The organism is Terriglobia bacterium (genome assembly GCA_035712365.1).
Taxonomy (GTDB): domain Bacteria; phylum Acidobacteriota; class Terriglobia; order UBA7540; family UBA7540; genus SCRD01.
The window spans coordinates 1-57,344 of the sequence record DASTAW010000032.1 but is presented as its reverse complement, the minus strand read 5'-3'; the positions used below and the strand labels follow the sequence as shown (position 1 = coordinate 57,344).

The 57,344-nt window shown below is 58.5% G+C and carries 53 protein-coding genes and 1 pseudogene (1 of these 54 running past the window's edge); 20 read left to right on the top strand and 34 right to left on the bottom strand.

The window, feature by feature from the left end:
* The 3 genes and pseudogenes from VFQ24_09420 to VFQ24_09410 form a co-directional block, all read left to right on the top strand.
* Positions 1 to 11, top strand: the end of a protein-coding gene (locus VFQ24_09420) for an aldo/keto reductase (GenBank protein ID HET9178560.1). It extends 985 nt beyond the left edge of the window; only the last 11 of its 996 coding nucleotides appear in the window; the start codon falls outside the window, past its left edge; the stop codon is at positions 9 to 11.
* A 28-nt stretch (positions 12 to 39) separates the two neighbouring features.
* Positions 40 to 237, top strand: a pseudogene (locus VFQ24_09415) (SDR family NAD(P)-dependent oxidoreductase).
* A 177-nt stretch (positions 238 to 414) separates the two neighbouring features.
* On the top strand, positions 415 to 2,463 hold the full coding sequence (locus VFQ24_09410; protein HET9178559.1) for an alkaline phosphatase family protein: 2,049 nt from the start codon (positions 415 to 417) through the stop codon (positions 2,461 to 2,463).
* 198 nt (positions 2,464 to 2,661) lie between these two features.
* Here VFQ24_09410 and VFQ24_09405 read toward each other — a convergent pair whose 3' ends face one another.
* The 9 genes from VFQ24_09405 to sucC all read right to left on the bottom strand — a co-directional run bounded on the left by VFQ24_09405 (position 2,662) and on the right by sucC (position 12,970).
* Positions 2,662 to 4,179: a hypothetical protein gene (locus VFQ24_09405; protein HET9178558.1), complete on the bottom strand. Its 1,518-nt coding sequence runs from the start codon at positions 4,177 to 4,179 to the stop codon at positions 2,662 to 2,664.
* A gap of 112 nt (positions 4,180 to 4,291) precedes the next feature.
* The gene (locus VFQ24_09400; protein HET9178557.1) at positions 4,292 to 7,231 is read right to left on the bottom strand and encodes a protein kinase; all 2,940 of its coding nucleotides are present in this window, start codon (positions 7,229 to 7,231) and stop codon (positions 4,292 to 4,294) included.
* 118 nt (positions 7,232 to 7,349) lie between these two features.
* Entirely contained in the window at positions 7,350 to 7,979 is a 630-nt protein-coding gene (locus VFQ24_09395) for a carbonic anhydrase (protein ID HET9178556.1), read from the bottom strand.
* 100 nt (positions 7,980 to 8,079) lie between these two features.
* On the bottom strand, positions 8,080 to 8,790 hold the full coding sequence (locus tag VFQ24_09390; protein ID HET9178555.1) for an FAD-dependent oxidoreductase: 711 nt from the start codon (positions 8,788 to 8,790) through the stop codon (positions 8,080 to 8,082).
* Entirely contained in the window at positions 8,787 to 9,200 is a 414-nt protein-coding gene (locus VFQ24_09385) for a CbiX/SirB N-terminal domain-containing protein (GenBank protein ID HET9178554.1), read from the bottom strand. The genes VFQ24_09390 and VFQ24_09385 overlap by 4 nt, the downstream gene beginning before the upstream one ends.
* Positions 9,201 to 9,992: 792 nt before the next feature.
* Positions 9,993 to 10,406: a nucleoside-diphosphate kinase gene (ndk, locus tag VFQ24_09380; GenBank protein ID HET9178553.1), complete on the bottom strand. Its 414-nt coding sequence runs from the start codon at positions 10,404 to 10,406 to the stop codon at positions 9,993 to 9,995.
* A 27-nt stretch (positions 10,407 to 10,433) separates the two neighbouring features.
* Positions 10,434 to 11,318: a succinate--CoA ligase subunit alpha gene (gene sucD, locus VFQ24_09375; protein ID HET9178552.1), complete on the bottom strand. Its 885-nt coding sequence runs from the start codon at positions 11,316 to 11,318 to the stop codon at positions 10,434 to 10,436.
* A gap of 47 nt (positions 11,319 to 11,365) precedes the next feature.
* A complete protein-coding gene (locus VFQ24_09370) occupies positions 11,366 to 11,728 on the bottom strand; it encodes a four helix bundle protein (GenBank protein ID HET9178551.1) in 363 nt (120 codons plus the stop codon).
* A 78-nt stretch (positions 11,729 to 11,806) separates the two neighbouring features.
* Entirely contained in the window at positions 11,807 to 12,970 is a 1,164-nt protein-coding gene (gene sucC, locus VFQ24_09365) for an ADP-forming succinate--CoA ligase subunit beta (GenBank protein HET9178550.1), read from the bottom strand.
* A 256-nt stretch (positions 12,971 to 13,226) separates the two neighbouring features.
* Here sucC and trpD point away from each other — a divergent pair, with 256 nt between their 5' ends.
* Complete coding sequence (gene trpD / locus VFQ24_09360; GenBank protein ID HET9178549.1) at positions 13,227 to 14,339, top strand: anthranilate phosphoribosyltransferase; 1,113 nt, start codon at positions 13,227 to 13,229, stop codon at positions 14,337 to 14,339.
* Between the two features lie 21 nt (positions 14,340 to 14,360).
* Here the strand turns inward: trpD and VFQ24_09355 are convergent, their stop codons facing one another.
* From VFQ24_09355 to VFQ24_09340, 4 genes are all read right to left on the bottom strand, one after another.
* Complete coding sequence (locus VFQ24_09355) at positions 14,361 to 16,556, bottom strand: DPP IV N-terminal domain-containing protein (GenBank protein ID HET9178548.1); 2,196 nt, start codon at positions 16,554 to 16,556, stop codon at positions 14,361 to 14,363.
* Between the two features lie 61 nt (positions 16,557 to 16,617).
* Complete coding sequence (locus tag VFQ24_09350; GenBank protein HET9178547.1) at positions 16,618 to 17,331, bottom strand: gluconate 2-dehydrogenase subunit 3 family protein; 714 nt, start codon at positions 17,329 to 17,331, stop codon at positions 16,618 to 16,620.
* A complete protein-coding gene (locus VFQ24_09345) occupies positions 17,324 to 19,024 on the bottom strand; it encodes a GMC family oxidoreductase (protein ID HET9178546.1) in 1,701 nt (566 codons plus the stop codon). Before VFQ24_09345 ends, VFQ24_09350 begins: the two co-directional genes overlap by 8 nt.
* 232 nt (positions 19,025 to 19,256) lie before the next feature.
* Entirely contained in the window at positions 19,257 to 19,820 is a 564-nt protein-coding gene (locus tag VFQ24_09340; GenBank protein ID HET9178545.1) for an aminodeoxychorismate/anthranilate synthase component II, read from the bottom strand.
* A 61-nt stretch (positions 19,821 to 19,881) separates the two neighbouring features.
* Between VFQ24_09340 and VFQ24_09335 the strand changes: the two genes are divergently transcribed.
* Both VFQ24_09335 and VFQ24_09330 read left to right on the top strand, forming a co-directional pair.
* On the top strand, positions 19,882 to 20,787 hold the full coding sequence (locus tag VFQ24_09335) for a TIM barrel protein (protein HET9178544.1): 906 nt from the start codon (positions 19,882 to 19,884) through the stop codon (positions 20,785 to 20,787).
* A gap of 1 nt (position 20,788) precedes the next feature.
* Positions 20,789 to 21,394, top strand: a complete 606-nt coding sequence (locus VFQ24_09330; GenBank protein ID HET9178543.1) for a GNAT family protein — start codon at positions 20,789 to 20,791, stop codon at positions 21,392 to 21,394.
* Positions 21,395 to 21,454: 60 nt separating this feature from the next.
* Here the strand turns inward: VFQ24_09330 and VFQ24_09325 are convergent, their stop codons facing one another.
* The 6 genes from VFQ24_09325 to aroE form a co-directional block, all read right to left on the bottom strand.
* Positions 21,455 to 23,707: an acetylxylan esterase gene (locus tag VFQ24_09325; GenBank protein HET9178542.1), complete on the bottom strand. Its 2,253-nt coding sequence runs from the start codon at positions 23,705 to 23,707 to the stop codon at positions 21,455 to 21,457.
* A gap of 283 nt (positions 23,708 to 23,990) precedes the next feature.
* Positions 23,991 to 25,211 carry an AIPR family protein gene (locus VFQ24_09320; protein ID HET9178541.1) on the bottom strand — a complete coding sequence of 407 codons (1,221 nt, stop codon included), beginning with the start codon at positions 25,209 to 25,211 and terminating at the stop codon, positions 23,991 to 23,993.
* 149 nt (positions 25,212 to 25,360) lie between these two features.
* Entirely contained in the window at positions 25,361 to 26,878 is a 1,518-nt protein-coding gene (trpE, locus tag VFQ24_09315) for an anthranilate synthase component I (protein ID HET9178540.1), read from the bottom strand.
* Between the two features lie 65 nt (positions 26,879 to 26,943).
* Entirely contained in the window at positions 26,944 to 27,954 is a 1,011-nt protein-coding gene (locus VFQ24_09310; GenBank protein ID HET9178539.1) for a mechanosensitive ion channel family protein, read from the bottom strand.
* 183 nt (positions 27,955 to 28,137) lie between these two features.
* Entirely contained in the window at positions 28,138 to 28,485 is a 348-nt protein-coding gene (locus tag VFQ24_09305; protein ID HET9178538.1) for a hypothetical protein, read from the bottom strand.
* 355 nt (positions 28,486 to 28,840) lie between these two features.
* Positions 28,841 to 30,412, bottom strand: a complete 1,572-nt coding sequence (gene aroE / locus VFQ24_09300; GenBank protein HET9178537.1) for a shikimate dehydrogenase — start codon at positions 30,410 to 30,412, stop codon at positions 28,841 to 28,843.
* A gap of 333 nt (positions 30,413 to 30,745) precedes the next feature.
* Here aroE and VFQ24_09295 point away from each other — a divergent pair, with 333 nt between their 5' ends.
* Positions 30,746 to 31,204, top strand: a complete 459-nt coding sequence (locus VFQ24_09295) for an NUDIX hydrolase (GenBank protein HET9178536.1) — start codon at positions 30,746 to 30,748, stop codon at positions 31,202 to 31,204.
* A gap of 16 nt (positions 31,205 to 31,220) precedes the next feature.
* On the opposite strand, the gene VFQ24_09290 is transcribed toward VFQ24_09295, so the two are convergent.
* The 3 genes from VFQ24_09290 to VFQ24_09280 form a co-directional block, all read right to left on the bottom strand.
* On the bottom strand, positions 31,221 to 32,615 hold the full coding sequence (locus VFQ24_09290; GenBank protein HET9178535.1) for an MmgE/PrpD family protein: 1,395 nt from the start codon (positions 32,613 to 32,615) through the stop codon (positions 31,221 to 31,223).
* Positions 32,616 to 33,141: 526 nt separating this feature from the next.
* Positions 33,142 to 33,876 carry a dolichyl-phosphate beta-glucosyltransferase gene (locus VFQ24_09285; GenBank protein ID HET9178534.1) on the bottom strand — a complete coding sequence of 245 codons (735 nt, stop codon included), beginning with the start codon at positions 33,874 to 33,876 and terminating at the stop codon, positions 33,142 to 33,144.
* 116 nt (positions 33,877 to 33,992) lie between these two features.
* Positions 33,993 to 34,652, bottom strand: a complete 660-nt coding sequence (locus VFQ24_09280) for a protein-L-isoaspartate(D-aspartate) O-methyltransferase (protein HET9178533.1) — start codon at positions 34,650 to 34,652, stop codon at positions 33,993 to 33,995.
* A 131-nt stretch (positions 34,653 to 34,783) separates the two neighbouring features.
* Here VFQ24_09280 and VFQ24_09275 point away from each other — a divergent pair, with 131 nt between their 5' ends.
* Positions 34,784 to 35,797 (top strand): ThiF family adenylyltransferase, encoded by a 1,014-nt coding sequence (locus VFQ24_09275; GenBank protein HET9178532.1) that lies wholly within the window; start codon positions 34,784 to 34,786, stop codon positions 35,795 to 35,797.
* Between the two features lie 55 nt (positions 35,798 to 35,852).
* Here VFQ24_09275 and VFQ24_09270 read toward each other — a convergent pair whose 3' ends face one another.
* From VFQ24_09270 to VFQ24_09255, 4 genes are all read right to left on the bottom strand, one after another.
* A complete protein-coding gene (locus VFQ24_09270; GenBank protein ID HET9178531.1) occupies positions 35,853 to 36,509 on the bottom strand; it encodes a hypothetical protein in 657 nt (218 codons plus the stop codon).
* Positions 36,510 to 36,667: 158 nt separating this feature from the next.
* Complete coding sequence (locus VFQ24_09265; GenBank protein ID HET9178530.1) at positions 36,668 to 37,561, bottom strand: hypothetical protein; 894 nt, start codon at positions 37,559 to 37,561, stop codon at positions 36,668 to 36,670.
* Positions 37,562 to 37,847: 286 nt separating this feature from the next.
* Positions 37,848 to 39,260: a bifunctional UDP-N-acetylglucosamine diphosphorylase/glucosamine-1-phosphate N-acetyltransferase GlmU gene (gene glmU / locus VFQ24_09260; protein HET9178529.1), complete on the bottom strand. Its 1,413-nt coding sequence runs from the start codon at positions 39,258 to 39,260 to the stop codon at positions 37,848 to 37,850.
* 134 nt (positions 39,261 to 39,394) lie between these two features.
* The gene (locus VFQ24_09255) at positions 39,395 to 40,480 is read right to left on the bottom strand and encodes an AI-2E family transporter (protein ID HET9178528.1); all 1,086 of its coding nucleotides are present in this window, start codon (positions 40,478 to 40,480) and stop codon (positions 39,395 to 39,397) included.
* Positions 40,481 to 40,650: 170 nt separating this feature from the next.
* Between VFQ24_09255 and VFQ24_09250 the strand changes: the two genes are divergently transcribed.
* Complete coding sequence (locus tag VFQ24_09250) at positions 40,651 to 41,007, top strand: hypothetical protein (protein ID HET9178527.1); 357 nt, start codon at positions 40,651 to 40,653, stop codon at positions 41,005 to 41,007.
* Positions 41,008 to 41,009: 2 nt separating this feature from the next.
* Here the strand turns inward: VFQ24_09250 and VFQ24_09245 are convergent, their stop codons facing one another.
* Entirely contained in the window at positions 41,010 to 42,239 is a 1,230-nt protein-coding gene (locus tag VFQ24_09245; protein HET9178526.1) for a glycosyltransferase, read from the bottom strand.
* A 196-nt stretch (positions 42,240 to 42,435) separates the two neighbouring features.
* On the opposite strand from VFQ24_09245, the gene VFQ24_09240 reads away from it, so the two are divergent.
* The 4 genes from VFQ24_09240 to VFQ24_09225 all read left to right on the top strand — a co-directional run bounded on the left by VFQ24_09240 (position 42,436) and on the right by VFQ24_09225 (position 46,197).
* Positions 42,436 to 42,822 (top strand): PadR family transcriptional regulator, encoded by a 387-nt coding sequence (locus VFQ24_09240; protein ID HET9178525.1) that lies wholly within the window; start codon positions 42,436 to 42,438, stop codon positions 42,820 to 42,822.
* Positions 42,823 to 42,830: 8 nt separating this feature from the next.
* Complete coding sequence (locus VFQ24_09235; GenBank protein HET9178524.1) at positions 42,831 to 43,346, top strand: hypothetical protein; 516 nt, start codon at positions 42,831 to 42,833, stop codon at positions 43,344 to 43,346.
* 70 nt (positions 43,347 to 43,416) lie between these two features.
* The gene (locus VFQ24_09230; GenBank protein ID HET9178523.1) at positions 43,417 to 44,460 is read left to right on the top strand and encodes an alpha/beta hydrolase; all 1,044 of its coding nucleotides are present in this window, start codon (positions 43,417 to 43,419) and stop codon (positions 44,458 to 44,460) included.
* A 312-nt stretch (positions 44,461 to 44,772) separates the two neighbouring features.
* On the top strand, positions 44,773 to 46,197 hold the full coding sequence (locus VFQ24_09225) for a sugar transferase (protein HET9178522.1): 1,425 nt from the start codon (positions 44,773 to 44,775) through the stop codon (positions 46,195 to 46,197).
* A gap of 185 nt (positions 46,198 to 46,382) precedes the next feature.
* Here VFQ24_09225 and VFQ24_09220 read toward each other — a convergent pair whose 3' ends face one another.
* From VFQ24_09220 to VFQ24_09190, 7 genes are all read right to left on the bottom strand, one after another.
* Positions 46,383 to 46,586: a hypothetical protein gene (locus VFQ24_09220; protein HET9178521.1), complete on the bottom strand. Its 204-nt coding sequence runs from the start codon at positions 46,584 to 46,586 to the stop codon at positions 46,383 to 46,385.
* Between the two features lie 278 nt (positions 46,587 to 46,864).
* Positions 46,865 to 47,245, bottom strand: coding sequence for a PIN domain-containing protein (locus VFQ24_09215; GenBank protein HET9178520.1), 381 nt, complete (start codon positions 47,243 to 47,245; stop codon positions 46,865 to 46,867).
* Positions 47,242 to 47,445 (bottom strand): hypothetical protein, encoded by a 204-nt coding sequence (locus VFQ24_09210; protein HET9178519.1) that lies wholly within the window; start codon positions 47,443 to 47,445, stop codon positions 47,242 to 47,244. Before VFQ24_09210 ends, VFQ24_09215 begins: the two co-directional genes overlap by 4 nt.
* Positions 47,446 to 47,529: 84 nt before the next feature.
* Positions 47,530 to 48,723, bottom strand: coding sequence for a glycosyltransferase family 4 protein (locus VFQ24_09205; GenBank protein ID HET9178518.1), 1,194 nt, complete (start codon positions 48,721 to 48,723; stop codon positions 47,530 to 47,532).
* Between the two features lie 58 nt (positions 48,724 to 48,781).
* The gene (locus VFQ24_09200) at positions 48,782 to 49,213 is read right to left on the bottom strand and encodes a four helix bundle protein (GenBank protein HET9178517.1); all 432 of its coding nucleotides are present in this window, start codon (positions 49,211 to 49,213) and stop codon (positions 48,782 to 48,784) included.
* 21 nt (positions 49,214 to 49,234) lie between these two features.
* Positions 49,235 to 51,097, bottom strand: coding sequence for an asparagine synthase (glutamine-hydrolyzing) (gene asnB, locus VFQ24_09195; GenBank protein ID HET9178516.1), 1,863 nt, complete (start codon positions 51,095 to 51,097; stop codon positions 49,235 to 49,237).
* Positions 51,098 to 51,355: 258 nt separating this feature from the next.
* Positions 51,356 to 52,465, bottom strand: coding sequence for a Gfo/Idh/MocA family oxidoreductase (locus tag VFQ24_09190; protein ID HET9178515.1), 1,110 nt, complete (start codon positions 52,463 to 52,465; stop codon positions 51,356 to 51,358).
* Positions 52,466 to 52,829: 364 nt separating this feature from the next.
* On the opposite strand from VFQ24_09190, the gene VFQ24_09185 reads away from it, so the two are divergent.
* The 7 genes from VFQ24_09185 to VFQ24_09155 all read left to right on the top strand — a co-directional run.
* Complete coding sequence (locus VFQ24_09185; protein ID HET9178514.1) at positions 52,830 to 53,597, top strand: c-type cytochrome; 768 nt, start codon at positions 52,830 to 52,832, stop codon at positions 53,595 to 53,597.
* A 133-nt stretch (positions 53,598 to 53,730) separates the two neighbouring features.
* Complete coding sequence (locus VFQ24_09180; GenBank protein ID HET9178513.1) at positions 53,731 to 54,102, top strand: hypothetical protein; 372 nt, start codon at positions 53,731 to 53,733, stop codon at positions 54,100 to 54,102.
* 101 nt (positions 54,103 to 54,203) lie between these two features.
* Entirely contained in the window at positions 54,204 to 54,944 is a 741-nt protein-coding gene (locus VFQ24_09175) for an FAD-dependent oxidoreductase (protein HET9178512.1), read from the top strand.
* Between the two features lie 71 nt (positions 54,945 to 55,015).
* Complete coding sequence (locus tag VFQ24_09170; GenBank protein HET9178511.1) at positions 55,016 to 55,465, top strand: VOC family protein; 450 nt, start codon at positions 55,016 to 55,018, stop codon at positions 55,463 to 55,465.
* A 45-nt stretch (positions 55,466 to 55,510) separates the two neighbouring features.
* A complete protein-coding gene (locus VFQ24_09165) occupies positions 55,511 to 56,419 on the top strand; it encodes a pyridoxamine 5'-phosphate oxidase family protein (protein ID HET9178510.1) in 909 nt (302 codons plus the stop codon).
* A gap of 46 nt (positions 56,420 to 56,465) precedes the next feature.
* Entirely contained in the window at positions 56,466 to 57,041 is a 576-nt protein-coding gene (locus VFQ24_09160) for a DinB family protein (GenBank protein ID HET9178509.1), read from the top strand.
* Positions 57,042 to 57,241: 200 nt separating this feature from the next.
* Positions 57,242 to 57,344, top strand: a 103-nt coding sequence (locus tag VFQ24_09155; protein HET9178508.1) for a DUF488 family protein, incomplete at its 3' end; no start/stop codon positions are given.

The following is a 57,344-nucleotide window of genomic DNA, read 5'->3' as shown; positions in this document are numbered from 1 at the left end:
TAGGCCGGTGAGTGGCAATTGAAAAGTGAGGAGCTCGTTATGAACATTTCTTTTGAAAACAAAGTTGCACTCATTACAGGTGCTGCATCCGGATTGGGTCTCGCCACAGCGAAGGCGTTTGCTGAATCAGGTGCTTCCGTGGTGTTGGCGGACTGGAACGAGAAGGAAGTGGAAGCCGCCGCCAAGGAGATCGCCGATCAAGGTCACAAGACACTGGCCGTCCGCTGTGACGTATCGGGCTGGCGCGAAGGCTGATGTTTGGCCTCTGTGATTCTCATGGAGCATTGGTTTCAGGTTCCAGGCAATTATCGTTGTACAAACGCCAGACGCCACGGGATCAGCATGCTCCATCTGCGAGCGCTTAGGGCTAAATTTGTCTCGACGTTCGGGCCTGGGGAATATTAGAATCGTCGTTTGGGCTCGCGAAAACAACTGAGACCGTCCGCCGGAATTCCTTCCCTGGCGCTTGTGTTGGCCGCTCTCATCCTGGCCACTTCCGCGTGCAGCCACAAAGCTACCCTTCCTGTTAAGAACCAGGTTGTCGTTCTCGGCTTCGACGGAATGTCGCCCGATCTTGCCGCCAAGTGGATGCAGGAAGGCAAGCTGCCGAACTTCGCGCGTCTGGCCCAGACCGGCACTTTCGCAAAGCTGGGAACCACCAACCCTCCGGAATCGCCCGTGGCCTGGGCGGCATTCGCGACAGGATTGAATCCGGGCGGGACCGGCATCTACGATTTTCTTGCGCGCGACCCTCAGACTTATCTTCCCCGGATCGGCCTGGTAGCCCAGGAAAAACCCAAATTCCTTTTTGGCCTGATTCCCATCAAGGGCCCCAAGGTCACCAACCAACGGCACGGGACTCCTTTCTATGAGGAGGCCGCCGATGCCGGTTACAAGACCACGGTGCTTAGGATGCCGCTCGAATTCCCGCCCACACCGGTGCCCGGCGGCAAGCTGATGGCGGGGCTGGGCGTTCCTGACATCCGCGGGACCTGGGGCACATTCTTCTACTTTGCTTCCAACCTGCCTGCGGAAGAGGCCGGCAGCACCGAATTCGGCGGGATGCTGGTCCGCCTGGAAATGAACGGCCGCAGCGCCAAAAGCGAAATCTCAGGACCGGTCGATCCCACAACCGATGAGTACAAGCGGATTTCAATCCCGGTGGAATTTCAGTTGTCGCCGGATGGCAAATCGGTCGCCATTCAACTGGACGGCCAGTCGGAAACAGTCGCCAGCGGCCACTGGAGCAATTGGTTCAGCGAAAAGTTTCCCATCAATATGTTTATGTCGGTCCGCGCCATCAGCCGGTTTTACGTTCTCGAGTCATCGCCCAATCTGCGGATCTACATGTCGCCGCTAAACATCGATCCGAAGGACCCCGCTCTGGCAGTCACTTATCCCGCCGGCTGGAGCAAGCAACTGGCCCAGAAGTGGGGAGACTTCAAGACGCTCGGCTGGTGGCACGACACCTGGGCGCTGAACGAGGAGCGCATCGACGAAGGCGTATTTCTCCAGGACCTGTTCCACACCATGGATAAGCTGACCAGGATGCTGCTGGACCAGCTCCAGAACAATCCTCCCAGCCTGATGGTGACCGTCTACACCAGCACGGATAGCGTCCAGCACATGTTCTGGCGGCTGACCGATCCCTCGAGCCCCCGCTACGATCCCGCGCTTGCAAAAAAATACGGAGACGCCATCCTGCAGGTGTACCAGGCGGCGGACAAAGTGGTGGGCGAAGTTGAGAAAAACATGAAGCCCGGCGCCACGCTGATTGTCGTTTCCGACCACGGTTTCCACGCCTTCAACTACGGCTTTAACACGAACACGTGGCTGGTGAAGAACGGCTACATGGTCCTCAAGAATCCCGAGGCACAGGATAACCAGTACAGCCTGGAAAACCTCTACAGCCACTCCAACTTCTTCCCCAACGTTGACTGGAGCCGGACCAAAGCCTACGCGCTCGGCCTGGGCCAGATCTATCTGAACATTTACGGGCGTGAGCGTTATGGCATCATCGAGCCCGGCCAGCAGGCCCGCCAGGTGGAAGAAGAAATCCGCGCCAGGCTTCTGGCGTTCCGCGACCCGCGCACCAACAAGCCCGTGCTTGAAGACGTTTCACTGGGCCATGAAATTGACCATGGGGCCTACGTCAATCAAGCGCCCGAACTTCAGCTCAATTTTTTGCCCGGTTATCGGACTTCCTGGGAAACCTCGCTGGGAGCCATCCCGCCCGACATTGTGGTTCCCAACACGCGCAAGTGGAGCGGCGACCATTGCGCCTCCGACCCAAAAGACACCCAGGCGGTACTCTTTATCAACCGCAAACTCGATTCCTCCGATCCCAGCCTCATGGACGTTGCGCCTACCGTCCTCAAGCTGCTCGGCGCGCATTCTTCCGAAAAGTTCGACGGCAAACCCTGGACGCTTTCACCCGCTGCAACGGCACAAGCTCAACGCTAACGGGTTGCTGAAACGACCCCTACGCCACGTCATCCTGAGCGAAGCGAAGGACCTGCTTTGTTGATTCTCAGTACAATCCGTAGATGATGGGCGGAGTTTACCCTGAGCCTCCTTCGCTTTGTTCAGGACAGGCTCTTCACTTCGTTCGGGGCCGTCGGCAATGGAAGGCGAACGGGCTCAGCATGACGGGTGGCCCGCTTATTGCGGCAGCAGGTGATAGCTGACAAAGGCTAGATTCAGGCTGTCGGGCGACCAGGATGCGACGTTGATGGTTCCCTGCCCGCCGAACAGGCGCGCCAGCGGCGTTATCTTACCGTCGCTCATCGACATCAGGCGCAGCATCACATTTTTGTTTTCGGGATGGCCGGTGACCTCGGTCGGGTAAGAAAGAAACACCATCCACTTTCCGTCCGGGGAAAAATGCGGAAACCAGTCGTTCGTGTTGTCGTTCGTCACGCGCTGTTGGCCTGTGCCGTCAGGATGCATGCGCCAGATCTGCTCTAGGCCCGAGCGGCTGGAGTTGAAGTAAATATACTTGCCGTCGGGAGAATATTCCGGGCCGTCGTTGTGGCCCGCGTCTTTGGTAAGCTGCACTTCTTCCCCGCCCGCCGCGGGAATCGTGTAGACATCAAACTTTCCGTCGCGCTCGCCGCAGAAAGCAATCGTTTTGCCGTCGGGCGACCATCCATGAAAATAGGATGGCGACTTACTGGTGACGCGTCGCGGCGTGCCGCCGGCCAGCGGAACGACGTAAATCAGCGACTCGTGCTCCGCCTGCGAGCTGTCGCTGATGGCCAGCGAGGCGCCGTCGGGCGAAATGCCATGATCGTTGTTGCAGCGCGTGGCGAACCCGGTATCCAGCGGCTCGGGCTCGCCGCCTTCTACGGGAATTCTTTCGAGCTGGCCATCGCGATTAAAGAGCAGCAGCTTGCCGTCGGGAGTCCAGTTGGGCGCTTCAATGCGGCCTTCGGTTGTGTAGACCTCGCGCCGGTCGCCAGAGTCGATGGAGACCGTTTCGAGCGTGCTGTAAATCGCCGCTTTCGCCGACGGCGCAGGCTGGGAGACTTCAAGATGAACATTTGAAAAGACCGCCGTTTCGATCCGGTCCTTGTCGTGCGAACAGACGCCGAGGCCCACGTAAAACGGCGCCTTCAGTTGGATCAATGGCGAGCCCGCGGCGAATCTCAGGTCGTCACCCTCGCCCAGGAACATGTAGAAGTAATCGCCGCGCTTTTCGATCCGCAGGCGAGCGGGCGCGTTGATATTGGCCTGCACTTCGTGCGTGGTGTCGCCTTTCTCCTCCCGCCACTGCAACGATGTGAGCCCCACGCCGTGCCGAGCAATGTCTGCATAGACGGAATCGGGCTCCAGACTCTGGCGGACCATCAGCACGGCCTTGCGGTGCTCGCTGCCTCCGGTTCCCTCAAACGCCATGTCCGCCGTCAACGTTACGTCGCCCGACGCTTTTTTCCAGACAAATTGGAAATCATCTTCTGAAAGCCACATATTGTTGCCGCTGCCGGAGATCGTATAGCTTTGGGCTGAGGCGTCGTACTTCACCGACCCGGAATGCAGGACAGTCCCCACGTCCTGATGATCTTCAAACAGGCCGAATTGCGATGCCAGGTTGTCAGATTGCGATCGCCCCGTAACGGCAGGCGCCAGAAAGCAACAGCAGATCACAGCCAGGAATCCAATCGTCGTCTTGCTTTTCATGATTCAGGACCTCGGCGCAGGATAGCAGCAAGTATCGCAGAGTTTTGCAGCTTTGGAAACTGCGGGATTGAACGTAGATTTCTTCAGGGGGGCGAGGTCTAAGCAAGCGCGGCTACGGCGCGTGAAAATCCATGGAGACAATATCCTGCGTGCCGGTGTCTTTTACGAGCAGAGGCGAATCGTCCGGGTTGAGCCCCACCCATCCGCCAAAGAGGCCGGGGGCCTGGCGGAAGTCCTTGAGGCTTACGATTTCTTCGACCTTTCGCGTGCTGACACGCACCCGGTAAATTGCCGGCTCGCCTTTCGCCGATGTCCCCCAGAAGTAGACGAACTGGCCGTCGTGCGACCACTCTTCCCATGTCTGCTGCGGCAACGAGGTCAGTTGGGTCCACTTTTGGCTGGAAAAATCAAAGATCACCATATTCTTATTATCAGGCGGAGTCGCCACCACGTACCGGCCATCAGGAGACCAGCGAGCCGAATAAAGACCTTCCGATCCAGGCAGCCTGGTCTGCTTTCCGCTTTTCAGATCCAGCTCAAAGACGGCGCTGGCAATTGCTTCACCCGTCTGAGGCTCGGTATTGAAAATGATCGAATTCCCCTCCGGCGACCACGTCACGTCGTTTTCATTGGTATTGCCCTGCGTCACTTGCCTCGGCGTACCTCCGCCAGCGGAGACGAGGTAGATTTTCGTGGTCTGGTTCGGAGATCCTCCCACGAAGGCAATCTCCTTGCCATCGGGCGACCAGCGAGGCAAGATGGCGGCCATTGGCGGAAATGTGAGCTGGAGCCGCTGGCTTCCATCGGTCCTGCTCCGCCATAAGTTTCCTTCGGGATAACTGACGTAGGTCACCCACTGTTTGTCGCGTGAGAAGTTTACGCAGCTAGCTGAAATGCCTGAAAGAAACGGCACAAAATGGCGGGACTTCGCGTCGTAACGGTCCAACTCGCCGCGAGCAAGCCCCGCCACCGTGTACAATTTCTTGCCGTCTTTTCCGGGCAGTGGCTCGCCATACGTAATGGCTCCAGACGTGAGCTGCATAGGTTCGTGGTTGACTTTACGCAGGAAGCTGCCGGTCTCGCGGATGGCCCAGATCTGGCCATCAGAGACGAAAATAAAGTACTTTCCCTCAGGCGTCCATTTGCCGCAACACCCGGCTGCGCCAGGATGCCAGCCAGGAAGTAGTTGGTGAAGATTTCCGCCATCGGCCGAGATCTGCCAGATTGAGCTGAGCTGGGTCTTGGGATCGTCAGCAGAAAACCGGATCTCGCTTCCATCGGGCGACCATGCAAGCGCGAACGCTGCGCCTTCGAGGGAAACAAGTCTGCGGGAATCCGTTCCGTCTCCACTGGCAAGGTAAAGGTCTTTCCCCTTCGCGTACACCAGCTTATTCTGGTCCGTGGACCATGCTGCATCATGGCCGAGTGCGTCGGCCAAGCGCCGCGGCGAGCCGCCGATAGCCGGAAGCGCCCAGAACGGGCCTTCCTGGCCAATAGGGCCTGAGTATACGCCTTGCATGTCTTCCAGCAACAAGTCGGATCCGATTGACGACACACCTAAGAGCCACATAGTTGGCAAGGGCAGAGGGATGGGCGCAACATCTCCTCCGCTCACCAGCACTTGAGCGACCGCATTCAGGCTGTTGGGGATTTGCTCCAGAAAATAAAGCCGCGAGCCATCGGTGCCCCTCAATCCTTTCGGAAGCCCGTCATGGGTAAGCTGGACAAAGTCTGAAACGCTGGGCGGCGGCAGGGGTGGCATCAGCCAGTAGACCAGGATTGCCGCGAGGACGACAACCGCTGCCAGCCCGCCGAAGAGAGACTTCCTGTGACGTTTGACAAGGGCCGCGACAACCTGTGAATCGGAACTAATCTGCTGAGTGCCGGAGGCGGCGGACTGCATCGGCGGCTTTGTGCCGCCATCTTCGGCGTCTGCGGCAGTCGTGGCACGGGCACTTTGCCCGTGCTCTTTGGAAGCACGGGCGGGAGCGCCCGTGCCACGGCCCGAGCCCGTGTCGCGCTTCAGACGCTTGAGGTCGGTTCGTATGTCGGAGGCGTGCTGGTAACGGAGATCGCGATCTTTTTCCAGGCACTTGGCGATGATCTCCTCAAGCTTCTCCGGGAGGTCCGGGTCGAGCCGAGTGACCGGCGCTGGGTCTTCGGCAAGAATCTTGTGGAAAATCACCGCCGTCGTTTCGCCGCTGAACGCTTGCCTGCCTGTGGCCATCTCATAGAGCACCGCGCCGAAGCTGAACAGGTCCGTGCGGGCGTCGAGCGCTTCGCCTCGCGCCTGCTCCGGGCTCATGTAAGCCACCGTGCCCACCGTCGCGCCGGGGCTGGTAAGATGCTCGCGGTCAAGGGTGGCGGTGGGAGCATCTGCGGGTGATCCCGGTAGGGGCGCCCCTTGTGGGCGCCCTTGGGCGGGCGCAAGGCCCGCCCCTACAGTCAATTTTGCCAAACCGAAATCGAGAACCTTCGCCTGGACCGTCCCGCCTCGCGGGATGACAAAAATATTGGCCGGTTTGATGTCGCGATGGATGATGCCTTTCTGATGCGCGGCGTCGAGCGCGTCGGCGATTTCGATGGCCAGGTCGAGCATCTGGTCAATCTGTAGGGGCGCCCCTTGTGGGCGCCCCTGGGCGGGCGCAAGGCTCGCCCCTACGGCCAACCGGTTCTTCAGCGTCTGGCCTTCCAGCAGCTCCATGGCGATGAACGGCTGGCCTTCGTGCTCGCCCACTTCGTAAATCGTGCAGATGTTGGGGTGGTTCAAAGCCGCCGCGGCGCGCGCCTCACGCTGGAAGCGTTCGAGGGCAGTGCGGTTGGAGGGTAGCGGCGGCTTTACGCCGCCATGTGGCGATCCCGCCCTAGCGGGATCGCCGCTACCTGTCGGTGGCAAGGTGAACTCGCCGCTACGTTCCGACGCCTCTAAGGGCAAAAACTTCAGCGCGACGAATCGCCCGAGCGTGGTGTCCTCGGCCTTATACACCACACCCATGCCTCCGCCGCCGAGCTTTTTAAGAATGCGATAGTGGGAAACGGTATTGCCTTGCACCCGCCGGGCCCTCAACCCAGAGTGCCTTCATCTTAAAAAGCGCAGGGCGGGAAGTCAATGGCACCTGGCAGGAACGGCAATTGCGCCGCTGTCACCATAGGAACAGTGGCGGGCGAAGCTAATCCGGCAGGCGAATGACCTGCCCGCTACTCAGTTGGTAGATGGCCTTGATAACGGAAAGCTTCCCGTCCGACACTTTCTGCTGAAGCAGCGCACTGTTGCGCAGGATGTCAGATGCGCTCTGGTGGACGTTAGCCCGCTCGGCCAGCCTGAGTAACTTGTCTCCGCTGGCTTTGCCCTTGACGCTGTCGAAAGCGGGGCGAATTCTGTCCACGATGGATTGTAAATTAGAGGACGGCAACTTCTTCCCCGCTGCCGCCGCCACTCCTCCGCAGTGCTCGTGGCCAAGTACCAGAAGGACCCTGGACTGCAAATACTCCGCCGCATACTCAATGCTGCCCAGGGCCACACAATCGGCCACGTTGCCCGCCGTCCGAATAACAAAAAGGTCGCCCAGATTCTTGTCGAAGATCAGGCTGGGGCATACCCGGCTGTCCGAACACGCCAGAACGATAACCCGCGGGTTCTGGTGATTGGCAAGTTCCGCTCGACGACGGGCGAGTTCCCTCGGCGCCTCTTTTCCTTCCCTGAAGCGCCGGTTGCCCTCCATGAGGTCAGTCCAGATTTCATCCGCGACGGCCTGAGGCTGGACGGGGTCTGAAGCAGAATTTGGGTGGGTTGGAGTCATCCTCAATCGTCTCCGGTATACGGCCCCGCAGGATGGCGACTGAACAAACATCCGGAGACGAAGCCGCAGGCAGCCCCCTCCGCACTGCCACAGGCCGAAGCTAATCGTACCTTTCGTAGCTGAGGGCCTTGGGGTCATACCCCATGGCTCGGAATTCCTGTGCCACGTCGTCAATCATCTTGCGCAGCCCGCAAAGATAGGCATGAAGACCCTTCTGCTCCGCCAGATAGCGGACAACGTGCTGCTGCACGTAGCCGGTGTGGCCAGTCCAGCCGGGTTCGGGGCGGCTGAGGGTGGGCACAAAATGGAAACGGGAATGCTCCCTGGCCAGCTTCTCAAATTCCTCACGGTAAAGGATGTCGCGCTCCTGGCGCATGCCAAAGATGAGCCATACCTCAGAACCGTGCGGGCGACTGTAGAGATCCTGAAGCATGGCCCGGATGGGCGCAATGCCGGTTCCCGTGGCGATGAAAGCCAGCACCGGATCAAGCGGCTGGCGCAGAGAAAAAAATCCGAACGGGCCGGAAAAACCGATCCTGTCACCTGGCTTCAGGTTGAACAGCCATGAGGAAACGCGCCCTTCCGGAAGCATGTTCAAGCAAAGGTCAAATCCGTTGTCGGAACGCGGCGCAGAAGCAATGGAATAGGGCCGCCGGACCTTTCGGCCGTCCAGTTCGATGTCGAGTGAGATAAACTGACCCGGGCGAAAGTCAAATCGATGTCCGTTCGAGATCTGAAACTGGAAATGCTTCGTCCTCTCGTTCGTGTACCTGACATCGCGCAGAAACGCTTCGTGGCGGGAATGGCTCACGGGCTGACCCTGACTCCTTCAGTAATGTCTCGGATCCTGCTAAGAACCAGCGACGCCATTTCGGAATGATCTTCAAGCGACCGGCCAACGAGGATTTCAAGGCCGGGATGCTTCTCCTTCTCCGCTGCCACAAGCCGCGGCAGGTCACGCCGCAGGTGGATGCCCAAAGTCAGAAAGTAGGGAACCACGACGATGCGATTAAAGCCCCCTGCGATGGCCTCGGCAATTGCTGGACCCAGTTCCGGCTGACCCGGACCCAGAAACGACGCCCGCACATGTGCGTAGCCGGCTTGCCTCTCAATCCTGCGGGCCAGTTCGCGAACTCCTTCGTTGGCCTCCTCTACCGCACTCCCATGGGCAAACAGGATGATGGCGGCGCTGCGGTCAGTCAGTTGTTTGGCTGAATCCATACTGAAAAGTCCATTTTAACCTAAAACTTCCGAATTGCGTAGCAGAATTGGCGCTTAATGGTACAGGCTGGCGGTAAGCTTCTGGGAAAAAGCGACTGGCCGTCCACGGCGAGGAGAACCGTGCTCAGTAGGATCCCCACGCCGCTTAAGCCGTTAGTCCTGAACAGATTTTGAGCCCTTTTCCGTTTTGGACGGACGGTGAAGAAAGGTTCTCCAAAATGAACCTCCGGGCTTGCCCTGCGCTGCCCTACTTTGAAAATGCATTCGATTGATGGAAGCGAGGCGCTGCTCAATATACTCTTTGTAGAACCTGATTCTGGCGCCAAAAAGGAAAGAGGAGAGCACAAACCCAACTGCCAGACCACACGCGAAACCCACAACTAGATTTGACCAATCCCTCATTCTGGCCTCACGCATTGTTGCGAAGCAGCACATTCATGGCGCAGGATTACTCGGCCCATGACGACCTTCGCGAACCTTGAAACAGCTTATCTGATGGCAATCTGGTTGAGAGACAGTCAATACTATAATGGTAAAAGAAGCGGAGTTCAAGCGGTCATAACAACCGGCTCGTGATCGTGAATTTTCCAGATCCGCGGCCTGGGTCGAGCCAGCTCGCAACTCTGCCACGTGTTCGGCAGTAACTGGACCAGCGCCTTCACCTGCGCAGAGAACTTGATCCAGCCTCCACAGGAGTAGAAGCCGGTTCCGAGCCTCGCATTCCTCTCAGTAAGTCAACTGAGTGGGAGAAAAGTATGAGGCGACCCTGCCGCCCAATCCAGCAAAGACAATTCAGACAAGTTCGATGCCGGGGAAGAAATAGGAAATCTCGAAGGCTGCGGTTTCCGGTGCGTCCGAGCCATGAACGGCGTTGTGCTCAATGTTCCGGGCATAGAGTTTACGGATGGTGCCCTCGTCTGCATTGGCGGGATTGGTGGCGCCCATCAATTTCCGCAGGCGCACGATGGCATCCTCGCCCTCGAGCACCATCGCCAGCGCCGGGCCCGAACTCATAAAGTCAGTCAGGCTTTCAAAAAATCCTTTGCCGCGATGCACGGCGTAAAAGCCTTCGGCCTCTTTCTTCGTCAAGGAGATCAGGCGGGCTGCCTTGATGGTAAGCTTGTTGGATTCGAAAACCCTGATGATGTCGCCGATGTGCCCCGCCGCCACGGCGTCGGGCTTGATAATGGTAAGCGTGCGTTCCAATTTTTGATTTCTCCCGATGCCACTCTTCTAGGCGCTCGCTTTGCCCTGAAGGGCGTGCGCCATTGTTTCGCCGATCAGCGCGGGGCTTTCCGCTACGCGAATGCCCGCCGCTTTGAAGGCCGCAATTTTGTCCGCAGCCGTACCTTTACCGCCGGAGATGATGGCTCCAGCATGGCCCATGCGGCGACCGGGTGGCGCGGTGCGGCCGGCGATAAATCCCACAACCGGTTTCTTGACGTTTGCTTTGATGAAGTCGGCTGCCAGCTCCTCGCCGGTGCCTCCAATCTCTCCAATAATGACGATGCCGTGCGTCTCTTTGTCCTCATTCATTAGTTCAAGGGCGTCGACGAAAGATGTCCCGATAATGGGATCGCCGCCGATACCTATACAGGTGGACTGTCCTATGCCGAGCGCGGTGAGCTGTCCGACGGCCTCGTAAGTCAAAGTTCCGCTGCGCGAAATCACGCCCACGTTCCCCGGCCGGTGTATCGAGCCGGGCATGATGCCGATCTTGCACTTGCCGGGCGAAATGATTCCGGGGCAGTTGGGGCCGATCAATCGCGTGCCGGTCCCAGCCAGGAAGCGCGTGACGGTAACCATGTCCAGTGTCGGAATGCCTTCAGTGATGGCAACCACAAGAGGAATGCCCGCGTCCGCTGCTTCCATGATGGCGTCGGCGGCAAACGGGGGAGGAACGAAAATCACCGAAGCATTGGCCCCTGTGGCGTCCTTCGCTTCGCGCACGGTGTTGAATACCGGAATGCCATCGACACTGGAGCCACCCTTGCCAGGCGTCATTCCAGCAACAACCTTGGTGCCGTAGGCGACAGCCTGCTGCGTGTGGAACGTGCCCTCGCGGCCAGTGATGCCCTGGACGAGAAGGCGCGTGTTTTCATTAACGAGAACGGACATGGGATTTACTCATTTTCTGATTGACAGATTGAATGATTGAACTTCGCTCATCGTTTCTTGGCCGTGTTTCGAGATGCGGCAAAAATCGCCAGCAGCTCGTTTGCCTCTCTTTCAATGTCTCTCAGCCGCTCCTGCGGAAATGTTTCCGATTCAGCAAGCAGCTCAATCCAAAAGGCGGTTTCATCAATTTCTTCAACCACTACCCCAAGCTTAGCAATAAATTCCGCTTTTGATCTTGCTCTACACACCGCCCGATAGTTCGCGGCAACGGAAGTACCTGACCGCAGAAGTTGTCTTCCCAGGATGCGCGCCTCTTCGTTTCGGGGCAGCTCGCGAACAAGCCTAACGATGGCGATGGCAAATCGTTTGCTGCGAACCTTTAACTCATCAGCTTTGTAGACTCCCGCCATTCCCGAAACCAAGCCAGGCACTAGAGCTAATCAACAGGTCAATCTAACAATGAGTCAATGAATCAATCATTCAATGATTCAATTACTTCTCGCTTGCGCCACCACCTTTTCTGCCGCGTCCTTCATGCCATTGGCCACGGTGAAACGCAGGCCAGATTCCTTCAGGATCTTCTGGCCGAGATCGACGTTGGTGCCTTCAAGACGGACCACCACTGGGACCTTGATGCCCAGGCTCTTCGCTGCAGCCACCACGCCGCTGGCCACGATGTCACAGCGCATGATGCCGCCGAATATGTTGATGAGCACTGCGCGAACGTTCGGATCGCCCAGAATGATTTCGAAGCCGCGGCGGACCTGCTCCTCATTGGCGCCGCCGCCCACATCCAGAAAGTTGGCCGGCTGGCCGCCAGCATACTGGATGATGTCCATGGTGGCCATGGCGAGCCCCGCGCCGTTCACCATGCACCCGACGTTGCCGTCGAGGCGGATGTAATTCAGGTTGTAATTCGAGGCCTTCACTTCCAGGGGATCTTCTTCATCCAGGTCGCGCAACTCGCGGAAGTCCTTGTGCCGAAACAGCGCGTTATCATCGAAATTCATCTTGGCATCGAGCGCCAGCAGGCGACCGTCGCGCGTCACCACAAAAGGGTTGATCTCCGCCAGCGAGGCATCGCTCGACTGAAAGGCCCGATAGAGCGCCGCAAAAAAGCGCACGGCTTCGTTCACGAGCGCGGTATCGATCCCCAGCCCGAAGGCGATCTTGCGCGCCTGAAACGGCTGAAGGCCGGTGGCGGGATTGACGAGTTCCTTCAAAATCTTCTCAGGATGCTCCGCAGCCACCACTTCGATCTCGACACCGCCTTCGCTCGAGGCCATAAAAACCGGAGCGGCGGACATACGGTCAATTACGAGTCCCAGGTAAAACTCGCGGGCGATGTCGAGGCCTTCCTCGATCAACAGCCGGCGCACGATGCGGCCCTCGGGCCCGGTTTGCGCGGTCACCAGCTTCTTGCCCAGGATCTCGCCGGCGATGGTTTCGGCTTCCGCCGCCGAGCGCGCCAGCTTGACACCGCCGGCCTTGCCTCTGCCTCCCGCGTGGATCTGCGCTTTCACCACCACCGTCCCGCCCAGACGCGTAGCAATTTCGCGGGCCTCTTCCGGCGTATAAGCAACGTCACCCTTGGGGACCGAAACTCCAAACCGCGTGAGTATCTGCTTGGCTTGATATTCGTGAATCTTCATAGCTGATCGATGCGGTAACCTGAATGTCGGAAGAATGGCACAGCCGGCAACTGCCCGAATCCGCGCGCCTGACTCCAAACTTCCGCTATAAAGTGGTGTTCCATCGTACAATAGAGTGACGTGATGTCCGCAGAATCTGCCAGTATAGGCAATGTGAAACCGAAAATCAAACAGTTGATTCGCCTGGTGGCGATTCAATCTGAGCTTTTTAGTATGCCGGGCCGTAACCTGCCGCGTGCCATCGTTGTGCGACCCGATGCGAACAATGCAGGCTGGCGCGATTCAGCGCGTGGGGGCAAGGTCCTTTCTAAACACCATGCAAATTCACGAAGCCGCTGAAAAACTGATGCGGGGCGAAAGCCTCGAACGCCAGGAAGCTCACGCCGTAATGGATGAGCTGCTTTCCGGACGCGCGCCGGACGAGCACATCGCGGCGCTGCTGCTCGCTCTGCGCGACAAGGGCGAAACCACAGCAGAGCTGGTAGGTTTTGCGGAAGTGATGCGCTCCCAGGCCAGGCAGGTGCTGGCGGACGCCGGAGTGCGCGTGGAGGACTTCGTCGATTCTCAGGCGCTGCTCGACACCTGCGGCACGGGCGGCGACAGACGAGGGACTGCAAACGTGTCAACCGCAACCGCGCTGGTGGTGGCCGGATGCGGCGTGCCGGTCGCCAAGCACGGCAACCGCTCCATTTCAAGCCGCTGCGGCAGCGCTGACGTGCTGGAAGCGATTGGGGTGGCAATCGATCTGCCACTCAGACATATTCCAGCCTGCCTTGACGAAGCAGGCATGGTGTTCCTTTTCGCGCCGCACCTTCATCTGGCCATGAAACACGTGATGGGCGCGAGAAGGAGCATCAAAGGCAAAACCATTTTCAATCTGCTCGGACCGGTTACCAATCCGCTGGAAGCCCGGCACCAGCTTACAGGCGTTTACCACGAGGCGCGGACGGAGATGATGGCCGAAGCGCTGGGGATGGTCGGGACACGCCGCGCGATCGTCGTCGCGGGTTCAGACGGCCTGGACGAGATCACCATCGCGGGGCCTACCAAGCTTTCGGAGTACAATTCCGGACGGATCGAAACCCGCCGCGTTCTGCCGGAAGATTTCGGGCTGCCTCGCGCTGCGGCCGAAACACTCGCCGGCGGCGATCCCGAACAGAACGCGAAGCTCCTGATTCAAATACTTGACGGCGAGAAAAATCCGCTGCGGGATTGCATCCTGGCCAATTCCGCTGCGGCGCTGGTGGCCGCGGGCAAGGCGCCCGATTTCCGCGAAGGCGTTGCCGCCGCAGCCGAGTCGATTGATTCCGGAGAAGCCAAGCGAACGCTTCGTGCTTTGGTGGAATTTACTGGCAAACACCGGCGTTAGCACAGGCCACGGTGCTTATATTCAGTTCCCTGCCGGATGCAGGTTGTCGTCAAAAAACCTTAACAGCTTTTTGAGGAGATAGAGCCGCGCCGAGTAAGCGCTGAAGCCGTGCTTCTCGCCGGGCTGTAGATAAAGCTGGTACGGCTTGCCGTCGCGTGCCAGGGCTGCGATGAAGTTAATCGTGTTCTGCAGGTGGACGTTGTCATCGTCCACGCCGTGCATCAGCAAAAGATTGGCCGTCAAATTCCCTGCCGCTTCAAGTGGTGACGATTCCCGGTATCCGTCAGGGTTCACCTCTGGAGTCCGCATGTACCGCTCGGTATAAATGCTGTCGTAGAACTTCCAGTCGGTGACAGGGCCGCCTGCCGCTCCGCACTTGAACACATCGGGCGCGTGCGTCAGGGTGTAGAGCGTCATGTAGCCGCCGTATGACCAACCCCAGATTCCCATGCGCGTGGAATCGACATATGGAAGCGACTTCAGGTAATTGATGCCCACCAGTTGGTCTTTGAGTTCCTGCCGCCCCAGATGCTCGAAAATAGTGCTCTCCCAGGCGTGGCCGCGTCCCCACGACCCTCGATTGTCCAGGATCCAAAGCAGGTAACCGTGCTCGGCAAAAAGCTGATCTTCAAGCGAAGTGACTCCCCAGAAATTCGTCACCATCTGCACTTCGGGGCCGCCGTAAACCTTTACAATCACCGGATACTTTTTGTGAGGATCAAAGTCCGGGGGTATGACCATGCGGGCGTAAAGTTCGGTCCCGCCAGGGGCTGCGAGCGTGACAAATTCGGTTCCGCCAAGGTTGTAATCGCCCAGGTGATTTGCAGGATTGTCGAGCATGGCAACCTCTTCACCATCCGATTTGTAGAGGCGGGTCATGGGCGGTGTTTGGAAATCGGAAAACGTGTCTACGTAAAAACGGCCGTCTGGCGAAAGATGGAAAACGTGAGTGCCGGACAGTTTTGAAATTCTTTCGAGACCAGTGCCATCGAGACGTACACGATAAATCTGCCGCTGGCGCGCGTCTGCTTGCGTCGAGAGAAAATAGACCCAGTCGGAACTGTCCGCCACCTGGAACATCGGAACGTCTGAAAATAGGGGGTGGTCAATCATCCAATCGCCGTTAGTGACCTTCGCCTGCAGCTTGCCGTCCGCATCGTAGAGATAGAGATGCATCCAGCCGTCGCGCTCGGAAAGCCACAAAAAGCGCCCGTCACTGAGAAATTCAGGAGGATTCAGCGAATTGATCCAGTACTTGTCATGCTCCTCCAGCAGAGTGCGGTCGGCCCCGGAAGCTACGTCCCACAGGTGCACTGTCTCGTCCGTCTGGTCGCGGTTCAGTGTAAGGAAGCAAACGGATTTTGAATCGGGCGTCCAGGCGACCCGTGGCGCAAAATACTCGACGGGAGAAGATGAACTTCCTGCGGTCCAGGTCCTGATCAGGCCGCCCTCAGCCGGAACGATGTGTAGCGATGCTACAGGGTTGGGGTCTCCAGCCTGGGGAAATCGCTGGATCTCGAGCTCAACGTGCCGGCCAAGAAAGTTGATGAGGGGATATCGCGGAACGTGCAGGTCATCGAGCTTGAGATAGGCAATCTCTTTGCCGTCAGGCGACCATTCGTACGAGCGTCCTGTAGCGCGGTCCGCCAGTTCCTCCTTGTAAACCCAGTCGAGCGTGCCGTTGTAAACCCATTCCGATCCGTCTCTGGTAAGTTGCGCCGTCTTACCGGTCTTCAGCGAAATCGCGTAGATGTTGTTCTGCCTGACAAAAGCAACGGCGTCACCAGCAGGTGAAAAGGTTGGTTCTTCTTCTTCCTCCGAGTTGTTCGTCAGCCGCTTCGCCTCGCCGCTCTGGACATCAAACACCCAGAGGTCGTTGGCGCCCTGGAACAGAATCTTGCTGCCGTCCTGCGACCACTGATAAGTGCCGGGGTCCGCGCTGGCCGGAAGCCCCAGGCGACGGGCTTTGCCGCTGGCGACATCATAGAGCCACAACCCTTCGCCGGAGTCGTCCCGCACGTAACTGACCTCGTCGTGGCCGGGCCGCCACATGATGCGCCTGATCGATGATGCGACAACCTGGTCTCCCTGCGTCACCAGCTCGGGAGTGAGAGACTTTTTGGCCGCCCGCGCGGGAAGGACCCCGACACACAATATTGCAATAAAAACCACAATGCTTATGAACCACGCTGCAGATGCTTCGAATCGTCGAGGCACACGGACCTCCAAAGTCCTACGCTCACTTGCTCAATTGTCTTTGGCTGAAAAGCGGCAGCCGTCATGCCTGATGTTCCGGATGGGTGCAGCCCGGAAACTCCGTCAGAAAAGCAAGCCCCTGGTATTCCAGGAAATCTATCAGGCCCACCTTCGAAGTGAAGAATGCTTCCAGCGTCATGGCTTTCAAAATCCGATAGAAAGCGAATCCGGGGTGCGTGAGTTTCGGGTCGTGTTCAGGACCGCTCATCTCAGTTAACAACTCTTCTCTCTGCGACGCCGAAATATCTGAGAATGATTTCCCGTATTTTTTCGGGCTCAACTCGTCAAGCAATCGAAGGCCGTCGGTCCAATCTTTTTGTAATGACGGCTCGAATTCTGCCGCGGAATAGACAACAAAGTCGATGTAGTCGGCCACTCTGGCTTCCTTCGCGCCAGGCTGATCGTCCGTAGGAATGATCATCTCCGTCAAAATTCCAACGGTGCGGAACTCCTCCGGCTTGAAGAACTGTGGCACATAAGGTTCGCCGGAAGCCGCCGCGGATTGCGAAGCCCCCATTATTGCCACCAATCCTCCCGGCGCGGAGGCCGCAAGAGCTTCCCTTCCGCCGGGCAGCCAGTTCGTGAGGAACCTGGTCCCTGCCGCAGAGGCGCTGAGAAATCCGAAATATTTCAGGGCTTTCCGTCTTCCAATCACTTTACCATCCATTGCCTTCACCATTGGGCGCGGCGTCCCGTGGACGCCACGGACTTTGAATTGACTTCGTAGCTTACACATTCCCCCGGCGGAATTCTTCAGCCAGATGATCGCACGCCCGATAAGCGAGCGCCATCAGCGTGTGCGTAATCTGCTTTTCGGGATGAGTGACAAAGCAAGCCGCGTCCGCGACGATGATGTTTTTTACATCGTGACAACGGTTCCATTTATCGAGAACCGAGGTCCTGGGATCATTTCCCATTCGGGCGCCGCCCGCCTCGTGAGTTACGCTCCCCAGCGGATACGGCGCCGCTTTTTCATACGGAAAAATTTCCGCGCCCGAAGCTTTCATGATCTCTTCCATCTGTCCGTACATTTCATCCCGGACGGCAAATGCCTCCGGGTACTCGGCGTTGGTGTGGAAGCGCACCTGGGGAATACCGAGGCGATCGCGCAGGCCGTCAGGGTCGATTTCAACATAGTTCCAATCGAAGGCAAGTCCTTCACCGTATCCTCCAATCGAAAATGCCGCCGGATACAGATTCTTGATCTTCTTCTTGTAGGCTGAACCAAAACCCGGCAGGCTGGCGCCAGGGCCAGGCCCCATGCCGCAGCCCGTGTAGAAGTCGAACCGCCAGCCACGCAGATACTTCCTCGTATCCTTGTGGCCATAGTTATATCGCGGAATATAGAGGCAGGACTCGCCCGGTCCGTCATCATTGGTGGTGGGCCGTCCGGCGAGTTGCGGGAAAAAACCCTCGATATCGTTGAAAGCGACGTGCTCCATCAGGTAACGGCCCAAGGCGCCGCTGGAGTTCGCCAGCCCGTTGGGGAATTCCCGGTATCGTGAATTGAGGAGAATTCGGATTGACTCCGCCATGGAAGCAGCCAGCACAACGGCTTTGCCGTAGGCCTCGTATTCCTGCTTGTTCTCTGCGTCGATATAGGTAACGCCTCGGGCCTTCCCGTTGGCGCGGTCCATAAGCAGAGTATGGACAGCAGCATTGGTTTTCAAAGTGAAGTTCGGCCGGCCTTCGAGGTGGGGGAAGACGGCATCCACGCTGCTGTAGCGCGCCGCGACGTCGCATCCCCAGTTGCAGGCCCCGCAGTAATGGCATTCAGGACGGCCGTGGTAAGGTTTGCTCAGGACGGCCAGGGGCTTCGGCCGGACGTTGATACCGAGTTTTTCAGCGCCTTTCTTAATCAGCCATTCGCCGCAGCGCGGGTTGAAGGGCGGAAGAAGGCCCTTCCCACTCGGAGTGTTGTAAACGCCTTCCGCACTGCCCGCCACGCCAATGAATTCTTCAACCGCGTCGTAATATGGGGCCACATCATCGTAGCTGATGGGCCAGTCTTCGCCCCAGCCATCCTGAAGGCTCTTTGCCTTGAAGTCCAGAGGCCCGAAGCGGTCACAGCCCCGCCCCCAGCAGTTGGTACGCCCGCCAAGCACGCGCATCCGTGTCCAGGTGAATTTTGCTCCCGGCGCCAGTGCATAAGGGTCCTCATCAGGAATGGTGTAAAGGTGGTCGGTCCACTGCTTGATCTTCCATTCCATCCCTTGGGGAAGCTTGCCGTACTGGCCAGGTTTTCCATTGCCGCGATAGCTCCACTCGTAAGGAAACATGTGGGTGTGGAAATCCCTGGCGGATTCAATTCTCCGGCCAGCTTCGAGACACAGTACCTTCAGGCCCTTATTGGCCAGCACATGGCAGGCAATGCCGCCCGCCGCGCCCGAGCCCACCACAATCACGTCGTAAACTGGTTGCGAAGCCATTCAAGCCACTCCCACCGCCAATTCAATTAACAGCCGAACCGTTGATTGCTGTTGCCTTCTGGGTCCTGTGGTCCGGCACAAAAAGCCACGTTATCGCGTTTGACAGAGGATGTAAACTTCCTTCCGCGCCGCACAGGTGAGGGCTTCCCTGAGGAACCATCAACCTCGAGCGCCGGTTCTTCGGTACACCGCGAAGGCCAATCTCCGCGACCTTCCGGTCGGCGGCCATATGTTAAACCTTCAGAAAATTGGCCAGCAGTTGCATGCCGGCGTCCGTGAGGACCGATTCAGGGTGGAACTGGACGCCTTCAACTTTCAACTCCTTGTGGCGAAGGCCCATGATAAGGCCGTCTGGTGACGTGGCGGAAACAGCCAGGCATTCAGGAAGGCTGCCACGTTCAACAATGAGTGAATGGTAGCGCGTCGCCGGAAAAGGATTGGGCAGCCCGGCAAAGATCGTCGTGCCGTCGTGGGAAATCAAACTGGTCTTGCCGTGCATAATTTCCGGCGCGCGGACCACCATACCGCCAAAAGCCTGCCCGATGGCCTGATGCCCGAGGCAGACCCCGAGAATCGGCACGTGTCCGGCAAAATTCAGGATGACGTCCAGACAGACACCGGCCTCGGATGGGGTCTTGGGGCCAGGTGAGATCACGATGCGCTCAGGAGCCATGCGCTCGATCTCATCAACCGTGATCTGGTCATTGCGCCGCACTTCCAACTTCGCGCCAAGCTCGCCAAAATACTGCACCAGGTTATAAGTGAACGAATCGTAGTTATCGATAACCAGAATCATGAGCTTGCTTTAAGCCCCCAAACGATTCATTATACGCTGTCGCACCCAGGAGGCTAAATCAATGCCGAAGACAGGCCGCCGGTCGTTTTTGAAGAATGGCTTCATCGGCCTTGCAGCGATTGGCGCAAGCGGTCCTACCGAAAAAACGCTGGCGCAGACCCGTCGATTGCCGAAGCAGAATGTCGATCCTCAGGCGCCCAGGGACTTCAAGCTTGGACTCGTCACCTACAATCTGGCCAAAGATTGGGACGTGGATACCCTCATCAAAAACTGCGAAGCCACTGGCTTTGACGGGACCGAGCTGCGCACCACGCACAAGCACGGCGTGGAGCCAACGCTCACGAAGGCCCAGCGCGCGGAAGTTCGGAAGAAGTTTGATGGTTCGCGCGTGAAGCTGGTGAGCCTGGGATCAGCGTGCTCCTTCCAGTCGCCTGACCCCGCCGAGGTTGACCGAAACATCCAGACGGCCCGCGAATTCTGCGAACTTGCGCGGGACGTGGGCGCGATGGGCGTCAAGGTGAGGCCAAACGGCTTTCCACCTAACGCGCCCCATGACAAAACGCTCGACCAGATCGGCCACGCGCTTTCTAAATGCGGCGACATCGCGCGCGATAACGGCGTGGAAATCTGGCTTGAGGTCCACGGACGCGGAACGGAGTTGCCTCAGAACATCTATCGCATCATGACGGTCGCCAACCACCCAGCGGTCGGGATCTGCTGGAATTCGAACCCTCCGGACGTTGTGGGCGGTTCCGTAAGGCAGAGTTTCGATCTGATCGGTCCCTGGCTGCGAAGCTGCCATATCCACGAGCTGTGGGACCCCGAATATCCCTATGGCGAGCTCTTTGCGCTGTTCCGAAGCGTGGGCTACAATCGCTATACGTTTGCTGAAATTGCGGATAGCTGCGAGCCCATCCGGCTAATGCACTACTACCGCAAACTTTGGGAATATGAGGCGGCCGCCTAAGATGGCCATGGAAATAGGTCCGATCACTCTGGAAGGAAGCGCCGTGCGGCTGGAGCCGCTCAGCCTGACTCACCACCGCCCATTGTGCGAGATCGGGCTTGATTTTGAACTGTGGCATTGGACCACCACCAACATCAGAACGCCGGCGGAAATGCGCGCTTACATCGAGAAGGCGCTCGCCGAGCAGGCACACGGAACTTCACTGCCCTTCGCCACCATTGATCGTGCCAGCGGAAAAGTTATCGGCAGCACCCGCTACCTGAACATCGACTCTTCCAACCTTCGCGTGGAAATTGGCGCCACCTGGCTCGGCAAGAACTGGCAGAGGACCGTCGCCAACACCGAAGCCAAATACCTGATGCTTCGCCACGCCTTTGAGAAACTCGGCTGCATCCGGGTGGAATTCAAGACCGACTCATTGAACCAACGCTCACGCGACGCCATCCTGCGCCTGGGCGCAATCGAAGAAGGAACTTTGCGCAATCACATGCTGACCTGGACGGGCCGCATCCGGCACACCGTCTACTTCAGCATCATCGATTCCGAATGGCCGCAGGTGAAAACGCGGCTGGAAGGAATGATGTCACGCGGGATCAGGACCCAGTAAAACTCTCTTGGGCAGGCATCACCAGCCAGAAGCCTTGCCGCAAAGTGCGAGCGCCAAACCTCAGACCTTGGCCGCCCCCAGCCACTCCCGGTAGACCTCGTCACTTTCGCGCTCCGGGCGAACCAGGAACCGAATATTGTCGGCGGCGTCGGTCTGCCGGAACGTCGCCACGGCTTGCCTGTAAAGTGCCGACACCTCGGACTCGGCAAGGGCTTCACCTTGAGAATTTGTAGCATTCAGGAGCCAGCACCGCCGCGGGGCCAGAAGCGCCGTGAGATCCGGCAGGTCGAAGTGCCGGAGAATATCAAAAGGAAACCAGGAAAGGTCGAGCGAGTACTCCTTCGATTCCACGATTGACGCAAGCGTGGCCATGGGGCGGTCGAACAGTACGGAGTGAAGGCGGTCATCGAGCACCGCGGAAAGCAGCACGGCGCTTGCGGCGCCCCGTTCACCAAGGCCAAGGATTTGGCCCTGGTCCACCTCGCGCCGGGTTTGAAGATAATCGAGGCAGCGGAGAAGGTCCCAAACGCGCTGGCCAACCAGGGGCTTGCCGAGACTGAGGCATGCCCAGGCGTAACGCTCGTCGAGCGGCACGTCCTGATAGAATAGCGGCCCCGCGCTCGGATGATGCGGAGTGGAGACTCCCAGGCCGCGCAGGTCAATGGCGCAAACAGCTACGCCCTGTCGCACCAGGCGGCTGATGGGCGACGTTTCATACAAAATATGGTTCTTCCCCCCTTCTGAAACAAAGACAACCGTGGGGAACGCGGGACCACCCTTCGCCGGCCTCAGAAACCAACCCGTCACCCGCACCAGAGGCTCGGAAAAAAACTGAAACTCATCGACGGCGATGTCGTCCATCCAGACGTTTGACGAAAGAATCCGGGGATTCAGCGGTGTTCGCTCAGCAGGAAGGCCGAGAAGTTCCTTGAGAGTTTTCTGCGCCTGCTCGCGCGCAGTCTTCGCTTCAGGCGGCGTGGCCGATTGGTTCGCTTGTGCAACTTGCCGCAGGCGGTCCGAGTTCAGGTCGACAATGGAGCGGCCGCCCAGGGATGTGAGCACCTGCCCGGTGCTGGTGCAGTGCAAGCTGTCTGCAGGCGATTCCTCGAACTCCGCCTCGCCGGTTCCGGCATCTTGATTGCCCAGCCAGCGGTTAAACCAACTGTAGGCTTCCCGGCGATTGAAGAAGTCGTAGGCATGCGGCAGCGGCGAGCCGAAAAGTTTTAATTTGTCGTCGGCGCCCATCAGTTTGTATCCGGCCAGGGCCTCGTGGTAGATCTCCGTTGTTCCCTCGACGTAGGTGGGCGAATAAGTCAGGCCGGCATCGGTGCGGGAATACATAATCAACTGCGGCTTGGGCGCAAACGCCAGGAACAGGTCGCCGCGGTCGATGCCCTCGGGAAGGCTGCCCGCGATGTTCTGTTCAGCGTCGTCCACCGCGCCCGGAGGCGCGTAATTTGGCCCCGCCAAGTTTTCATTCTGCCCGTCGGAAGCCACGGCCACCTTGATGCGAGGTTCGAGCGCCGCCAACCACATGGTCATGGTTCCGCCGCCCGACTGCCCCGTGCAACCGATGCGCTCCGGATCAATTTCCCGCCGCGTGAGGAGATAATCGACGGCACGGATGCCGTCCCAGGTGCGGTACTGCTCGAATTGCGAACCGAATAGCAGCATGGGCCTTCCCGCCTGGTCGTGCTCACCGGTCGGCCCAAAATGGCTCTTGCCGGTGCGAGGGTCCAGAAACTGCTGCCGTTCGCCTTGCCCGAAGGGATCATACGGCAGCACCGCATAGCCTTTTCTGGCAAGCGACTGGCAGACATACTGGTAGTAGTAGAAAGACTTTCCGATGTCGGAATGGCCCAGCGGAACAATGATTGCCGGATACGGAGGCTTGTGGTTCTTTGGCAGGTAAAGATTCGCCGTGACAAAAACCTCCGGGAGGCTTTCGAAGATGACCTTTTCGATTCGGTAGTCGCTGCGGTCAATGGTGCCAACGATTTTCGGCTTCAGCGGGGTCTTATCAAATTGCCCGCCGATGAGCTTCCAAACCTTCGAGCGCACCGTTTCAATTCGCGCGCGCACGTCGGCTTCGGTGCGCATGGCGCGCAGTTCGGCCAGGCGCCGGGCGCGGGCCTCGTTCATCTGCGCGGTGAGGTAACGCGGCAGATCGTTCCAAAAGTCCCGCTTGCCATCATCTCCCGGTGCAGCAGCTTGTGATGCGGAGGGGCGCCCGGCCGCAAAAGCATCGCGCCCCGTCAGCGCCATCGCCGCGCCAAGGATATTCGTCTGGATAAATTTTCTTCGCGTGGGCATTCGATCTCTCCAATCCGTAGAGGAACAAGTCGAACTCCCGGAAAGTCTCCTTCCTAATCAAGTATTTGTCAATGGATGAGGGTGAAGAACGGGCCCGACACAAACCCCGATTTGTGGAGCCTGGGTTTTCTCACAGGGGAATTCTAGCGAGGGGCCTGGAACGATTACAGAGTTTATCGGTTCGCCACGTCGCAGACGTTATAATGCGAGCGTGCGCGCTTGACATCCAATCAACCTTGAGAAGCCACGGTCAGAGGAGTGCTGACCGTGGCTCACCATTCGCCTAACTGCTCGGCCTGTTCAACACCTCATACATGGCGCGTAGGACGATATTGGAACACTGGGTCCAGTACTCAGTATCGGCTCCGAGAGAATTCACGGCCTTGGCAGTCCTTACTTTATTTAGCAACACTTTGTACAGCTCGTCGGCGGCTACCTTGAATACATCCTTGTAGTCTACTTTCCAGTAGTAGCGGTCACCCTTTAATTCCAGAAGCTCCCGGAAAGCTGCAGCGATTGGAAGGGATGCGGCCAGGTCCATCTCATGGTCAGTAGTGTACTGCGTGCCAGCAGGGGTCCAAGGCTTCTTGAGTGTCTTCACGGCTCGGATTTTCCCGAACTTCCGGCCCTTACCCGTATCTTTGCTGAATTCGGATTGGATGTATTCGGGCAACGTAACGATATCCGAGGCCACGTCATAAAGCTTGCGGAACTCAGGATGTGTAGCTTCATTGGTATACAGGTCGAGAGCTTTGCCCTTAGACCGGTACATTGACGCTGGTTGAGTCGTCTTCCATCGTTCTTTCAGGAAGCATGCTAGCCGCTGAACAATGTCACGTACATCCCACTCCTTGTCCTCGTTCTCGCGGAAGGCAACGACACTCGGATCGAAACCGCCGTTCTGAAGAGCTTCCTTCAACTCGTCGAACTTATTCTGATACTCATCAAGGGTGAACTGCTGTACCTGGGACGAAGTATTCAGTGCTTCTACGAGTTGCTCAAGCTCTCCACTTTCGAACCCCTGACCCGCCAGGAAGTGCACGCGCACGAAGGGTTCAGTCCATCCCTCTCGCTCGCGCAGCTCGTTTATCCGCGCCACGGTTTGCTGAATCACCTCGAAGGTGTGGCCACCGTCCGCAATTCCAAACTTCGGCTCTCCATTTTCAAGGTCCTCGTATTCCTTCGGGTCAATATCGGGAATTGTCACCCGGAGCAGCCGACTTTTATTGTCAAATTCAAACCTGTCGCAGAGGTAAATGATTCCTCGATTCTTCCGGTGGAAAGTCGAAGGACTGTTTTCAACAGTGTTTATCATATCGCGAAAGGGCTTCTTCCTCTCGGACGCCGGCCGGACATTGGCATTGCCACGTTCCAGTTTCGATGCTCCTGAGAACGGGAGCCACGTCTCGAGATGAAATAAACCTGTGTCGACTGGGTCGTTCAGCCTTTTGATGTGCTCGTTGTCGCGGGGAGTGAACTCAAGTACCTTGGTGGGAAACAGCATTTGGCACTTCCTTCCGGCAGCGTATGCTTGCCGAGTAATAGTCATCAGAAGCTCTATTCGTCATCTGATGCCAAGAAGACCATAACAAATTGAATCAAAAGCTGTCAACAAGAAAATGGGCAGCTCTCCCAATGATTTTCTGGGCAGCTTTACAACCCTTCTTCCGCCATGGCAAAGGCGCGCAGCATGGCGCGGGCCTTGTTCATGGATTCCTCAAATTCGAGGGCGGGGACGGAATCCGCCACGATGCCGGCGCCGGCCTGGAGGTAAGCCTTGGCGTCCTTGATCATCACGGTGCGGATGACGATGCAGGAATTCAGGTTGCCGGAAAAATCGGCATAGAGGACGGCCCCGCCGTAGAGGCCGCGGCGGGTGGGTTCGAGCTCGTCGATGATTTCCATGGCGCGGACCTTGGGGGCGCCGGTCAGAGTTCCCGCCGGGAAGCAGGCAGCGAGCGCCGAGTAGCTGTCCGCATCGGACCGGAGCTTTCCCCTGATCAGCGAAACCAGGTGCATCACGTGGGAGTAGCGCTCGACGAACATGACGCGCTCCGGGTGCACCGATGAATACTCCGACACGCGGCCAATGTCATTGCGGCCCAGGTCAACCAGCATGATGTGCTCGGCGCGTTCCTTCTCGTCGGAAAGCAGGTCATGTTCGAGGCGCATGTCCTCTTCCTCGGTCTTTCCGCGAGGGCGGGTGCCGGCAATCGGACGGTATTCCACGTCACGCCCCGCCACTTTCACCAGCATCTCCGGCGACGATCCCAGCACCGTGGAGTTGCCGAATTGCAGGTAGTACATGTAAGGCGACGGGTTCACCACTCGCAGCGCGCGATAAACCTCAAAGGGCGGAACGCGAACCGGGACCGTGAGCCGCTGCGACAGCACCACCTGGAAAACGTCCCCGGCACGGATGTACTCTTTGCCTTGCTCAACCATTTCTTCATAACGCTTCCGCGTCATGTTGGGTTTGACCCGCAGCGTACCTTTGGGAGCCCGAACGCTTGGCAGGCGCAGAGGCCGCGCCAGCTTCAGCTCCAGCCGGTCGATTTCCCCGACGGCATGATCGTATTTCTGGCGAAGCGTTCCGGGGTCTTCTTCCGTCCGGACATTCGAGATCAGGAAGAGGCGGTGGCGGACATGGTCAAAGGCGACGAGGGTGCGGAAATACATAAAAATCGCGTCGTCCATGTCAACGTCAGGCTCGACGCGGGCGGGCAAACGTTCAAGCTGGCGCACGGCTTCGTAGGAAAGATAGCCCACGGCGCCGGCGCTGAAGGGCGGCAGGCCAGGCAGCTTCACCGAGCGGTACTTTGAGCCGACGCGCCTCAAGTACTCAAAGATATTGCCGGATTCTTCAACCCGCTCGCTCCCGCGAAGCAGCGTGATGCGGTCACCGCGGCAGGTGATCACCTGGAAGGGATCAACGCCAAAATAAGTGTAGCGGCCGACGCGCTCGCCGCCCTCGACGCTTTCCAGCAGGAAGCTGTGATGCGAAGCGCTCTGGCTGCGCGACCCGGTGCCCTTGAATGCCCCGGGAACGAGTTTCAGGAAGGCCGAGACGGGGCTCAGCAGGTCAGCCACAACCGTTCGGTAAACGGGCGCGACTGTGCCCTGACTTGCCAGGCGGCGGAATTCCGAGAAATTGGGAGTTATGGTGTCCATGTGAAAACCAGATCGGGGACGCTACTGCCCTGCCGGGCGTAGAAGGCAGCGTGCTGCCGGCTTGCCTATGTTTTCTCCTGTTGGCCGGCCTGGATGCCCTCAGCCTCTTTCGCGGGGGACTGCGCCGCCTGTTCCGCAAGCACCTCACGAACCAGGCCTTTCAAGTCTTCGCGGTCCTGCTCCGAGCGGATGGCGAAAGGTTTGCTGGCCTCGCCCCAATAGATGCTTCTGGTCGGGAACGGCATTTCAATGCCGAGTTCGTCAAACTTCTTTTTGATGCGGCGATTCATTTCGCGCCCCACCGTCCACTGCTGGATGGGGAGCGTCTTGAAGCGGGCCAGGATGATTACCGCCGAGTCGCCAAACTTGTCGACACCCATGACCTCGAGCGGCGCAAGAATTAAAAGCTTGTATTTGTCTTCCTTCATCAGCTCATCCGCCAATTGGTTGATGACCTGGATGACACGATCGGTGTCTTCCTTGTACGCAACTCCGATGTTGAACAAGTAGTAGGAATACTCGTGCGTCATGTTGGAAAGGGTGGTGATGGCGCCGTTCGGAAAAACGTGGACGGTACCGTCCTGGCCGCGAAGAACAATGGTCCGCAGGTTGATCTGTTCCACCAGTCCGCCCGTCCCGTTGATGATAGCCACGTCATTCACCCGAACCTGGTTCTCCAGCAGGATAAACAAGCCTGAAACCAGGTCGCGCACAAGGTTCTGCGCACCGAAGCCAACGGCGAGTCCAAGGACGCCGGCGCCGGCCAGAATGGGTCCAATATCAAACCCCGATTCCTTGAGCGCCATCACAATCGCCAGAAGCCAGATCACGATCACAATTGCTTTTTGCAGGATGCCGCTCAGCGTGGCCGCGCGCTTTTCCATCTCCAGGTCGGCCCGGCCATGTTTCTTCATCCGGTCGATAATCCGGACTCTGATGCCAGGAATCGATTTCTTCAGGACCGTGGCGGCAATGAAGGCGGCCACCAGGATAATCACGGCGTGGACGGCATGGCTGAGAATAGAGGCGAAATCAAAATTCGCCCATGGCATTACCAGCAGCGCAAAAAACCGCATGCAACAACCCTTTCAAAAAAAATCCAGCTCCGTCCCTCTTCAGCAGGACGGACACGCGCCGACGCTCGACTCAACGCATTTGACCAACTTAAATCCCGTGGTAGCCTCGTGTCAATTGCAGGAGGGTAGGATTTTCATTTTGACGCCGAACGGGGATGTGATTCCGCCAGCGACATCTCACTTCTAAGCGCCAGTCCGGACCCAGGGCTGAGTTGATTCCGGTGAAGTCTCGTGGGCGAGGGCGCTCCCAAAGCGTGGACAGGCGGGGGAACCGGCAGTGGCGGGGCTAGAGCGGGCCGGGAATTCTGCACGTGGGACTCCGGTTCGTTTTTTTTGGCTCTCTAGTGTTTTCAACAAGATCGGTAGCTTTGTTTTTAGGTTCGTTCCGGTTCGTTTTTTCCACAGGCACGTGTTTTCAATAACTTCTCCGCTTTGTTTTCCGGTTTGTTCCGGTTTGTTTTTTGGCCATTTCTCTTTTTTTTCAACAACCTCTCCGGTTTGTTTTTCAAAAAACGTGTTTTTTTGTCCCATTTTGTCTCTTTTGGTCCCGGAAAACTCGCGGCTTGCAGGCATCTGAAAGAAGACTACCATGCTAGGCCAGTGTTTGTCAAGCAAATTCGGCGGAATGTCGCTGCAAAGTGAGAAGTTCCGGTATGAGCAAAGTAGAAAGTTCCGCTTTAGGTGGTAGAAGCTTGGGGGATGAGAAAAGAGGAACTGAGGTTGAGTCAGCGGGACGCGCACACGTTCCGCAGTTTGGAATGTATGCGGTGGGTCAGTCCTTCAGAATTTCCCGATGATTGCTTCAGGGACTGAAGCCTCTTGACTGGGAGGGCCGGACAACTGTCGGAGCTGAACCCCTGGGCAAAGGGCGGGCACGCCCGCCGCCTTAGCCCGAGGCGGCGTGGCTTAGCGACTGGCGGACCGCCTGCTCCATCAGAGCGCGCGGCGCCGACTGCCCGGTCCAGATTTCAAACTGCCGGGCGCCCTGCGCCACCAGCATTTCAAGCCCCGTGATGGTGACCAGTCCGCGGCCGCGGGCTTCAGATAGAAAGCGGGTTTCGACCGGGTAGTAGACCATATCAAAAACCACGCGAGTCCGCAGCCGCGCCAGGTCAATCGGGTGGATATCGCTGTAGGGAGCCATGCCGACAGGCGTGGCGTTGATCACCGCGTCCACGTCCAGGCTGTCGGCGCTTTCCCACGGCACGGCTTCCGCACCAGCAGCGCGGGAGAGCTTCCTTGCCACGGCGTCCCTTCGGGCTGCGACATAGACGTCGGCATTCTCGGCCCGCAGCGCGAAGGCCGCGGCCCGCGCTGCTCCGCCCGCGCCGAGGACAAGAATCCGGCTGCCGGGGAGCCTCAGCCGCTTGGTGAGCACTTCAATCACCGCCGCGGAATCGGTGTTCCAGCCCATCCACTTGCCGTGCCGGATGGCCACGGTGTTGCACGCGCCAATCTGCTCGGCCAGCGGGTCAGTCCAGGCGAGTTCTTTCATGATCGCCTGCTTGAACGGCATCGTGATGCTGAAGCCTGTAAACTTGAGCGACCGTGCAAACTTTAGAAAGTCACCCAGCCGGGCTGTTTCACAAGGCAGGTAAAGAGCGTTCACGCGCTTGGCCTGGAAGGCGATGTTCTGCATCGCCGGCGAAAGGGACATCGAGGAATGGGTCCCCACAACGCCGTAGAGTTGGGTGCGTTCGTCAAGATGCTCGACGTGGTAAACAGAGCGCATCTTTTCAATGGCCACTTGTCCGCCTGCCACGGCATGATGATTGCCCGCCGAAGCGTAGGTAAAGACGCTGCCCCACCGGAAAGCCATCACCCGCGAACAGATGCCGGAGTTGCCCATGGCCAGGGCAACAAGCCGGGGACGGCGGCGGCGATTGGATTTGAGCAGTTGAAAGACCTTCAGATTATCCTGGAGTTCACGGGCGTGGCTCGCAATCTTGACGGCTTCAACGGGCAGCCGGGCGAGGCGGCGATAAATGGCGCCCAGGTCCGGCGTGCTGCGGAAATTGTGGTACGAAACAATGACTTTTGCGGGGGCCAAATCTTTGAACCGGGGCTTGCGAAGCGCCTTGACGGATTCAATCTCAATATCGACCCACTGGCACCCGGCACGGGCGGCAGCGATCAGGATCTGCATCTGTTCTTCAACCGAGTTCTCAAACCGGCCACCCGCATCCACACGCCGGCAGGTTGCGATGGTTTGGGGGTAGCGCAAGCGGGCCAGCATCTTGTGCAGGTCTGATTCGAGCCGGGTGTGGTCGCGGAGATAGTCCAGGCGAAGCTCAAAACCGAGTGGCGTAGTTGTGCCGAGAGTCTCGATGTACGCTTCGGCCACGTCCAGACTCGGCGACGCCAACGACACAAAGATGCGAGGAGACGAAGATTTGACCAAATGTTTTTCCAGGGCAGCCAGCCCTCCATGGTGAAGAACTCCCTTATTATAAAGCATTTGGCAAAATCCCGGCAAGTCAATTGTCCGGGCTTGCGCCCTCGGGCGTTGCTTTTGAACAGTTTTCGGACCTTCATCGGCCCGAAACGCGGCGCTCAAAAGCGCCCCCTTCGCCAAATATTCGCCATCAAAACCAGATTCGAAATGCCGTCGCGCGTCTGCATGAACGGCCTGAGTGAAATCTAATGAGATGCTGGCGCGAGAAATGCCTTAGAATCCGGTAACGAACCTGGGCAAGCCGTGGGTTCCTTTAAGACGCATCCTCCGGCAAGCAGTACGGTAAACGCTTATGGTTTGGTTCGAATCCTGGAGACAGGCGGCCTGGCATCTGCAATGAAACGTGAATATCCTAAACAGCCCATTGTGGGAGTTGGCGGCGTGGTGGTCCGCGGCAGTTGTGTGCTGCTGGTTCGGCGAGGAACCGAGCCTCTAAGGGGCGAGTGGTCGATTCCGGGTGGCATGCTTGAGCTGGGAGAAAGCCTTAAGGACGGCGTCAGGCGGGAAGTCGAGGAAGAAGCCGGTTTAAGAGTCCGCCCGATGGAATCGATTGCGGTGGTTGATCGAGTGCAGAAAAATGGCCGCCGGGTGAGGTTCCATTACGTCCTGATTGATTATGTGTGCCTACCCGCCGGAGGTCGGCTAAGCCCCGGAAGCGACGTGCTGGATGCGCGGTGGGTCGAGCGAAAGGAGCTTCCGAGCTACAAACTATGGCCCAAGACAGCCGCAGTGATCGCCGACGCCTTCGAGTGGGTTGAAAAACACGAAAGACCGCGCGCCGGCAGGGCCCATTGATCCGCCCTCCCGCTGCCTATTTCGGAGAAGCCTCTGGCGGACCCGGGGAGGTTCGAACCTGCCCGAGCAATCGCGTCAGGTTGCTGACCGGTGCATCCTCAATTCTGAGGATGCTGTCCGCAATTTCATTGCGCAACGCTTCGGTTGTGAACGGCCCGCTCAGGCGATGAAACTTCGCCGTCGCCGTCTCCCATCGTGCCGGGCGGGTGTGGAAACCCTCATAATCGCGCTTCGATTTTTCAAGCGTCCGGCCATCTTTCAGACGAACCGTGATGCGACAGGGCATCTCATCTGGAAACCGCCTGCTGAACGCCTCATTCTCCCGTACATGGACTTTCCGCAGAAGGTCCTGAACATCCCGGCGCCCGATCCGTTCCGGCCGGTATTGCTCCGGCATTACGCCGCCGTCGAGCGCCGCGACGGCCAGCAGGTAAGGCAGGCTGTGATCGGCTTCTTCCTTGGTTCGAACGGTCATCTTTTCACCTTCCTCGCCTCCACCGATGATGTGGTAGGCAACGTCGAAAGTTTCGAGGTCGATGGCAGTGACATCGGCGGCGTCGAATCCGGTCTCCCGCTTCAGCTCGAGCAAGGCTTCAATCGAGGGCTGAGAATGGATCTCCGCGTTGTATTTTTTCAGGATGGTCCGCTGGACGCGATCCAGATTTTCCTCCAGCCAGGAAATCCGGAAGCGTCCGCTGATGGACTCCATAAATCCCTTGTTGCCTTCAAAGACTTCTTGTGGGCCGGTTATCCCGTGCATGGCCAGCAGCGCCGCGTGCGTACACCCAAAAGCCGTATTGGGATACGCCAGCCCTTTCCAGTGCGAAAGCGCTCCGGTGCGGGTGACCCGCAGGGCGTTGAAAGCTGTGCCGCAGATTGCGATGGCATTCGCCGTCTGGTTCGGGTTAAGACCGAGCGCCCTGGAAACACCCGCCGCCACCGCATACGACCCCTGCGTCGTGTGGTCAAATCCTTTCGCCCGCACCGGGGCAACATCACTCAGCCGGCACTGCACCTGGTAAGCCATAGCCAGCGCTGTCAGAAAATCACGTCCACCGCACCCGGCGAATTCCGCCGCGGCAAGGACGGGCGCCAGGTTATCGCTGGGATGACAGGTTTCGCCTTTGGCCAGATAGCTGTCATTGAAATCCAGATAGCGCACCAGCGTACCGTTGTAGAATGCCGCCCGATCGGCGGCGGCGCTTCCCCCGCCTATCAGCGTGCAATTCCCCTCGCTCCCAAAGCTGGCGGTGTGCGCTCGAACGGTCCGCGCGAGTTCTGCGTCCAATGCGCCGATCCCACAGCCAATTGTGTCCAGGACTCGAATTTTTAATTGCTCGCGGACATCATCGGTCATGTCCTCGAAGGCGGATGCAGCAACAAATTCGGCCATTTCCTGTACGAGAGTCATGGCGGCCTCAGGGCTTGATTCTCCTGCTCCCCTTATCTAATTTTAGCTCAGGTCTGGGAACAATGACGGGCTGGAGTAGTGACTCGGTTTGCTTCCCATTTGGTGGCACGGCCATCCGCTTCGCTTCGCTCAGGGCGGGCCTGGCCGTGTTTTTTGACCGAAGCACGGGCGAGACGCCCGTGCCACATTTCGGCTGGCGGCTTCGCCATAAGTCCCGCCGAAGGCAAAACTCCCGCGGAAATAACAAAACCCCTGGCCTTGTTTCGCTGACAAGACCAGGGGCCGGATACTGATTGAGATTGGCCTCCCAGATACTTTTGGGAACTGGCGCTGACTGCGCCGTGCCTTTCATCCTCTCTTAGCTAGTGAGAGGTCCTACAAACAAGCACTAGCGAGCGCCTAAGCCTCAGCACCCTCGCTACAGTTACTTTCAATTTGCATGGATCACCTCCTTTCTAGCGTAATTTGATACTAAGAGGCTCTCGCGGCTGAGTCAAGAAAAAATCTAAGTTGATCAAGGAAAATATCAGGGGGAATTCCAGCCGGCCCAGGCCCGCCAGCGAAGAACGATCAAATCGAGAAACATGAGGGCGGAATCACGAAGAAAATGGACCTTGGTGGCGGGATTATCATTCCAGCGAACGGGGACCTCGACGATCTTCCCGCCAAAGCGCTGAATGAGGAAAAGGACCTCGGGGTCAAAACCGAACCGCTCGACCCGTTGCAATTCAAAAGCCCGCCGTGTCGTGTCCCTGCGGAAGAGCTTCAGGCCGCACTGCGTGTCGTGGATCTTCAGGCCGGTAAACAGCCGCACAAGCACGTTGAAGAACCGGCCGGCATATTCGCGGCGCCACGGCTGGTGGACCCCGACCAGGCTCCGGTCAAGGGCGCGCGAACCTATGGCGGCATCGGCCGTTTGAGATTCAAGCGCGGCAAGGAGTTTGTCTGCTTCTTTGATTGGCGCCGAGAGATCGGCATCGGTGAACAGCACAAGCCTGCCGCGCGATTCCAGCACGCCACGCCGGACGCTGAATCCTTTGCCCCGGTTGGTCTCATTGCGAAGCACACGGGTCCCCGGCCGAAGGGTTTGAAACTGTCTGAAGAGGTCCCACGTACCGTCGCGCGAGCCGTCGTCCACCAGCACCACCTCGACTTCGAAGGGCAGTGCCGAGCAGTATTCTTGCACTTCGGCAAGGGTCTTCCCTACCCGCAACGCCTCATTGTAAGCGGGAACCACAATGCTCAGGTACGGATCAGACATAGGGGCAGGCTAAAGTCCGTCTGCTATGCAGTTCACAATGGAAATCCAGATTCAATCGCTCCGAATCGCGTCCACGCCGATGCCTTCGAGACTGCGCGCCAGAACGGCCGCTGCCGCTAGGCCATACTTTCCGGCCAGGCCTGCTTGCCCACCAGCGGTACAAACTGGCAGGGATCGAGGTCCCGAACAAGTAGTTTATCGGCATGTTTTGAAATCACCTGAAGTGTCTGCAATTGCAGCGTTCCAACGGGAATCACCAGCCGGCCTCCCTCGGCCAGGTGGCTGATAAGCACCTGGGGAACCGCCGGTGCGGCAGCGGTCACGATAATGGCTGCGTAAGGCGCTCCCTCCGGGTAGCCCACGCTCCCGTCCTCGGGTATGACCCGCACGTTGAGATACCCCAGGTCTCGCAGGCGCTGCCATGCCGAATCAGCCAGGCTGCGAATGCGCTCCAGGGTAATCACCTCGGCCCCCAGGTGCGCCAGAATGGCAGCCTGGTAACCGGAGCCTGTCCCGATTTCAAGCACCTTCTCTCCGGGATTGAGCTGCGCAGCCTCCGTCATCGCTGCCACCATGTAGGGCTGCGAAATCGTCTGTGCCTCCCCGATCACGATGGGGCGGTCCTCATAAGCAGCCTGCTGAAATGGCAGAGGCACAAACGCATGGCGGGGCACTTCTTGCATGGCCTGCAGAACACGCTCATCGTGAATTCCCCGGCGGCGCAGTTGCCATTCGATCATGGCGCGGCGCTCGGATTCAAAATCGGTGTTGCTCATGGATATTTGAGGCACAAGTTCTCGCGCAGGCATCCTGATTACTATCATGAACGCCTAACGGGCCTGCGTCGAGGGGTATTTTCAGCCCATCGGGCCCAAAGGTTATAATTGAAAGGAATAGTTCAAAGACCATGAACGGTGACAAATATTCCCGGCAGGTCCTGTTCAATCCCGTTGGGGAAGCGGGACAGAAGAGGCTGCTGGCAGCCAAAGCCGTGATCATTGGTTGCGGCGCGCTCGGAACGGGCCAGGCCAATGCCTTAGTTCGGGCGGGGGTTGGCGTTGTGCGCATCGTAGACCGCGATTACGTTGAAGAGAGCAACTTGCAACGCCAGTCTCTGTTTGATGAGAACGATGCACGCGCAAGTCTACCCAAAGCCATTGCCGCGGAACGCAAGCTGAAACAGATCAATTCCGACATCCGGACGGAGGGCGTGGTCGCTGACGCCACCAGCCGGAACATCGAGGGTATGGTGCGAGGATTTGACGTCATTCTGGATGGCACCGATAACTTTGAAACCCGCTACCTGTTGAACGACGTGTCCGTCAAACTGGGGATTCCGTGGATTTACGGAGCAGTAGTGGCAAGCTCAGCCGTTACCATGACCATCCTGCCGGGCCAGGGTCCGTGTCTATCCTGTGTGTTCCCTGACGCGCCCGCGGGATTACACGAAACCTGCGACACAGTTGGAGTGATTGGTCCGGCGGCAGCATGGACCTCCGCCATCCAGGTAACAGAAGCGCTCAAAATCCTGCTGGGACGCCAGCAGGAATTGCACGGGACGCTTTTCGGATTTGACATCTGGCACAACCGCATGCAGCAGGTCAGGCCGAAGCGCGATCCCGATTGCAAGACCTGCGGGCAAAGGATTTTCACCTATCTGGATGAAGGTGAACCGCTCCCCGCGGTGCTCTGCGGCAGGGATGCCGTCCAAATTCGCCATCGCGATTCCCGACGGCTCGACCTGGCCTTGCTGAAAGCCCGCCTGAAACAGTTTGGGACCGTGCGGGCCAATGATTTTCTGCTGAAGTTCTCTTTCGACGGCTATGACTTGACCGTCTTTCCGGACGGGCGCGCCATCATCAAGGGAACCCAGGACCCGGCCGTGGCGCGCGGCATCTACGCAAAGTACATCAGTTCCTGACGGAAACCAGCCGGCCCTTCAGGATCTCAGTAACTGCTTACCAGGAGCGTCGAGGCTATCGCGAACTCAGGTCGAATTCCGCGACGCCAGCGCGCGCCACCACAAGCTGCCGGTTCAATTGAAACTTGAGCTCCGTGCCGCGGGGCAGCGTAAGGTCCGGACCGCGGCGAGTAAAAGTGTCCGCCAGGCCGGCCGCCCCGCCGATGACGCCGCCCACCAAGGTCCCGTGAAGGCCGCCGAGCATCGTGCCAAGAAGCCCGCCGCCGCCAATGCCTATGCCGATTTCCTTGAGGTCGCGCATCACGGCGTTGGGCCCGCGCACAACCCCTTCAGGGCTTGCGATGCGGGCGCCCGGCGCGCCGTACTCCTCGAGCAGCACGGCGTTCACAGTAAAAGTCTGCCCGTTTGGGAAAGCCAGCGTCTCTGGGACCAGCAGAATCTCCCCCACGCCCCTGATGCGCCCCGGGCGGCTGAGACTGCCGATCCGCCCACGAATGGTGGCGCCTGCGGGAACAATCTGGGCGCCGTTGACGACAAGGGGCTCGGCCAGCGCGGCGGCAAACAACTGCCCCTGGAGGTTTGTTGCTGTGGACAATGTTTCGGAAAGTCTGCAATTCAGGACCGTGCCGGGCGGTACGGTCAAATCTGCCGCCAGGACTGCCCATGCACTTAGAATGATAAGGGAAACCACCAGCGCAGCGCGCGTGACCATGAGTTCACCTCCGCAGAAAGTTTCATGGCCGGACTCTGGCGCTGTGTCCAGCGGGTTTTCGGGATTGCAAAGAGGATTCAGCCTGCGGAGCTCAGCACCAATCTCCGGCTGCATGGCCGGGGTTTGGCTCAGGTCCCCGCGTCAAACGTCGCCCACCACTACTGCGGCCCCTCCGACCGCGAAGCCATCTGGTGGCCATCGCTCTTCGGTGTACTAATATAGCCGGAGATGAAATCCTTGTCCACTTTATTGACAACCAGCTCGCAAAAGGATTGCGAACGGCCGGTGCTGAAAAAGATGGGCTCGTCAATGGTCCGGTGGTCTTTCTGTACCCACACATCGTCAACCAGAAGGGCCACGGTAAAGCGGTGATGCTTCTTGTTGGTCTTCTTCAAATCCAGGCCGATGCTGGCCAGATGAATGGGCTTGTGACGGACCAGCGTGAACTCGTAGTAATCGCGCTCGCCCAGTTTCCGCAGGGCGTCAATCTCATCGTGGTTGCGCGCAATCAGCGTCCCGAATCTCGTACGGGTCATGCCATAGCTGTTGACCAGTTCGGCCACGTTCTGCTTGGTCTTGTCCAGGTCAGTCTTGGTATTCGAAACGTCCGCAGTGAGCGCGCCAAGCTGCTGCGCGTCAGCCTTTAACGCAAGCTGATGCTTAAGATCTTGGACTTGCTGCGCGTGCTCTGTCTGGAGCTTGGCAACCATGTCGCGCGCCCGGCGAAGCTCGCCCCCCTGCGCGCCCAGGTGCCGTGAGGCCTCGTCCAACTCCACTTTCAACGCTCCAAGCTGCTCCTGATTCGCATGTTCAAGGGCCATCAGTCTGGCCGAAAGCTGGCTGTTAAAATCGTTGGTAAGGTCCTGGCGGGTTTTGGCGTCCTGGGTCCGAATAGTCTTGCCCATCCCGGCAACGCGGCTGATGGAATAGATTTCAGCGACCAGGAGCACCGCCAGCGCGACCAGGATGATCTTCATCCAGGTGTTGATGCCTCGACCAGCAAAGGTGCCTTCCTGAGCGCTGCCCTCAACAGGCACGTCATCAATCGCCATAGTACTGCCTCCTTGACTTACAAAAAAACGCTTGTTAATCCGCAGACTCGGATGCCTGAGGTTCCGCAATTGAGATTCCAGCCTTGGCGCCCTTACGTAATAACACCCAAACAGGAGTCTTCTCGCCGGGACCCGTGAGGCAGGATCCAGCGATCAACGTGAATTTCTTACGTGTCGGATGTAAAAAGTGCAGTCCAACGGGGATGATTTTTCAGAAAAAATGAAGGAAAACACCTTGGGGAATTCGTTGATGGCGGTCTGGTTGCCTTGATCGCCGCCGTTCTTGTTAGCTGTGCTGTCGCTTCGATTCTCGGGTTTTGCCTTTGTGCTTTCGGACCCAGCCCGCCTTGTTCACCTGGCGAGCTCTGCCGACGGCCAGCGATTCCTCCGGAACGTCTTCGGTGATGGTAGAACCAGCCGCCACGTACGAACCCTTGCCTATCTTGACGGGCGCGACCAGCATGCTCCCGCTGCCAATAAATACCCCATCTTCGATCTCAATCGGGTTCTTCTTCTCACCATCATAGTTGCAGGTTACGGTCCCGGCGCCGATATTCACCTGCTCGCCCAGCGTGGCGTCTCCCAGGTAGGTGAGATGCCAGGCGCGAGTTCCGCGCCCCACGCGCGACTTCTTGACCTCAACAAAATTGCCGATGCGGGCGCCGTCGCTGATCACCGCGCTGTCGCGGAGATGGGCAAAGGGCCCGAGGACCACGTCTGAACCAATCTCGCAGCCAGTAACAAACGTATTGGGACGCACCAGCACCCGGTCGCGCAATAAGGAATCGGCGAGCGTCGAATGCACCCGGATGGTGCAGCACCTCCCGATTCGCGTATTGCCCAGCAGGCTTACGCCGGGCTCGATCACCGTGTCGGTCCCAACTTCCACGGCGGAATCAATGTACGTCGATTGTGGATCGACGATGGTAACCCCGCCACGCATCAGGGCCTCAGCTTTTTGCAGCCTCAGGATGCGCTCCACTTGCGCAAGCTCAACCCGGTCATTCACGCCCAGGACTTCTCGCGCATCGGCGATGGGAAACGCCACAACCTTTTTACGCCGCCGGTTGAAAATGCTGACAAGGTCCGTCAAAAGGTATTCTTTTTGCGCGTTCTTGTCGGAGAGCTTGTCGAGGTATCTCAGCAATTCAGTCCTCGAAAAGCAGAGGATGCCGGAACTCACTTCCCTGATTTTGCGCTGGGCGGGAGAGCAAATCTTCTCTTCGACGATAGCGCGTACGGCGGCGCCGCCAGACCGGACAATCCTCCCGTATCCGCCTGGACTCGCGGGACGCATGGTCAGCACGGAAGCCGCCGCCCGCGCTCTCTGATGGGCGGCAACCAGGTCGCGCAGAGTTTGCGTCTGCAGAAGCGGCACGTCGCCCACAATCACCACAACCGCGGGACCCTTGCACTTTTCGAGTTGAGGACGCGCCACCATCAGCGCATGGCCGGTCCCTCGCTGCTTCTTCTGTTCCACAAACTGGAGCCCTGGCCGGGCCAGTGTTTCACGAACTGCAGCCGCATCGTGACCCACCACCATCAGGACCGTTTCCGGCCCCGCCGCGAGCGCGGCACTCACTATGTAGTCCCCGAGAGGGCGGCCCGCCAGCATGTGGATGAGCTTGGAACGCTCTGACTTAAAGCGAGTCGATTTACCTGCGGCGAGGATAACGATCGAGAAGTCCCGATTGGCCATTCGAAGGTTCCACGTCCCTCCTCGCAGCCGAGGGCGGACGTTCCAGGGTTCCGCATCCGGCCCTTGTTCGGCCGGGAGGCGAAATTACGTTTTAACTCGACAAAGAACTGCGGCGCAGCAAATACCTGCGGACCTCATCCCTCGCCCATCCATGCGCCCCAGGCTTTCAGGCTTTCCACGTTGTCACACACAGCTTTGAAGGCGGCCGTCAGCGGCACGGCAAGGATCAGTCCCGCCGCACCCCAAAGCCATCCCCAGAACATCATCGCCATGGTCACGGTCAAAGCGTTCAGGCTGACCTGATGGCCAACGAACTTGGGGGTCAGGACGTTGATGGCCAGGAAATGCACCACCAGGACGATGGCGCCAATCACGATAAAGGGCGTTGTTGAAGTATATTGTCCGAGCGCCATCATCATCGGCGGCGCCATCCCCAGGGCAACCCCCAGGTAAGGGACCATGCTGAGGAAAGCAGCGAGCGGCCCGATCAGCAGCGCAAAATGGAGCCCCATCAGAGAAAAGGCGGGAGTGATGAGCGCAGCCGCCACTAGCGCCACCAGAATGTTTCCCATCACGTACCGACGGATCATGTGGCCGATCCCGTGAATAACGGTTTCAGCCTGCTGCCGGTGCCTCGCCGAAAACAGGTTGAGGGTTCCCTGCCAGATGTGGCCTTTGGCCGTGAGCATGAAAAAAACCAGGAAGGGGACGAACATCACCGTCACAATAAACGTGTAAACCGACCCGATGCCCCGCAGCAGATACTGTCCCCAGTGGGACTCCTGCTGCAGCCGGATGGTGGGAAGGTTGGATTGTGGCTCCGCAGGAAGCGGGACCATTCCGGAAGCCAGCTTCTCAACGTTTCTCACCGCGTCCTGAAGGCTCGCAAACACGTGCCTGAGCGGCGCCCCATAGGTGGGGAATTCCTGGATGAACTGGATCACCCGGTCATAGATGCCGTATATAACCAGGTAAAGCAGGCCGATGGAGCCCGCCAGCATGATCAGCGCCCCCACCCAGCGCGGGATGTGAATCCGCTCCAGAAAACGGACAGCCGGCTCCAGCACAAAGGCAATCAGAATGGCGCAGATCAGCGTGATGATGATCGAGCTTGCGAAATTGATGCACGCGATCACGATGGCCACGGCGATGATGCGCCCGCTCGCTGTGGCAATCCTGGTGGGTGGGGCAGCTTCGAATTTCGTCTCAAGCGTCGGCATGACTCGTGAATGATTTTAACTTGGCAGGCCCCAAAATTCCATACCCGCAGTCCGTCCGGCGCTGATGATCGAGCCGTGCTGACTGACCCTCATCAGGCGCCACAGTGGCTGCATCCAACCGCCCTTACCCGTCCGCCCGAAGGTTTGAATTTGAGGGCCGTCCGGTTATAATGAGCAACACGACTATGGCCACCGATAATTCATGGCTGGATAACCGTCCTCCGCGGCTTGGCGACCTGATTGACGACCACTGCCCGCGCTGCAAGCGCCTGATGAACCACGCCATCGCAAGCTTTGTGGGCGACAGGGTGGCAAAGGTCATCTGCCAGACCTGCTACTCCGAGCATCCTTACCTGGAAGGAAAGGAAAAGAAGAAAGCGCCCAAAGCGACTGCCTTCGACCAGGTGCTGGCCAAGGTCTCTCCCTCCGCGAGTCCTGCGGAGGCCCCGGCCGCCAATAATCCAAAGACCGAGTCCGGCGCCCGGCCTCTGATTCGCCATAAGGCTAAACCTGCGGCGAAAAAATGAGATCAGCGCGGGTCCCGTCCTAAAATTTCCACCTCGTGGTCGGAGCGCATGCGGTAACGGACCCCGCTCCATTCAATCGTCCGAACGAATCCCGCTACCACAAAATTCCAAAGCATTACCCAGGGAACCAGCAGCGTCATTTGCCAGTACCGCTTTCCGTACCTGGCCAGAAATTCGCGCTCTTCCGGAAAAATCTCGCCGGCCACAGCTTCACGAATCTTCCCTTTTGCCATTCCCAAGGCGAGAATGACTGCAAGCAGGGCGGCAACTGCAATGCGTTCCCACCCAGCGGCCGCCGGCGTAAGCAGCACAAGAAAACCACAAACGAAGGCCAGCGAGTAAAGCAAATGGGCCGCCAGCCCCATCGCCCACAACCGCGGAGCGTAGACCCGCGTGATGATGAGCTGTCGATTGGCCCAGCGCAGGAACTCCGCTAAAGAAGAATCCTGGCGCGAAGCCACCAGACAGCGCGGCTCAAACCGAATTCTGCCGCCTGCATCCTGGACCGCACGGCCGAGGCAATAGTCGTCGCTGACCGTTGAGGTCCAGTATCGCTCGCGCACGTGTAGGCGGCCAAAGTCTTCCGCGCGGATGGCCATCGAGCCGCCCCAGGGAAAACTGCTGTCGTGCTCTCCCATAAGGGTTGCGATGGAGGTATCCCAGGCAGCGCGCAGTTGTGAGACGAAGGTCTGACCCGGCAGATACCAGCGGAAACCTGTAGTGACCGTCACATTACTGTTGGCCAGTGGCGCCACCAGCGACCGCAGCCACGTCGAGCCGGGCCGTGCGTCCGCGTCGGCAAAAACCAGGACCTCAGCCCCGGAATCGATCGCATCCAGCCCGCGCAACAAATTATGCACTTTTTGCCCTTGCGCCTGAGCAAGTCCCGCCACCACCAGCGATGCCTTGCAGGGAGCACCAGAGCCAGGCGCTGCTTCCGTTATCAGCGCGCTCAAAGTCCCACAGGCAGGGTCACTTTCGTCGCTCACCACCAGCACCAAATCGTATTGCGGATATTTTTGTGTCATAAAGGCGGCGATATTTTCCTTAAGCGATGCGTTCTCTCCCGTTACCGGAATCACCACGCCCGCCTTCGGCGCAAAGTCTCCAATCGGCTGCGCCCGGCATCGCCGCACGTAGCGCCGAAATCGCAACCCCTCACGCAGCGACGTTGCACTTTGCGCCAGGAGCAGAAGTCCCAGGATGGTGAAAATGATGAACGCCGTGCCCATGGAAGAGTTTCGAGTCTAGCACAACTCTACATTCCACCCCGGAGCCCGCCGGTGAACCGATTTCCGGATCGGCCACGTCCCGCCTGCACCAGGTCGAGGCGTCCGGTCAGCCTCGGCAACAGATATTGCTTGACAGCCGGGCTGGGGGCGCCCTACTATATCGTTTGACGATATAGCGGACGAGGATATATTCAGGATGAGCACGAACGAACACCCGAGGACAGCCCGGAACCGTTCGGAAACCAGCTCGCCGCTCACGCCGGCGGTCTTCTACATTCTCATTGCGCTGGCTGACGGCGATCGGCACGGATACGCCATCATGCAGGAGGTCAGCAACAGAAGCGGAGGAACGGTGCGCCTTGGACCTGGCACCCTTTACGGCGCCATCAGCCGACTGCTTAGAGACGGACTGATCGAGGAATCGGAAGAGCGCCCCGACCCCGAAATGGATGACAGCCGGCGCCGGTACTATCGCCTGACCGGCCAGGGCGGACGCGCGCTGGCGGCGGAAGCCAAAAGGCTCGAAGATCTTGCCCGCCTTGCGCGATCAACCCGAACCGTTCGCAAGCTGAAAAATGCTTAAGGAGGCTTATGGCGGTTCTTACCCTAAACGAAAGGTTCGTGGAGCGTCTCTACGGACGCTTACTGCTACTTTACCCGCCTGATTTCCGGGTTCGTTTCGGTCCGGAGATGCTCCAGATTTTTGACGACGCTTATGCTCTCCATCTGCGGGACGGCACACTCAGCAAACGGTTCGCGTTTTGGTTTCGCATACTCTATGACTTTGCTCGATCGCTCGGCAAAGAATGGGGTGAAGCGCTGGCCACAACTGAGAGAGTCGCTTCCTCGGCCGTTACACTCGCGGAATCGCTTGTCATCCCTGCCGCAATCTGCGGAATTCTGATCCTAGCAGGTTTTACTACTGCAATTCTCACCCGCAGGGCATTGCCTCGGGGATTTGCGAGTCCTGTCGCGGAATGGCAGGGCACGGTCTTTGCCCTTGAAGCCGGCGCTGTTGTCATGCTGGGGCTGGGAGTTGTCAGCCTGCTCGGAGCTTACCTGATGGCCCGAAGACGGAGGGCCAGCGGCGTTTGGATCAAACTTTAGCTGTCACGAACTCACATTGATTCCTGTATGACTCAGACGGTGTGAGTCTGTGCGCGCGGAGGTGTGTCCTATGCGACCAGGCGTAAAACGATGGATCAGTTCTGCGGCCAAGATAGGTCTCCCGGCCATATTAGTGCTGGTCATTGCAGGAATGATTTATGAAAAGGTCGGCGAGCGGAAGGACCGGGGGCGCTACCCGCAGATTGGTCGGTCCGTGGATATTGGCGGCCGCACGCTTAATATTTACTGCTCAGGGGAAGGCGGTCCGACGGTCGTATCCGATACCTTCGGGCACGCGGCCGGTTACAGTTGGTCCGCCGTTCAACGCGAAGTGGCGAAGTTCTCTGGCGCCTGCTGGTACGACCGTGCGGCCTATGGATGGAGTGAACCGGCCCCAATCCCGCGCACTTTTAAGGATGTCGTCGAAGACCTCCATGCGCTCCTTCATGACGCAGGCGTTCCCCCGCCCTACGTGCTGGTTGGCGCTGGCGACGCAGCGTCGCACCTTCGCGTTTATCACGGGCTGTATCCTAGCGAAGTCGCCGGCGTTGTCATGCTGAACGCCAACGGAGTGGACGATCCCCGTGCGGCCGCTCTATACCCCGAGAACGCCAAAGGCGGATGGGCAAGAGAATTCGGGTCGTTCGCGCCTCGCGTCCGAGCCGCCGCATGCACAGTTTTTCCACTCTTGGCCAGGAGCGGTTTGAACCGCTTGTTGACTAAGTCCCAAAAACCGCGCAGAACGACAAGCTTCGGCCTGACGCCGGCGGAACAGACGGAGCTCGATTTTCTCTCCGACAATCCCACCGCCGTGCAAGGCAGCGAATTGTGCGCTCGGGAAAAGAGCATGCAGCAGGTGGAGGCGGCGGGGAGTCTGGGTGCCATTCCGCTGCTCGTGCTTGCACCTGAATACGATTTCCCTGAGAAGGATTCCGTCCCGGGTTCGACCGAGGCAGCGTGGAACAAATACCAGCGGGAACAGGTCCAGCCAGGATTGGCACGTCTGTCAACGCAAGGCAAGCTGATGATTGAAAACCATCCATTGACGGCGGCGATGATTGTTGATGCGGTCCGCCAGGTGGTCACAGAAGTCCGCGCGACCCACCAGAAATAAATAGATGATTTGCCGTCCCCCTATTCCCCGTATTCGTCTCTTTTGCGCTTTGCCCCTGCGCCGAAACCACCAATGATAAAGATGAACGTGTTCGTATGGCAGGTCTCGAGTCTAGCACAGCTTCGGATTTCGCTTTGTCCCCAGTCAAGGGGCCGCTCTGCAACCGGAAGCGGCCTTTTGGTCTACGTCTGCTGCTCCCGCGCAATGAGCGGGAAAGGCTCTCGGACAGTGGCCGAGCGGCGTATCACACGCATTCTTCCGCGCCCGCGTTCTGCTAAGATAGGAATGCCCATCGGGCTGTGAAAAGCGCGCATGTTTTCCCGCCACAAACAGATGATCGGGGTCCTCTACCTGCTGGCTGACACTGTGCTTGCGCTCGGCAGTTTTGCGCTGGCCTATTGGGTTCGCGCGCGCTTCATTACGCCACAGCCGCTCTATCAGGATTCAAATTACCTGTGGATCATTCCGTATGCCGTCATCCTTTGGATTGTTGTCGGCGTTGTAACGGGCAGCTATCGCGAAATCCAGGAAGAAAACCTCCTGCGGACTTTCTGGGACCCCATCAAGGCGGCTTTCCTCGGCACCGCGCTGTTGTTCGCCACCATCTTCGCTTTCAAACTGGTTTACATCAGCCGCCTGTTGCTTGCGCTCTATGCGGTCATCCTTCTGGTGGCCATGGTTGCGTTTCGGTTGGCGGCACGGTGGCTTGGAGACCCGCTCCGGCGCAATTTTGGCGGCTACCGCGAATTTCTCCTTGTGGGCGACTGGCCAGGCGTGGCTGAAATTGCAAAGGCCATCGAAGCCAATGAAAAACGCGGCATGCGAATTTTCGGATTTGCGCGCATTGGACCGGCGGCTGCAAATTCCCAGCCCGCCTGCGGCCTGCGCAGGCAGTACCCGGTCTACTCGCTTGGGCAGTTGCCCGAACTCGTCCGCCGGCATGTGATTGACGAAGTCGTTTTCGCCGCCGCCAAGGGCGACATGGAAAGGATTGAAGACGCTTTCCGGCTTTGCGAAGAGGAAGGCGTGAAGACGCGTGTGCTGCTCAACTTTTTCCCGCACGTCATCTCGCGGGTTTACCTCGATCGCCTGGAAGAAATGCCGCTGCTCACCTTCACCACCACGCCCGAAAACGAGTATCTGTTGCTGCTAAAGCGCGCCATCGATTTCGCCATGGCCCTGGTGCTGTTGATGATCCTTTCGCCGCTGCTGCTGCTGCTCGCCGCCATCATCCGGTTGACATCCTCGGGACCGGTTTTTTATCGGCAAGTGCGCTGTGGGCTGGGAGGAAGGAAATTCACGGTTTACAAGTTCCGCTCGATGCACGCCGGCGCCGACCTGCGGCGCGAAGAACTCGCCGCGTTAAACGAAGCCGACGGTCCGGTGTTCAAAATCCGGAATGACCCGCGGCGCACCGCCGTCGGCCGCCTGATGCGCAAGTTCTCGCTCGACGAGCTGCCGCAGCTTCTCAACATTCTGAAAGGCGACATGTCGTTTGTGGGGCCGCGCCCGCCGCTGCCCGAGGAAGTGGAAAGATACGCCGGCTGGCAGCGCCGCCGTCTGCGCATGCAGCCCGGCCTCACCTGCCTGTGGGCGCTCGAAGGGCGCAATCAGTTGAACTTCCGCCGCTGGATGGAACTCGACATGGAGTACATCGACAACTGGTCGCCGGGCCTGGACCTCAAAATCCTGCTGAAAACCATCCCCGTTGTTCTCCTGGGCCGCGGCGCAAGCTGACTGTTTGATTCGCGGGTGCAAATACAAGGCAGGACTACCGTCCGTACAAGTGTTTGAGTTGCAGGGCCTGCGAGCGCCCGGCATATTGCGCCGCCGGCGCCTATTGCGGCACTCGCGCTGCACGCGCCGCCGTGCTCCAGCCCGGCTGGATTACAGTCCCGGCCTTGAGCGCCTTGCACAGCAGGTTAATGCTCAACTCTCTTGGGAGAGCTCTGAGTAAGATAAATCGGGAGCCTGTCCAGCTCACGATCAAGCATGCCTTTCAGCACTTCGTCCCGGACGTCAAAGAAGATCTTCGCCGCGTTTTTCGGCGACCCCTTCGCCCGCCGCGCAACGATCCCGCTTGCGAGGATTGCGGAAACCACATCCAGCACATGTTTCTCTTCCATTCGCACCTTCCGGTGATGATTTTGGCTGCCTCCCTCCCGGTTAGGCTGCGGCGCGTCCGGCATTGCCCTGGTGCTTGAGCATTTGACTCGAGCCCCACGAGCCACCGCACACGGAGAGTACCTCAAATGGCCGAAATCTGCAATCGGATGTGTAGGCTGCGTTGGTGGCCTGGCAGGGCCGTAGGCCCAGGTGGGCTAAGTGGGTTGTTTATCAATGGCATGGCGAATAGGGCAGGGGATCGCCGAAGGGACAGCGACCGATTTTCTGCTCGCTTTCCCTACCCCATCACGAGGTCAAAACCCGCGGCTTCGGCAAATGCCCGGAAGTCCCGGTCGCGTGTAATGAGAGACATGCCCCGATCGATGCAGGCCTGAGCGATCAGCGCGTCGCCAAGGCGCGCCTTGCGGCGCTTCGCCAGCACCAACGCCCGCAGCGCACCAGCTCTTTCCCAGTAACCAGATCGGATTTCAACCAGCGGAACTTCGGCGAGGGTCCTCGAAACACTTGTGGGAAGTTTGGGGTCGCTTAACAGCTCCGTCAGCACAACAGGCACCATCACGACCTGCCGGTCCCCGAGCGCCTTGTCAAGCAACTGGACATCTTTGCCCCTGATGCCTTCGAGATAAGCAATCCAGGTGCTCGTGTCGGCGGCAATCATCGGTCGGTCTTCAGTTCCGCCAGGCTTTGGGAGAACCGCACCTTGCCCCGGAGCCTGCGCAGGTTAGCATAGGTTTCCGACGCCGCCACAAGTTCGAGGCCGGCACGGACGGTTTGAGTGACGCCCGAGCCGCTAGCCTTTTGCGCCTTCTTCAGCAGATCTGGCGGCACTTCCACGGTGATTTTACGAGCAGTTTCCATACGCCTGATTTTACCATATTGGACACCAGCATTGAATAAGGTATCCAATCACCCACTGCATAAGACCGCTGGCATGGCACTACTTCAATCGCTCAGCGCCGTTTCATAGGCCTTGAGCAGCTCGCGTTTTTCGATGTCCCAGTTCAGACCCTCTTCGATGCGCTGGCGGGCGCGGGCGCCAAGCGTGCGGCGCAGCTCTCCGGAGTCGAGCAGCTTGATCATCTGCCGCGCGAAATCCGTTGGATCGTTGGGCCGGGCGTAGAGCGCGGCATCACCTGCCGAGCGGCGGCCCTCGGTGAGGTCATAGAGCACCACCGGCAGGCTAAACGCCATATACTCGAGGATTTTGTTCATAGTGGACTTGTCGTTCATGGGATTCTTCGGATCGGGCGCCACGCCCAAATCGGCGGTTGAAAGATAGGCCCACATCTCGGCGTCGGGCACCCGTCCGGTGAAAGTGACGCAGGAATCCAGCCCTTTCTCCGTGGTCAGCGCTTTCAACCTGGGCGTCTCAGGACCTCTGCCAATCAGCGCAAACGAGACATCATCGCGGCCGGCGTCCCGGACGATGTAGCGGATCGACTCCAGCAGCAAATCGAGGCCGTCCTGCGGGCCCATCACGCCCACGTAGACCACCATCAACGGCTTGCCGTTTTTCAACTCGGGCCGTGGCGGACCAATGCAAATGTTTTTAAGGTCGGGACAACTTTTGACGACGAAGGCCCGCTCCGGGCCCATGCCGCCGCGGGTGAGGGCAATCTCGCGATAAGACTCGTTGGTGGCAATGGAAACAGTCGCCGTGCGATAAGTCAGCCGCTCCGCGAGGCACACGAAACGATAGAACAAACCGCGACGGCCGAACTTGGCCTCATAGAGTTCCGGGTTCAGGTCGTGGTGGTCAAAGATAAACCGCACGCCGAAAAGTCGGAAGAAAAGTGCGATCAGAAAGATAGTGTCCGGCGGGTTGGCGGCGTGGATGATGCGGAAGCGCGTCCGGCGGTAAGCCTTCAGCGCCAGGCGGAATTCCGAAGCCAGAGCGACGGCGTATTCCCAAAAGTACCCGAGCGGTCCTGACGCCTCCCAGAGTTTGTGCCGGTAGATTTCAATGCCTTCGCACACTTCGTAAGTCTGCTCAAAGCCGCGCCCGGTGGGACACACCACCGACACGTGATAACCGGCTTCGGCAAGCGTGCGCGCCTCCTGCCACATGCGCCGATCGACGGGCACCGTCAGGTTTTCAATGATGATGCAAACGGCAGGGGCGGAAGGTTCGTTCATACGTTAGCGAATAGCGAGTCGCGAGTAGCGAATAGGTGCGCGTTGTGCCGAGCCCCGCCTAGCGCCGACCTGTGCGGGCGTCTAGCGCACGTATCAATCCCCGGAGCATTTTCCCGACATCCGAGCAGCGCCGGAGGACCGGGCCACTTTCCCCATCGTCCAGAAACCCGACCCGGGCTGACAAGAGCAAATGCGTCTCCAGCTCTTTCAACGAGCCTTGAGCAACTCTGAGAAATTGGATGAAGTACGCGCGACCCTCCCGGCCATGGCCCTCGGCAATGTTGGCAGGAACCGACGAGGCAGAACGGCGGATTTGGGAAACAATACCGAACACCTCCGTCTTGGGAAATCGTTGCGTCAGCTTGTAACATTCAACCGTCAAATCCATAGCTTGCTCCGATACCTTCAAATCTCGGTAAGACTTGATGGTTGACTTCTCCGCGGGCAGTCCAGCAGAGGAAGTATTTGTCCCACGATTGCCGTTGCTCATTTTTCCCCTATTCGCCATTCGCTACCGACGATTCACTCTTCCTTTCATCCACAGCTCAAAATTCACCAGCGCCCAGATCTGCTTCTGGCGATCGCGGACGCCGTCGAAATGCTCGCGCACAAAGGTTTCCATATTGCCAGCATTAAAGTATTCCCGCGAACGCGCGTCGCGCGAGAGCAGCAGGTCAGCCACAAAGGAATTGAGCGTTTTCCTGAACCATTCGCCGACGGGCACGGTGAAACCCACCTTGCGCCGCCGCAATGTTTCCGGCGGCAGATAAGGGCTGAGCGCCTGCCGCAGCAGCACCTTGGTGCGGAATCCCTGTGTGAGCAATCGCCCGGGAATGCGCGCGGCAAGCTCCACCAGCTTGTGATCGAGAAACGGCACGCGCTCCTCGATGGAAGCCGCCATGGTCATCTGATCGCCGCGCAGCAGCAGATTATCGGGCAGCCAGATTTTGAGATCGGCATACAACATGCGCTTCAGCGGCGGCCGCTCGCGCACATGCTCGAGATATTGCGCAAAAACCCGGGCCGGGCGCGCCTGGTCAACCTGCGCCAGAAAGTCCGGCGAGAAGAGCGCCTCTCGCTCCAGCCGGGAAAAAGACGCGAACCAGGTGGCCGAACGTTCCGCCTCATCCGGAATTGAAAGCGCCTCGAGCGCCAGCTTCGCCCTGCGCTGGCGAAAAGGCAGCCAGCGGGAAATTGTGCCGGTGACCTCCTGCGGAAAGGCCGAGACCAGCCCGGCCAGCCGGTCTGCCGCGTATTTCGGATAACCCGCGAAAAGCTCGTCGCTGCCCTCGCCGGCCAGCACCACCTTGACGGTTTCGGCGGCTTTCAGCGACATTCTGTAGAGGGCAACATCGGTCGGCTCTGCTACGGGCTCGTCGCGGAAGGCAATCAGCCGCGGAAGCTCGTCCGTCAGGTCGCGCGCCCGCAGCACCACCTCGGTGTGTTCGGTTGAAAAGCGCTCCGCGACCCGCCGCGCGTAGGGCAGCTCGCTGAATTCCTTCTCTTCAAACCCAACCGAAAACGTCCGCAGCGGCTGCACGCCCAGGTGCGACATCATGGCCACAATGGCCGTGGAGTCGACGCCCCCGCTCAGAAAGACTCCCAGCGGAACGTCGGCAATCAGGCGCAGCCGGACGGAGTCCCGCAGGGTCTCCAGCACCTCGCCGGCATACTCCTCCGCCGCCAGCGGCTTTTCGTCCTCGCCCGGCAGGTCCCAATAGCATTCCTGGCGGACGCCGTTCGAGTCCGCGATTAAAAAATGGCCGGGCAGCAGTTTGCTGACGTCGCGATAAAAAGTGTTCGGCGCGGGCACATATCGAAAGCCGAAAAAATCATAAACGGATTGTGGATCGATTTCGAGCGGCCGCGTTGCAAGCTCGCGCAAGGCACGCAACTCCGAGGCGAAGGCCAGGCGGCCGGGCTCGCTCAAACAGTAAAGCGGCTTGATGCCAATCCGGTCGCGGGCCAGCATCAGGCGGCGTTGGCGGCGGTCCCACAGCGCAAAGGCAAACATCCCGCGCAGGTGCTCCAGCAGGCCGGTCCCGTGCTCCTCGTAGAGATGCAGAATGACTTCTGTGTCCGTCGCGGTGCGAAACTGGTGACGGCCTTCAAGTTGCCGGCGCAACTCGCGATGGTTGTAGACTTCGCCGTTGTAGGTGATCCAGAGGCTGCCGTCCTCGTTCGACAGCGGCTGGTGTCCGCCGGGAAGATCGATGATGCTCAGCCGCCGGTTCGCGATGCCGAGATCTCCGTCCAGGTAAAATCCTTCGTCGTCCGGCCCGCGATGCGCCATCGAATCCGCCGCGCGTTTCAACTGGGCGTGCTCGGCCGGCTCACCCGTTCCGAAATTGAATACCCCGCAAATTCCACACATTCTGGATTTCAGGACTAAAGATCGAATCTCAAATCGGGCCGGTCGGAGCGCCGGGCCTCGCGTCTCGGGATGGGTGCGATCGCGCAGCCCCGCCGAATCCGGTCAATCCTTCAAGATAGCGCCCATCGCCAGTGGCCCGCCACCGTCGAGGAGAAACCACGCCGCTTTGAAGACGATCAGGAGTCAGGTGGAAAGGCCCGCGTCGCCCGCCCGCCGATCTCCGTCGCGCCGTGTCGACCCATTCCTATGAACAGAGAGCTACAGCGCAACCCAGGCGCGGCGATCAGCGGCGTCTCGAGCCATCAGGCAGACGCGGGTGATGGAAAACGAATCCTCGGGCGACACCAAGGGCTCGCCTGCCCCCCGCAGGGCGCCAATAAATTTGGAGAACAGGTCCTCGGCGGGCGGCAGCGGGAGATCTCCCACGGCGCCTTTCGAACTGATCAGATTCACCCTGTTCCCAACCTCGAACGCTTCCAGCACTCCTTCGCGTCCCGCAATCCGCAGGCGGGAATCTCCGTGGGAGGGCGCGTTCTCCGGTCGAAGAAAATCCAGATTGCAGACGGCAGTGCCGCCATTCGAGAGCTCGAACAGCAGGCCGGCGTGATCCTCGCAGCCAGGATATTGGGGATGGGCTTTATTTCCTTCCCAGGCAGCCACGCGCGTATAGTCCTGCCCGGAAACCCACCGCATGTAATCCAGCGCATGAATGCCGACCCAGCCGATGGTGCCGCCATAAGTCGTTCGCTCTCTGTAATACCAGGGCCGGCGATCTCCCCAAATGTAGGATTTCTGTCCGGAGACGAGCACCGGTTCCCCAATCGCGCCGCTGCGCACGGCTTTGCGGGCCGCCTGGAAGATGGGCATTCCTCGCATGTCGAGCATGGTGTTGTAGTGTACGCCGCTCGAGCGAACCGCCTGCTCGAGGCGGGCGAGGTCCTCGATCGTCGTGGCCGCGGGCTTCTCCGAAAGCACGTTGATGCCCCGACGGCACGCTTCGACCGCGGCTTCTGCGTTCTGGTAGAACGGCAGGCAAACTCCTACCACATCAAGTTTTTCTTTTTCGAGCATTTCAAGGTAATGCTCGTAAACGCGGAGCTTCTGTGTCCAGGCGCGCTGCTTTCTGATCCACGCCGCGTCCTCACCGGGCTCGCCCTTGGCGTACGCGGTCCACTCTACATTTTTCAGGCGGGGAATGCTGTTGAGCAGAATGTCGTAGTGTCCGTCCCTGCCGATCAGCCCGGTTCGGATGAAGCGGCCATCCGGGATATTCATCTGAGCGTTAGCCTGCGACGTTGCCAGGGACAGAGACGCGGTTGCCGCGGACTGAAGAAACCGGCGGCGACTGACGGAAGTTGATTCACTCACAGACGATGGCCCTCCATCCCAGTTTCTAGATTCGGATGCTCGTTGCAGCGTACCCGATAGCGGGCCGTTCCATCAACCAGTCTTGCCCAACCGGTCGCGGCGGCGGGGAGAGCAGTACACATGCGTCGGATTGACGGCAGTCTTCGAGGCGGCGGATACTGCGAGGTCACCTTTCGCAAATTTCCGCCGGATCACTTCCGGGTGAACCGGCAAATGACGTTGCCATCGCCCATCCCAGCCTCAGAACGACCGACAACACCTGCGCCCGAGCGTCAGGTTAACTCGACAATGCCTCATTGCGTAACCAAATAACTCTGCAAACATCCAATAGAAGTGCCGATGGATTGCCAGTGGAGCGCTCAAGTTGCGTAGAACGCGAGAAATCGGGATGGCCGCTGTTTTGATCTGTTCTGCAATTCTACTCGTAACTTGCTCAGCCCATCGAAAGCCCACCACCGTCGAAAGGGCGCTTGCCAACTCCCTCAAGGACGTGGTAATTCCGATCGAGGCCAAAAATCTAAAAAACCCCGTCCCGTCAACCCCAGAATCAATCCAGAGAGGTTCGGAAACTTTCCAGCGATCCTGCGCGCTCTGCCACTCGACCGACGGTCACGCCGATAGCGAACTCGGAACGGCGATGTACCCGCCTGCCATGGACCTGACCTCGCCGCACGTGCAGCATTGGTCGGAAGCGGACCTCTTCTGGATTATTCAAAACGGTGTGGGCCTCACCGGGATGCCTTCCTGGAAATCGATCCTGACTACGGAACAGACGTGGGAACTGGTGAACTTTATCAAGGCGCTGCCGGAAATCGGGCCCGGCCTCGAAACCCAGATAGCCTCCAGCCAAGAGCCGTCACATAAAACGCACGCGCAACTGATCGCGTACGGGAAAACACTCTACCGGCAGGAAGGCTGCTTCGGGTGCCACAAGCTCGACGGCCAGGGCGGCACGATCGGTCCCGATCTCAGCATCGAGGGCACGCGCGGCCGCTCATCGGAATGGCTGGTCGGACACTTCAAGGACCCGCCCAAATTTACTCCGGGATCGGTAATGCCATCGTTCAAGAATTTAACTCCGGAACAGCTAGAGGCGCTCACCGTGTTCCTTATAAGCCAGAAAGGATCCTAGGCGAGCATGATGTTGTTTTTCGATTCAATTCCGGGAAAGGCTACAGCAAGTACCTGATCAGATTCCGACAGCGGCGGTCCTATCGTTGCTGCCGAGAAAAGATGCCGGATTAACCGGCTCGAAGGAGGAAGAAATGGAAGAGGGTATGAAGAAAGTGGCGTTAGTCGCCGTGGCCATTATGGTCATGGCTACTTTTTCTTTTGCGCAGGGCCAACACGGAAAAACATTCAAGGGCGAGGTCATGGACAGCATGTGCGCCTCGATGGGCGGCCACGCTCCTGGAGGGTACGAGGCAACCCATACTCACACCCCCAAAGACTGCACTCTGGCATGTGTCAAGGCCGGCAGCAAGTTTGTTCTTTACAATTCTGCAAAAAAGACGGCTTTGGAGCTCAGTGATCAAGAGAAGGCGCGTGAATTCGCCGGCCAGAAGGTGACGGTCACGGGAACATACGACAAAGCCACCAAGACCATTCAGGTTAGCAATATAGAAGCCGCTTCCTAACACGGCCAATGAGGAGTTCGTCGGTTATCGCACACATCGCAGCGCTTGCGATGTGTGCGGTCCGGCAACCGTCGTGGAATTATTGAATCGCGGAGGAAATCATGGTTGATCAGGCCACTTGGCCAATCTTTATGACGAAATTGAAAAACCGGAAGGAAGTGGCTGAGCGGACGATGGCTTTCCAGTTCGAGAAACCGGGCGACTGGACTTTCAAGGCAGGCCAGTTTATTGACATCACTCTGCCCAATCCGCCGGAAACTGACGCTGAAGGCAACACGCGCGGTTTTTCTATCGCGAGTGCGCCGCAGGAAGACTTCTTGATGGTAACGACCCGTCTTCGCGACACCGCCTTTAAACGATCACTGAAGACGGTGCCGCTGGGCACCGAAGTCAAGGTAGAGGGCCCCTTCGGCAGCCTGACACTGCATAACGATACATCGAGGCCCTGCGTGTTGCTGGCGGGAGGAATTGGCATCACGCCCTTCAGGAGCATCGTGGTTCGCGCTGCAAAGGAAAAGCTGGCGCACCGCATTTTCCTTTTTTATTCCAACCGGAGGCCAGAGGATGCAGCCTTTCTCGAGGAAATGCAAGCCCTTCAGAAAGAGAATCCCAATTTTCATCTGATCGCCACGATGACCGATATGGAAAAATCTCACCGAGGCTGGCAGGGTGAAAAGGGCCTCATCGACAAGGAGATGCTCTCGAGACATTTGAAGGGGGTCGAGAACGCCATCTATTACATCGCTGGCCCGGCGGCCATGGTCAACGGCCTCCACAAGGTGCTGAATGCCGCTGGCATCGATGATGATGACATCAGGATCGAGGAGTTCACAGGGTATTGAAGGCGCGTGCCGTGCTTCTTCAAGACCTTGTAGCCGCATGCGGCTAACCCGACAGGAGGATTCGAATGGGTATGAAGACAACCGAGGGCTGGACGCTTCAGACGGGCCACATAGGTCTGAACGTCACCAACCTTGGGCGCTCCAGGAAGTTTTACCAGGACATTTTCGGTTTCAAGGTCATGCTTGAATCGGAGGCGGAGAATCGCAAATTTGCCTTCCTGGGCGATGGGCACAACATCGTTCTGACGTTGTGGCAGCAAAGCGATGGACGGTTCGGCGGCCACAAGCCTGGGCTTCATCACCTGTCGTTCCAGCTTGCTTCAATCGATGAAGTTAAGCAGGCGGAACAGAAGCTTCGTGCTTTGAAGGTAAAGTTGTTGTATGACGGCATCGTCCCGCACTCCGAAGGGATGGATTCCGGCGGAGTGTTTTTCGAAGATCCGGATGGGATCCGTCTTGAGATTTACAGTCCTACCGGCGCGGGAGACAGGCCGGCTCCGGTCGCGGGCGCTCCCACCTGAGGGTTCTTTTAAGCTTCTCCTGGACGGAGAAGAAAGGGGGAGTTTGTGATCGAGTCCATCTACCATTGCGGTGAACTGGCAGTTCAGGCACGGGCTGGAGTCAGCGAGCAGGCGCAGCACATCGGCACGAGCATTCGCTCGGACATGCCGAACATCGCCCGGGAGTTTCTGCAAAGCCAGCGAATGGTGGTTCTGGCAACGCCGGACTCGACGGGACGGGTATGGGTATCGGCGTTGTGCGGACCTCCAGGTTTTATACAAGCAACCGACAGTCAAACCGTGAAGATTCGCAGCACGACTGTGCCTGGCGGCCCACTTGACGAAATTCTTAAGCATCGGCCCGAGGTCGGGTTAATTGCAGTCGAGTTTTCCACCCGTCGCAGAATGAAAGTCAAAGGTCATTCTGAACGTGCGAGCGATGGCACGTTGATCATCCATGCAGCGCGAGTTTACTCGCAGTGTACGAAGTATATCCAGGCCCGCGAGACAATTGACAAACCGGCTGAAGCTGCGGGGGCGAAGCCGGGGGTTCAGTCAGAATCTCTTACGCCTGGCCAGCAGAAATGGATTGCCGACGCGGATACGTTTTTCGTCGGAAGCTTTCATCCTGAGACTGGCGCCGATGCTTCCCATCGCGGCGGCAATCCGGGATTCGTTAAGGTGATGAGCAGTGAGACCCTGGTCTTCCCAAACTACTGGGGAAACAGCATGCTCAACACTCTGGGCAATGTCACGGTGGATTCCCACGCAGGACTCCTCTTCATCGATTTTGATACAGGCTCTACGCTCCAAATTACAGGAACCGCCTGCGTGATCTGGGATCCGAATCGAGTTGCGGAGTTTCCTGGGGCAAATCAGCTTGTCGAGTACCGGGCAACCCGAGTCATCGAAACGCCTAACGCGATTCCTCTCCGATGGCGCTTCGTGGCATATTCCTCGGCAAATCCGAGCTAACAGAGGCGGGCAAGAAAGCGAATCCTGCACTTCGGAGGGCGTGGCTATGCCAATGAATTATGCTTACGTAGCGATTTCGGAATCAGACATCCCGAAGGCCTCCTCGCCTGCTTTCCAGCATCTGCTCGATATCTATGGCAGCGAAACCAACAAAGTGGTCTCAGTCTGGCGTGAGTTCACTCCGGACGATATGCCGTATCGGCCGCATCCACGCGCCAGCGCAGTGGAAGAGATCATGAAGCACCAACTGCTATCGGAACGTCGATTTTTCGGCGAGTTCCTTGGCGTGCCCGAACCTCCGCCGGCGGAGATCCTTCCCCAAGGTCACTCTCCAGAAGAATATGCCCGTCGGATGTATGCGTTGGCATTTCCGAGGCTGGCATTCTTCGCTGCGCAGAACGAAAGGTGGTGGCTGGAGCGCGTGACGTTCTTTGACGTTGTGCGCGAGCGAATCTGGATCTTTTGGCGGAGAGTGCTCCACACCACGCATCATCGTACGCAATTGGCCGTCTATCTTCGCCTGCTCAACCGATCTGTGCCGCCGACTTACGGGCCTACGGCAGATGTCACCTGGAAAGGAGCCGACCCGACGCTCAACGAAGAGGCTGCAGGGCGTAAGTGACCGAGGGTTGCTAAATCGACATGGTGGTGTCTAACGTGATGGTTTGCGCCACCCGCGGCGCAAACCGCCTTGCCAAATCTCAAAGTGGACAGAAGGTTTCGGGACTTCTTCGATCTGAGTCGTCAAGTCGTGAGGCGGAATTGCCTTCGTCGGCAACACATTTGCTCGTGGCAATGAGTATTCTCATAAATGAAGGGAGCATGACAATGATTGAGTTGAAGCGGGTCTATGAAGGACGATCAAGCACTGACGGAAAGCGCCTCCTAATTGAGCGATTGTGGCCGCGCGGGATCAAGAAGGCCG

Bases quoted from the DNA above. Each gene is read 5' to 3' on its own strand.
- VFQ24_09405 (HET9178558.1), bottom strand. From the start codon at position 4,179: ATGAAAAGCAAGACGACGATTGGATTCCTGGCTGTGATCTGCTGTTGC.
- VFQ24_09395 (HET9178556.1), bottom strand. From the start codon at position 7,979: ATGACTCCAACCCACCCAAATTCTGCTTCAGACCCCGTCCAGCCTCAG.
- VFQ24_09385 (HET9178554.1), bottom strand. From the start codon at position 9,200: ATGGATTCAGCCAAACAACTGACTGACCGCAGCGCCGCCATCATCCTG.
- sucD (HET9178552.1), bottom strand. From the start codon at position 11,318: ATGTCCGTTCTCGTTAATGAAAACACGCGCCTTCTCGTCCAGGGCATC.
- VFQ24_09370 (HET9178551.1), bottom strand. From the start codon at position 11,728: ATGGCGGGAGTCTACAAAGCTGATGAGTTAAAGGTTCGCAGCAAACGA.
- sucC (HET9178550.1), bottom strand. From the start codon at position 12,970: ATGAAGATTCACGAATATCAAGCCAAGCAGATACTCACGCGGTTTGGA.
- trpD (HET9178549.1), top strand. From the start codon at position 13,227: ATGCGAACAATGCAGGCTGGCGCGATTCAGCGCGTGGGGGCAAGGTCC.
- VFQ24_09350 (HET9178547.1), bottom strand. From the start codon at position 17,331: ATGTGTAAGCTACGAAGTCAATTCAAAGTCCGTGGCGTCCACGGGACG.
- VFQ24_09345 (HET9178546.1), bottom strand. From the start codon at position 19,024: ATGGCTTCGCAACCAGTTTACGACGTGATTGTGGTGGGCTCGGGCGCG.
- VFQ24_09340 (HET9178545.1), bottom strand. From the start codon at position 19,820: ATGATTCTGGTTATCGATAACTACGATTCGTTCACTTATAACCTGGTG.
- VFQ24_09335 (HET9178544.1), top strand. From the start codon at position 19,882: ATGCCGAAGACAGGCCGCCGGTCGTTTTTGAAGAATGGCTTCATCGGC.
- VFQ24_09330 (HET9178543.1), top strand. From the start codon at position 20,789: ATGGCCATGGAAATAGGTCCGATCACTCTGGAAGGAAGCGCCGTGCGG.
- VFQ24_09325 (HET9178542.1), bottom strand. From the start codon at position 23,707: ATGCCCACGCGAAGAAAATTTATCCAGACGAATATCCTTGGCGCGGCG.
- VFQ24_09320 (HET9178541.1), bottom strand. From the start codon at position 25,211: ATGCTGTTTCCCACCAAGGTACTTGAGTTCACTCCCCGCGACAACGAG.
- trpE (HET9178540.1), bottom strand. From the start codon at position 26,878: ATGGACACCATAACTCCCAATTTCTCGGAATTCCGCCGCCTGGCAAGT.
- VFQ24_09310 (HET9178539.1), bottom strand. From the start codon at position 27,954: ATGCGGTTTTTTGCGCTGCTGGTAATGCCATGGGCGAATTTTGATTTC.
- VFQ24_09305 (HET9178538.1), bottom strand. From the start codon at position 28,485: ATGGGACAAAAAAACACGTTTTTTGAAAAACAAACCGGAGAGGTTGTT.
- aroE (HET9178537.1), bottom strand. From the start codon at position 30,412: ATGCTTTATAATAAGGGAGTTCTTCACCATGGAGGGCTGGCTGCCCTG.
- VFQ24_09295 (HET9178536.1), top strand. From the start codon at position 30,746: ATGAAACGTGAATATCCTAAACAGCCCATTGTGGGAGTTGGCGGCGTG.
- VFQ24_09290 (HET9178535.1), bottom strand. From the start codon at position 32,615: ATGACTCTCGTACAGGAAATGGCCGAATTTGTTGCTGCATCCGCCTTC.
- VFQ24_09285 (HET9178534.1), bottom strand. From the start codon at position 33,876: ATGTCTGATCCGTACCTGAGCATTGTGGTTCCCGCTTACAATGAGGCG.
- VFQ24_09280 (HET9178533.1), bottom strand. From the start codon at position 34,652: ATGAGCAACACCGATTTTGAATCCGAGCGCCGCGCCATGATCGAATGG.
- VFQ24_09275 (HET9178532.1), top strand. From the start codon at position 34,784: ATGAACGGTGACAAATATTCCCGGCAGGTCCTGTTCAATCCCGTTGGG.
- VFQ24_09270 (HET9178531.1), bottom strand. From the start codon at position 36,509: ATGGTCACGCGCGCTGCGCTGGTGGTTTCCCTTATCATTCTAAGTGCA.
- VFQ24_09265 (HET9178530.1), bottom strand. From the start codon at position 37,561: ATGGCGATTGATGACGTGCCTGTTGAGGGCAGCGCTCAGGAAGGCACC.
- glmU (HET9178529.1), bottom strand. From the start codon at position 39,260: ATGGCCAATCGGGACTTCTCGATCGTTATCCTCGCCGCAGGTAAATCG.
- VFQ24_09255 (HET9178528.1), bottom strand. From the start codon at position 40,480: ATGCCGACGCTTGAGACGAAATTCGAAGCTGCCCCACCCACCAGGATT.
- VFQ24_09250 (HET9178527.1), top strand. From the start codon at position 40,651: ATGAGCAACACGACTATGGCCACCGATAATTCATGGCTGGATAACCGT.
- VFQ24_09245 (HET9178526.1), bottom strand. From the start codon at position 42,239: ATGGGCACGGCGTTCATCATTTTCACCATCCTGGGACTTCTGCTCCTG.
- VFQ24_09240 (HET9178525.1), top strand. From the start codon at position 42,436: ATGAGCACGAACGAACACCCGAGGACAGCCCGGAACCGTTCGGAAACC.
- VFQ24_09235 (HET9178524.1), top strand. From the start codon at position 42,831: ATGGCGGTTCTTACCCTAAACGAAAGGTTCGTGGAGCGTCTCTACGGA.
- VFQ24_09230 (HET9178523.1), top strand. From the start codon at position 43,417: ATGCGACCAGGCGTAAAACGATGGATCAGTTCTGCGGCCAAGATAGGT.
- VFQ24_09225 (HET9178522.1), top strand. From the start codon at position 44,773: ATGTTTTCCCGCCACAAACAGATGATCGGGGTCCTCTACCTGCTGGCT.
- VFQ24_09220 (HET9178521.1), bottom strand. From the start codon at position 46,586: ATGGAAGAGAAACATGTGCTGGATGTGGTTTCCGCAATCCTCGCAAGC.
- VFQ24_09215 (HET9178520.1), bottom strand. From the start codon at position 47,245: ATGATTGCCGCCGACACGAGCACCTGGATTGCTTATCTCGAAGGCATC.
- VFQ24_09210 (HET9178519.1), bottom strand. From the start codon at position 47,445: ATGGAAACTGCTCGTAAAATCACCGTGGAAGTGCCGCCAGATCTGCTG.
- VFQ24_09205 (HET9178518.1), bottom strand. From the start codon at position 48,723: ATGAACGAACCTTCCGCCCCTGCCGTTTGCATCATCATTGAAAACCTG.
- VFQ24_09200 (HET9178517.1), bottom strand. From the start codon at position 49,213: ATGAGCAACGGCAATCGTGGGACAAATACTTCCTCTGCTGGACTGCCC.
- asnB (HET9178516.1), bottom strand. From the start codon at position 51,097: ATGTGTGGAATTTGCGGGGTATTCAATTTCGGAACGGGTGAGCCGGCC.
- VFQ24_09180 (HET9178513.1), top strand. From the start codon at position 53,731: ATGGAAGAGGGTATGAAGAAAGTGGCGTTAGTCGCCGTGGCCATTATG.
- VFQ24_09175 (HET9178512.1), top strand. From the start codon at position 54,204: ATGGTTGATCAGGCCACTTGGCCAATCTTTATGACGAAATTGAAAAAC.
- VFQ24_09170 (HET9178511.1), top strand. From the start codon at position 55,016: ATGAAGACAACCGAGGGCTGGACGCTTCAGACGGGCCACATAGGTCTG.
- VFQ24_09160 (HET9178509.1), top strand. From the start codon at position 56,466: ATGCCAATGAATTATGCTTACGTAGCGATTTCGGAATCAGACATCCCG.